The sequence below is a fragment of the Candidatus Omnitrophota bacterium genome (genome assembly GCA_016209275.1).
Lineage (GTDB): Bacteria > Omnitrophota > Gorgyraeia > Aquiviventales > Aquiviventaceae > JACQWM01.
In genome coordinates, this window is record JACQWM010000056.1 from 1 (window position 1) to 57,671 (window position 57,671).

General features: G+C 61.1%; 48 protein-coding genes and 1 riboswitch (1 of these 49 running past the window's edge). Of the genes, 47 read left to right on the forward strand and 1 reads right to left on the reverse strand.

From position 1 onward, the window contains the following. From HY737_08025 to HY737_08040, 4 genes are all read left to right on the forward strand, one after another. Positions 1 to 1,867, forward strand: a 1,867-nt coding sequence (locus HY737_08025) for a hypothetical protein (GenBank protein ID MBI4598328.1), incomplete at its 5' end; no start/stop codon positions are given. Between the two features lie 252 nt (positions 1,868 to 2,119). Continuing rightward, entirely contained in the window at positions 2,120 to 2,716 is a 597-nt protein-coding gene (locus tag HY737_08030; protein ID MBI4598329.1) for a hypothetical protein, read from the forward strand. 27 nt (positions 2,717 to 2,743) lie between these two features. Next, on the forward strand, positions 2,744 to 3,598 hold the full coding sequence (locus HY737_08035) for a hypothetical protein (GenBank protein MBI4598330.1): 855 nt from the start codon (positions 2,744 to 2,746) through the stop codon (positions 3,596 to 3,598). 15 nt (positions 3,599 to 3,613) lie between these two features. Then, entirely contained in the window at positions 3,614 to 6,445 is a 2,832-nt protein-coding gene (locus tag HY737_08040; GenBank protein ID MBI4598331.1) for a pilus assembly protein N-terminal domain-containing protein, read from the forward strand. On the opposite strand, the gene HY737_08045 is transcribed toward HY737_08040, so the two are convergent. Then, complete coding sequence (locus tag HY737_08045; protein MBI4598332.1) at positions 6,432 to 6,965, reverse strand: hypothetical protein; 534 nt, start codon at positions 6,963 to 6,965, stop codon at positions 6,432 to 6,434. The genes HY737_08040 and HY737_08045 overlap by 14 nt on opposite strands. A 16-nt stretch (positions 6,966 to 6,981) precedes the next feature. Continuing rightward, positions 6,982 to 7,112, reverse strand: a riboswitch (cyclic di-GMP riboswitch). A 31-nt stretch (positions 7,113 to 7,143) separates the two neighbouring features. Here HY737_08045 and HY737_08050 point away from each other — a divergent pair. The 43 genes from HY737_08050 to HY737_08260 form a co-directional block, all read left to right on the forward strand. Continuing rightward, positions 7,144 to 8,535: a hypothetical protein gene (locus tag HY737_08050; protein MBI4598333.1), complete on the forward strand. Its 1,392-nt coding sequence runs from the start codon at positions 7,144 to 7,146 to the stop codon at positions 8,533 to 8,535. A gap of 184 nt (positions 8,536 to 8,719) precedes the next feature. Then, positions 8,720 to 9,952, forward strand: a complete 1,233-nt coding sequence (locus HY737_08055; GenBank protein ID MBI4598334.1) for an ROK family transcriptional regulator — start codon at positions 8,720 to 8,722, stop codon at positions 9,950 to 9,952. A gap of 12 nt (positions 9,953 to 9,964) precedes the next feature. Then, the gene (locus tag HY737_08060; GenBank protein MBI4598335.1) at positions 9,965 to 10,903 is read left to right on the forward strand and encodes a hypothetical protein; all 939 of its coding nucleotides are present in this window, start codon (positions 9,965 to 9,967) and stop codon (positions 10,901 to 10,903) included. A gap of 6 nt (positions 10,904 to 10,909) precedes the next feature. Then, on the forward strand, positions 10,910 to 11,956 hold the full coding sequence (locus HY737_08065) for a type II secretion system F family protein (GenBank protein ID MBI4598336.1): 1,047 nt from the start codon (positions 10,910 to 10,912) through the stop codon (positions 11,954 to 11,956). Further along, positions 11,953 to 12,321: a prepilin-type N-terminal cleavage/methylation domain-containing protein gene (locus tag HY737_08070; GenBank protein MBI4598337.1), complete on the forward strand. Its 369-nt coding sequence runs from the start codon at positions 11,953 to 11,955 to the stop codon at positions 12,319 to 12,321. The genes HY737_08065 and HY737_08070 overlap by 4 nt, the downstream gene beginning before the upstream one ends. Positions 12,322 to 12,436: 115 nt before the next feature. Beyond that, positions 12,437 to 12,997 carry a hypothetical protein gene (locus HY737_08075; protein ID MBI4598338.1) on the forward strand — a complete coding sequence of 187 codons (561 nt, stop codon included), beginning with the start codon at positions 12,437 to 12,439 and terminating at the stop codon, positions 12,995 to 12,997. Next, positions 12,981 to 16,025 (forward strand): general secretion pathway protein GspK, encoded by a 3,045-nt coding sequence (locus tag HY737_08080; GenBank protein ID MBI4598339.1) that lies wholly within the window; start codon positions 12,981 to 12,983, stop codon positions 16,023 to 16,025. The genes HY737_08075 and HY737_08080 overlap by 17 nt, the downstream gene beginning before the upstream one ends. Then, positions 16,022 to 17,515 (forward strand): hypothetical protein, encoded by a 1,494-nt coding sequence (locus tag HY737_08085; GenBank protein MBI4598340.1) that lies wholly within the window; start codon positions 16,022 to 16,024, stop codon positions 17,513 to 17,515. The genes HY737_08080 and HY737_08085 overlap by 4 nt, the downstream gene beginning before the upstream one ends. A 19-nt stretch (positions 17,516 to 17,534) precedes the next feature. Beyond that, a complete protein-coding gene (locus HY737_08090) occupies positions 17,535 to 19,163 on the forward strand; it encodes a PilN domain-containing protein (GenBank protein MBI4598341.1) in 1,629 nt (542 codons plus the stop codon). After that, a complete protein-coding gene (locus tag HY737_08095) occupies positions 19,160 to 19,963 on the forward strand; it encodes a hypothetical protein (GenBank protein MBI4598342.1) in 804 nt (267 codons plus the stop codon). Before HY737_08090 ends, HY737_08095 begins: the two co-directional genes overlap by 4 nt. Positions 19,964 to 19,966: 3 nt before the next feature. Further along, entirely contained in the window at positions 19,967 to 20,524 is a 558-nt protein-coding gene (locus HY737_08100) for a hypothetical protein (GenBank protein MBI4598343.1), read from the forward strand. A gap of 36 nt (positions 20,525 to 20,560) precedes the next feature. Beyond that, positions 20,561 to 22,210, forward strand: coding sequence for a hypothetical protein (locus HY737_08105; protein ID MBI4598344.1), 1,650 nt, complete (start codon positions 20,561 to 20,563; stop codon positions 22,208 to 22,210). Beyond that, positions 22,207 to 24,414, forward strand: a complete 2,208-nt coding sequence (locus HY737_08110; protein ID MBI4598345.1) for a hypothetical protein — start codon at positions 22,207 to 22,209, stop codon at positions 24,412 to 24,414. The genes HY737_08105 and HY737_08110 overlap by 4 nt, the downstream gene beginning before the upstream one ends. A gap of 68 nt (positions 24,415 to 24,482) precedes the next feature. Beyond that, the gene (locus tag HY737_08115) at positions 24,483 to 25,928 is read left to right on the forward strand and encodes a hypothetical protein (GenBank protein ID MBI4598346.1); all 1,446 of its coding nucleotides are present in this window, start codon (positions 24,483 to 24,485) and stop codon (positions 25,926 to 25,928) included. Then, positions 25,921 to 26,919 (forward strand): LacI family DNA-binding transcriptional regulator, encoded by a 999-nt coding sequence (locus tag HY737_08120; GenBank protein ID MBI4598347.1) that lies wholly within the window; start codon positions 25,921 to 25,923, stop codon positions 26,917 to 26,919. Before HY737_08115 ends, HY737_08120 begins: the two co-directional genes overlap by 8 nt. A gap of 27 nt (positions 26,920 to 26,946) precedes the next feature. Continuing rightward, positions 26,947 to 27,993 carry a saccharopine dehydrogenase-like oxidoreductase gene (locus tag HY737_08125; GenBank protein MBI4598348.1) on the forward strand — a complete coding sequence of 349 codons (1,047 nt, stop codon included), beginning with the start codon at positions 26,947 to 26,949 and terminating at the stop codon, positions 27,991 to 27,993. Positions 27,994 to 28,055: 62 nt separating this feature from the next. After that, on the forward strand, positions 28,056 to 29,219 hold the full coding sequence (locus tag HY737_08130; GenBank protein MBI4598349.1) for an 8-amino-7-oxononanoate synthase: 1,164 nt from the start codon (positions 28,056 to 28,058) through the stop codon (positions 29,217 to 29,219). Continuing rightward, on the forward strand, positions 29,212 to 29,949 hold the full coding sequence (gene bioD, locus HY737_08135; GenBank protein MBI4598350.1) for a dethiobiotin synthase: 738 nt from the start codon (positions 29,212 to 29,214) through the stop codon (positions 29,947 to 29,949). The genes HY737_08130 and bioD overlap by 8 nt, the downstream gene beginning before the upstream one ends. 13 nt (positions 29,950 to 29,962) lie before the next feature. After that, positions 29,963 to 30,856 (forward strand): hypothetical protein, encoded by an 894-nt coding sequence (locus HY737_08140; protein ID MBI4598351.1) that lies wholly within the window; start codon positions 29,963 to 29,965, stop codon positions 30,854 to 30,856. Next, positions 30,828 to 32,204: a 3-phosphoshikimate 1-carboxyvinyltransferase gene (aroA, locus tag HY737_08145; GenBank protein ID MBI4598352.1), complete on the forward strand. Its 1,377-nt coding sequence runs from the start codon at positions 30,828 to 30,830 to the stop codon at positions 32,202 to 32,204. Before HY737_08140 ends, aroA begins: the two co-directional genes overlap by 29 nt. A gap of 61 nt (positions 32,205 to 32,265) precedes the next feature. After that, positions 32,266 to 33,351: a rod shape-determining protein gene (locus HY737_08150; protein MBI4598353.1), complete on the forward strand. Its 1,086-nt coding sequence runs from the start codon at positions 32,266 to 32,268 to the stop codon at positions 33,349 to 33,351. A gap of 32 nt (positions 33,352 to 33,383) precedes the next feature. Continuing rightward, entirely contained in the window at positions 33,384 to 34,169 is a 786-nt protein-coding gene (gene mreC / locus HY737_08155) for a rod shape-determining protein MreC (GenBank protein MBI4598354.1), read from the forward strand. 190 nt (positions 34,170 to 34,359) lie between these two features. After that, positions 34,360 to 34,770 (forward strand): hypothetical protein, encoded by a 411-nt coding sequence (locus HY737_08160; protein MBI4598355.1) that lies wholly within the window; start codon positions 34,360 to 34,362, stop codon positions 34,768 to 34,770. Positions 34,771 to 34,777: 7 nt separating this feature from the next. Then, a complete protein-coding gene (gene mrdA, locus HY737_08165; protein MBI4598356.1) occupies positions 34,778 to 36,478 on the forward strand; it encodes a penicillin-binding protein 2 in 1,701 nt (566 codons plus the stop codon). Continuing rightward, a complete protein-coding gene (gene rodA, locus HY737_08170; GenBank protein ID MBI4598357.1) occupies positions 36,475 to 37,572 on the forward strand; it encodes a rod shape-determining protein RodA in 1,098 nt (365 codons plus the stop codon). The genes mrdA and rodA overlap by 4 nt, the downstream gene beginning before the upstream one ends. A 104-nt stretch (positions 37,573 to 37,676) precedes the next feature. Beyond that, the gene (locus HY737_08175; GenBank protein MBI4598358.1) at positions 37,677 to 37,925 is read left to right on the forward strand and encodes a hypothetical protein; all 249 of its coding nucleotides are present in this window, start codon (positions 37,677 to 37,679) and stop codon (positions 37,923 to 37,925) included. A 12-nt stretch (positions 37,926 to 37,937) separates the two neighbouring features. Continuing rightward, positions 37,938 to 39,014, forward strand: coding sequence for a PilT/PilU family type 4a pilus ATPase (locus tag HY737_08180; GenBank protein ID MBI4598359.1), 1,077 nt, complete (start codon positions 37,938 to 37,940; stop codon positions 39,012 to 39,014). Positions 39,015 to 39,452: 438 nt separating this feature from the next. After that, entirely contained in the window at positions 39,453 to 41,300 is a 1,848-nt protein-coding gene (gene tadA / locus HY737_08185) for a Flp pilus assembly complex ATPase component TadA (protein ID MBI4598360.1), read from the forward strand. Continuing rightward, the gene (tadA, locus tag HY737_08190; protein MBI4598361.1) at positions 41,301 to 43,007 is read left to right on the forward strand and encodes a Flp pilus assembly complex ATPase component TadA; all 1,707 of its coding nucleotides are present in this window, start codon (positions 41,301 to 41,303) and stop codon (positions 43,005 to 43,007) included. A gap of 34 nt (positions 43,008 to 43,041) precedes the next feature. Then, complete coding sequence (locus HY737_08195; GenBank protein MBI4598362.1) at positions 43,042 to 44,247, forward strand: type II secretion system F family protein; 1,206 nt, start codon at positions 43,042 to 43,044, stop codon at positions 44,245 to 44,247. A gap of 137 nt (positions 44,248 to 44,384) precedes the next feature. Then, positions 44,385 to 45,692: an ATP-binding protein gene (locus HY737_08200; protein MBI4598363.1), complete on the forward strand. Its 1,308-nt coding sequence runs from the start codon at positions 44,385 to 44,387 to the stop codon at positions 45,690 to 45,692. Positions 45,693 to 45,813: 121 nt separating this feature from the next. Next, the gene (locus HY737_08205; protein ID MBI4598364.1) at positions 45,814 to 46,050 is read left to right on the forward strand and encodes a hypothetical protein; all 237 of its coding nucleotides are present in this window, start codon (positions 45,814 to 45,816) and stop codon (positions 46,048 to 46,050) included. Between the two features lie 109 nt (positions 46,051 to 46,159). Then, on the forward strand, positions 46,160 to 46,429 hold the full coding sequence (locus HY737_08210) for a hypothetical protein (GenBank protein ID MBI4598365.1): 270 nt from the start codon (positions 46,160 to 46,162) through the stop codon (positions 46,427 to 46,429). Positions 46,430 to 46,699: 270 nt separating this feature from the next. Then, positions 46,700 to 47,713 (forward strand): SDR family NAD(P)-dependent oxidoreductase, encoded by a 1,014-nt coding sequence (locus tag HY737_08215; protein MBI4598366.1) that lies wholly within the window; start codon positions 46,700 to 46,702, stop codon positions 47,711 to 47,713. Continuing rightward, complete coding sequence (locus HY737_08220) at positions 47,710 to 49,092, forward strand: UDP-glucose/GDP-mannose dehydrogenase family protein (protein MBI4598367.1); 1,383 nt, start codon at positions 47,710 to 47,712, stop codon at positions 49,090 to 49,092. Before HY737_08215 ends, HY737_08220 begins: the two co-directional genes overlap by 4 nt. Further along, the gene (locus HY737_08225) at positions 49,089 to 49,910 is read left to right on the forward strand and encodes a class I SAM-dependent methyltransferase (protein MBI4598368.1); all 822 of its coding nucleotides are present in this window, start codon (positions 49,089 to 49,091) and stop codon (positions 49,908 to 49,910) included. Before HY737_08220 ends, HY737_08225 begins: the two co-directional genes overlap by 4 nt. A gap of 164 nt (positions 49,911 to 50,074) precedes the next feature. After that, positions 50,075 to 51,217: a hypothetical protein gene (locus tag HY737_08230; protein MBI4598369.1), complete on the forward strand. Its 1,143-nt coding sequence runs from the start codon at positions 50,075 to 50,077 to the stop codon at positions 51,215 to 51,217. Between the two features lie 58 nt (positions 51,218 to 51,275). Further along, positions 51,276 to 52,535: a flippase gene (locus HY737_08235; GenBank protein ID MBI4598370.1), complete on the forward strand. Its 1,260-nt coding sequence runs from the start codon at positions 51,276 to 51,278 to the stop codon at positions 52,533 to 52,535. A 60-nt stretch (positions 52,536 to 52,595) separates the two neighbouring features. After that, positions 52,596 to 54,284: an FkbM family methyltransferase gene (locus HY737_08240; GenBank protein ID MBI4598371.1), complete on the forward strand. Its 1,689-nt coding sequence runs from the start codon at positions 52,596 to 52,598 to the stop codon at positions 54,282 to 54,284. An 8-nt stretch (positions 54,285 to 54,292) separates the two neighbouring features. Further along, on the forward strand, positions 54,293 to 55,453 hold the full coding sequence (locus tag HY737_08245; GenBank protein MBI4598372.1) for an SGNH/GDSL hydrolase family protein: 1,161 nt from the start codon (positions 54,293 to 54,295) through the stop codon (positions 55,451 to 55,453). After that, the gene (locus HY737_08250; GenBank protein ID MBI4598373.1) at positions 55,450 to 56,358 is read left to right on the forward strand and encodes a glycosyltransferase; all 909 of its coding nucleotides are present in this window, start codon (positions 55,450 to 55,452) and stop codon (positions 56,356 to 56,358) included. The genes HY737_08245 and HY737_08250 overlap by 4 nt, the downstream gene beginning before the upstream one ends. Before the next feature lie 95 nt (positions 56,359 to 56,453). After that, positions 56,454 to 57,221 carry a hypothetical protein gene (locus HY737_08255; GenBank protein MBI4598374.1) on the forward strand — a complete coding sequence of 256 codons (768 nt, stop codon included), beginning with the start codon at positions 56,454 to 56,456 and terminating at the stop codon, positions 57,219 to 57,221. A 5-nt stretch (positions 57,222 to 57,226) separates the two neighbouring features. Then, positions 57,227 to 57,671, forward strand: the start of a protein-coding gene (locus HY737_08260) for an exopolysaccharide biosynthesis polyprenyl glycosylphosphotransferase (GenBank protein ID MBI4598375.1). It continues 1,604 nt past the right edge of the window; the window shows 445 of its 2,049 coding nt (coding positions 1-445); it begins with the start codon at positions 57,227 to 57,229; the stop codon falls past the right edge of the window.

The window sequence follows — 57,671 nt, forward strand, 5'->3', positions numbered from 1 at the left end:
CGCCACCGCCAGCTACGACGCGGCCACCCAAACCTGGAGCTTTCCCCTCGCCGCCGCGCACGTAAGCCCCGGCGGGCAGGTGGAGCTGTGGGTGCAGGCCGAGGATCAAGCCGGCAACACCAGCGCCTGGCAACGGCGGCAAGCAAGGGTTGGCGGCGGCGGCCCGGACATCCTTGGTCCAAGCCGCGTCATGATTCAGGGCACCCAGCTGCTGGTGGCCAAACGTCAGGAGGATGGGCGTCTTGCGGCTGCCGCGCCGTTTAAGTTGAAAGGGGTGGCGTACTCGCCGGTGGATCCCGGCGAGACCATCGGCAGCCTGGCCGCGGCGCGCCAGCATCTTCGAGAGAGCCGATACAAGGAAGATTTTGAGCTGATGCAGCAGATGGGCGCGAATGCCATCAAGACCTACGCCGATATGGGAACGGATCTGACCGCCATCAAGATCTTGAATGAAGCCTATCAGAGGAATCTGATGGTGCTCGTGATGCTGGATATCGACACCGCTCAGGTCACGTCGGTTGTCGACGCGTACAAGAATCATCCGGCCCTGTTGGGTTGGCTCATCGGCAACGAGTGGAATCTGAACAGGTTCTATCGCGGCCTAACGATCGAGCAGGGGGCTGCGGAAGTTGAGCGTATCGCCCAACTCATCCACCAGCTCGATCCGAATCATCCCGTCGCCTCCAGTCTCGGGTTCTCAAGGGATCATCTGCCGATGCCTAATCCGCTCAACGTGGCCGAATGGCCTGGCCTCTATCAGGTGTTTGTGGATATTTTGACCAAGGCATCGAGCGTAGACTGGTGGGGGCTCAACGCGTACCGGGGCAGTAGCCTCGATCCACTATTCGTCACGTGGACTCGGCTCTCCGCGTTCGCCGGAGCGCCCAAACCTCTCTTTTTCAGCGAGTTTGGGACGGATAGCTGGAATCACCAGTCGTGGCAGTTGGATGAGGCGCTACAGGCTGACACCGATACGGCGTTGTGGGACGAAATCCACCGGCAGCTATCCGCTGCGGACCCGAACCATCAGTGCGTTGGAGGATTTGCGTTTGAGTGGAATGACGAATGGTGGAAGGCGCCAGGCGGTTCGCTTCTTGCTCAAGAGCCAGGCGGCTTCCCACTCAGCTACCCGGTGTTCGGAGCGAGCGGGCAGGTAGTCGGTCAATGGCTGGGCCATCCGGACGGCTATTCGAACGAGGAACATTACGGGCTCCTCGACATTAACCGCGGCATGAAGCAGACGTTCCACGTGATGCGAGAAGCCTTTAGTTTGGGGTGGGTCAAGCAAGACCCGGTGCGGTTAGAGATTCATTCGCGTGGTTTCGAATCCGGCGGACCAACGGTGTTTCTTAAGCGAGGCATGGTGATGGCGCGCGGGGGCGCGCCACTTTCAGTTCTCACGGTCAACCGCGCGACGGGACTTCTCCGCCGCCAAGATGGGTTTGATGTCTGGGAAAGCGCGGCCACCGAATGTCCCAGATTGCAGCAATTTGTCGCTACCGAGTGCCGGCCAGGCGATGTACTTTTGCTGGGGGTGGCGAACACTGCGAATAATTTGACGCGCGCAGAGACGCGTCCGTGTCTCGATGCCCTCCAGCGGCTCGGCAGCCACCAGGCAGACCAGATCGCATTTCAAATTCCCTGGGCAATGATCTCAGAGATCTCGCCCAAAGGGGGGGAGGGGATGAACTTAGCTGAAGCCGTCGGACAGTCGAGAACCGATGTCGCGCGCGTGCAAGCTGAAATATTTCTCGACGCCGATCGTGATGGGCTGACGGATAACGTGGATCCTGACAACGACAATGATGGAGTTTCAGATGCGGCGGAGCGGACCCGCGGCTCTGATGTGCTCGACCCGTCTTCATAACATTCATGCGGGCTTGTGTTGAGACCGAATTGGAAGGAGGTGTGTGACAGAATAGTGGGAAGAGAGGGGATGGTGTGATACAATGAAAAAATGTCAACAGAAGATAAGGAAAGGAGAATTCTCATGAAAGCACTAACGTGTAGCGTTGCCTTGGCCGCCTGGTTGCTCAGCCCGGCCCTGGCATCAGCGATTGTGTGTGACGCGTCTGGTCCAGCAGGCCCGAAGAACTGTATCGCAGATGTGAGCGCAGCAGTGGACTCCGTCGTGTCTCTGGATTGCGCCATCCAGGAGAAGACAGCCACTCCTGACGGGAAAGAGGTGGCTGGCGGTCCAATCGTCCCGTCGATGAACTTCGGCAACCTATCGCGCCGGACCGAGTCGATCTGTCCAGGCAACGACTGTGACGGTGATGGGGTGCAGAACGAGCCGCTCGCTTTGGCGGGAGACAAGTTTTTCAAGGTCTTCTGCGGGGCCAACACGTCGCGGCGCTCCTATACGCTGGCTCATCAGACCTCAGCGGCAGGGTTGACCAATGGCACGAATAACCTTAACGGCGCATGGGTCGTGGTGCCGGTTCAGGCGACGACGGGAGACGGTCTCACGTCGGTCGGCGGCGTCATGGGCAATTGCGATCGCGCTTTGGGGAATAAGACGCTCTATACCTCCGCTGCGGCAGGCACCGCTGGGGTGGTCGAGCTCGTTTACGCGATCGGCGATCGTTCGCCCCACGTCGGCAGCACGCTGGCCCACTGTTCAAGCGTGCCAGCTGGGTTTGCGCCTATCCCACCGGACCAACAGGCTGGTGCTTACGCTGGGACGGTTACGTGGACGCTGACAGTCAACCCTTGACGGCTGCGGTATTGCCGTTGCTAGATGATGCGTGACGGCAGATACCGGCTCCGCGGTGTTGACGCTTTCGCCTGCCTGGCCCTCATCGTGTCGTGGGCCGGGCAGGCGTTTGCGTTGAGCGTGCACAACACCAACCCGGTGGTTCGACAGACGCTCGCCCCGGGCGATGTCGTCCAAGGATCGATTGAGCTGGTCAACGACGGGAATCAGCCGGTTGAGGTGAAAGCCTATCTTGAGGATTGGCGTTATGCGTCTTCAGGGGACGGTTCGAAAGAGTTCGCCCCGCCGCAAACCATGCCGCGATCGTGCGCCGGCTGGATTAGTTTCTACCCGCAGACGATCGGTCTGCCGCCCTCCGAGCGCACGTCAGTCGAATACACGATCCGCGTGCCGCAGGACCAGCCGCTGGAGGGCGGCTACTATGCGGTGTTGTTTTTTGAGGCGGCGCTCGCCGAGGCTCCGGCTGAGCCGCCAGGCAGCGAAGTCGGCGCCGACACGCACGAAGCGGTCGTGAAGTTCGCCGCGCGATTGGGTAGCTTGTTTCTCGTTGATGTTAAGGGGACGGTGCGGCGTGAGGCGCGCCTTTCATCAGCGAAGGTGACACCTCCAAGCGTTGCGCATCCCATCAAGCTTGAGGCTGTCCTTGCCAATGAGGGCAACGTGTCTCTTTCCTGCACGAACTCCTACCACATTATGGGACCGGACAATGTGGTGGTTGATCGCGGAGAGTTGTCGGCTCTCTACCTGTGGCCTGGAGATAAGGCAGGGCTCGCGGCCGAGGCCTCTGCGTTGCTGGGGACGGGGACATATCAGGTCGTCATCACGTCAGATTGCGGGGAAGAGCTGATCATCGCAGAGGAAACACAACTGTCGGTTCCCTGAGCGCTGAGGCGAAGAATGCGCTCACACTGGCTTCGGTTTCAGCAACTCTGGCAAGGATTCCTCCTTGTCGTTGTGGTGCCGTGCGCAGCCGCCCAAGAGCCGCTTCTCCCAGCATCACCTCCTCCCGGAGTCGTCGAAGTCATCATCGGGGAACGTCGCACGGTAGTTGTGCCAAACATCCGGCGCCTGCTCATCGGCAATGCCGATTTGTTCACCGCCTCACAGGTTGACGCGAACACGCTTTCGCTCATCGGCCTTACTCCTGGCCGAACCTTCCTGCACGTTTGGTCCGAGGCGGGCCGCGTCACCATCCCGGTGCAGGTGCTGTATCCGCGTCCCGTCCGGGTGGAGGCTGAGCGCGAAGCGGCTCTTGCGCAGGCCATTGAGCACGCCTCGCCGCTGGCGTTGCGGTATGAGTTCGAGTATGAGTTTTCGGGGCGCGACCAAAGCCTCTCCCGTATCGATCGACTGACGACAAATCGCACGCGCCATAGGATCAGCCATGAGATGGAAACCCCCTTCGGCATGACGTCATCTCAGGTGGCTTTCAGCCGGACGAATGCTCTCGCTGATTTGGCGGGTTGGTACGCGAGGCTTAGCGACGGCCATGTGGGGCCTGTGCACCACCTTGACGCCGTCGCAGGGGATACCGGCGTGCCGTTTGGCGAGGGATCCTTCGCCATCCCTCCACTCGGGTTTCGAGGCGCGAGCATGACCTACAAAGGTTTAAGCCCATGGACAACCTCGGCGGTCTGGGGTCAGGAACGCTTCGGCGTGCTGACGTCGCTTTCGTCGGAGGCGGCGGCCGAGCAGGACGCATTTCTCTACGGGTTTCACGTAGCTCACGATGACCGCACGCAACCATGGAGTTCTCGTCTCTCAGCGCTGTTCGGCTATGGAGACGATCGCGCGGCTGGGCAAAGCAACCATGTGTTCTCTTTAGGCAGCACGGTCAGGCCGGTGGAGCCGCTCACCATCGACACCGATGTTGCCACGAGCGAGGGCAAGTTCGGTTATACCCTCCGATCGTCCTACGCGCTGCGGCGAGGCAAAGTCGGGCTGCGATACCGCGACATCAGCGAGTCGTTCCAAGGTATTAGCGGCAGCGTTGGCGGACAGGGGCAGCGCGGGGTGCTGATGGATGGCTCCTGGAAAGCGACGGATCGTCTGGGGTTCCAGGGGAGATTCGAGATCTTCCGCGATCGGCTCTTTCCCAATCCTGATGAGCTGACCGCGCTCAACACTGATCTGAATACCAGCTTCGACTGGCAGCCTCTGGATGGGACAGGGCTCTTCGGGTACTTCAATCGACGCCGCCGGATGGGCAGCATCTTTCCAAGCGATGAGCTCTACACGGGGATTTCTGCCAGCCAGCGGCTGCCACTGGACCGTCTGCTTCCGCGCCTCTCGGCGCCGACGCTCAGCGCGCTGGTCGAACATCAAGATACGCGGAACGTCACCTCCCCGACCGCCGATTTCGACAGTGAGTTGCTTTCCCTCAACCTGTCGATGCCGCTCGCATGGGGGCTCTCCGCGAGCGTCGGCAAGCAATGGCGGTTCCTGGAGCAGACGGCCACAGGCGACCGATCGCGGCCGAGCCGCTTCACGGTATCGCTGGCGCACGGAACGAGCTTTGATCATGGCCGCTGGTCGCTCCGAGGACGATTCGGCTATGAGAATGAGGAACAAACCGGCGCCATCGGCAGCTTCCTCGCAGGGCAGGATCGGCTGGGGTGGGACGCCGGCCTTCGCTACCACCCCTCGAGGGATACGGAAGTATTCGTGGATGGCCGCATCGAGCATGTGAGTTTCGAAGGCTCGAGAGAAAGCCAGGTGGAGCTCTCAGTGTTCAGCGGGGTGCGGCTACTCTTCAACACCGAGGTTGTCCGCCTCGACCCGTGGGTGCGGATCGGCGGCATGGTCTTCCACGATATCAACGGCGACGGCCAGCTGCAACCCGGCGAAGAAGGATTGGAGCATATCAAGGTTATGGCTGGCCCGTCCAAAACAGCGATAACCGGAGCCGACGGGCGCTTTACCTTCGGCCGGGTCTTTGGCAAAACAGTTCCGGTGCGAGTGGATGTCTCAACGCTGCCCAAAGGCTATGTGATGTCCACGCCGGTTGTCCAGCGGCTGAGGGCTAATCAGGTTCGAGTGCCGCTCATCCTCTTTGGAGCGCTCGGCCGCGCAGAGCTGCGCGGACGCATCTTTTACGATGTCGATGGCAACGGCGCATACAGCGCCGCCGACCGCGGGATCCCGCAGGTGCGCGTGCAGATCGACGGCAAGACCTCGGAGACAGATCGCTCAGGGTGGTTTAGCTTCCGGGATCTCGGGAGCGGCCGCTACACCCTCTCGCTGGTGCTGGAGAGTCTGCCACTGCGGTACCTGCCCACCGTTCCCATTCGCCAGGTGTTCGAGCTGACGGAGGGGGGCGTGGCGACGATGGATATCCCGGTGATCATTCGCCGAGCCATTCAGGGTAGGGTCTTTGTGGATCGCGACCAGAGCCGGAGGTTCGAAGTGACGGATCTGCCGCTGCGGGGCGTGCCGATGTGCCTCGACGGCCGGCGCGTGGCGACAACCGGCGCCGACGGCATCTACCGGTTCTCCGACGTCGGGCTTGGAGACCATGCGCTTTTGCTCAATTGCGGGATGCCGCTCAAGGGTCTCCGATCCATCGAAGACTCGGAGAGAGCCGTCATGATCTCGACAGATGATCCCGAGTTGATCACGGTCGATTTTCGTCTTGGTCAGGCTGAGCTGCCGAGCGAAGCAGCGCCACCTGCGCAAGATACGGAACGTCAGAGGGATGGGCGTCTACTAGAAAGCGTCACAGAGCTGTGACGGTCAGGACAAGTGTCCCGCGGTATCGGCCGCTGGCCTGTCCTGGGGGGATGTCTAAATGATAAGAAACAGTTTGATCGGTCGAGCGGCCTCTGGCATCCGACACAAAGAGAGTGCGAGGCTGACGGCCAAGGTGATCCATCACATCCGCGGGCGAGTTCACGGAAGCGCGCAGAGCCTCGGGGGAGAGGCTCATTCCTGCTTCGTTGGTCAAGGGTCGCGTGAGTTGGTGGGTCACGTGATAGGGCCGGCCGAGATTACTGAAGACATGGACGTCCACGCGGATCGGGTCAGACAAGCGTGGTTCGGTCGGCGAGCTGTAGAGCGTGCCAAAGTCGATTTCCCTCCCTGTTTGGGGTGCCACCGTCAGGGAAAGTTCCGGCTCGATGGTTGCGACGACATCGACGGTTTGACTTACGCTTTCGGCCCCTGCGGATGGCGCGAGCGCGGTTATGGCGATCAGCACAGCAAAAAACCTGATCCGGGGAAAGATCAGGCTGTGTCGCGCGTAGGAATTCATAACGAGATCCTCCGATCCCGGCAGCCCAGCCATCCGTTCGATATCACGAGCGATATCAGATATCGATTTCGATATCTGATATCGTCTTATCGCCTTGGATCTGTGGCTTTGCGTGCCCCGATTTCTCGGGGGTTGCGTTTAATTATCAATGACCATAGCAAGTATACCTGACGATGCGATGATGTGGGACATGCGCTGCAAAAAAACTCTGGTCGGTGTGGCTGCTGGCGCGTTGCTGGCATGTGCCAGCGCGGAAGCCGCAGGGAGCATGGCGATCTCGGCGGTGCGCGGAGGCTCGACGGCCATTAATCTTGGCGAGCTGGACAGCGTGCGACGGACCACCTATGAGGAAGTCACGATCCAGCTCTCAACCAGCCCAGCCGCGCAGTTCCAACTGTTTTCACTTGTCTCCGCGCCACTCATCAACGAGCGTGGCATCACCCTTGATCCCGCACTGCTCACCATCGAGATAAGCGGTGGCAACTCAGGGACGGTGCGTGTTCGGACCATCACACCGCTGCCCTCCGGGACCGCCGAGCTGTTCACCTCCTCAGCGACCGGAGAGGCCGAGACGCTGCGGATCCTCTTTGGCTGCTCACCTCAGACGCTTCCAGCCGCCGGGTCGTATGTGGGGGCGATGACCTTCTCGCTTGTGTCGGTGGAAGGCTCCTCTCCCATCGTGATCCAGACCATCCCCATTCGGGTGACGGTCTATCCCGTCATGTCGTTGGCGCTCGACACCGATTCGGCGACCAGGCTCCGCTTTCGCGGTGACGAGCAAGGAACCCTGATTGTATCGCAACCCGTTCGCCTACTTATCAGCAGCAATGCGCCCGGCCCGATTGAGTTAGTTCACATCATCGAAGGATCTCTCCTCAATGAGGAAGGGAGGAGCCTTCCACTGTCGGTTCTTACGCTGCGCATTGCGGAAGAGGGAACTCCGCCCAAGGAAATTCCGGTTTCAACGAGGATGACATTGCTCACCAGTGAATCGGCATTGGCGGTGCGCCGCGTTGAGCTTGCCTACCGGGCGGTGGTTCCGGTAGAGCAGCGTGGCGGGGTCTACCGTGGGGTGGTGAACCTTCAACTGGCCGCCGCCGCCGGAGGCGTAGCTGCTGAGAGAACGAGTGTGCAATTGCCTGTTGAACTTGACGTTCCATCTATGTTGAGACTGACGATTCTCTCAGCAGAGAGCGATCGCTTAGAGCTCGCCTTCAGCAAGCTGCTCCCCGGAGAGACCAGTCTGCCGAAAACGTTTTCATTTACTGTGCAAGCGAATACAGGACAGCCCTATGGCGTGTTTCAAGAACTTGCCTATTTGTTGGTGAGCGACGAGGGGCGGCAACTCCCGCAGGAAGCGTTCACCTGCGCAGGGACTGCCGAGGCTGGGAGCGGCACGCTTCGGATCACGCAAGAGACATCGGTGCTGGTTGGCAAGTCTCTCGTGTACCAGTCAGATCCATCGGGTGCGCCGGCGGCGTTCTCGGTGACATGTCGCGTGCATGTCCCTAAGGATGCGTCTGGCGGATTGTATCGGGCAAGCCTTCGATATACCATTACGCCGCTATAATTATTTAACAGCTTGTCTTGACAAATGTTAGCAACAGTCTAGAATAATAAAAATAGTCCCAGCACCGAGGTGGCGCCTGTGCAGCTGATGATGGCTTTATAAATTATTATCATTCTGTATTATTGGGTATTATTCAGCGAATAGGCGCGACGGAGCCGCAGGAGGCTTCAGTATAGGTGATGGGATGATCACACGCCGCTCACTCTTAGTGCAGCATCGTCTGACGGAGCGCGAGGAGAAGAGTTTTCAAATCCTCGAGCTGCTGCGCCAGCGCGGCCCGCTCACCAGGACCGAAATCTCCCAAGGCACTGGCTTTAATATCGTGACGGTGTCCAACTACATCGCCCAGTTTATCAATCGCGGCCTCGTGATTGAGCGCGGCTTCGACGTCTCCACCGGCGGCCGCAAGCCGATCCTCGTGGAGCTCAATGCCAAGGCCGGCTTCTCCCTCGGTGTGGATCTCGGGCCGTTGGATGCCGCAACGCCCCAGACGCGCGCCGTCCTCACCGATCTGCGCGGCCACGTGATCCATCAGGTGGCCCGCCCCCGCACCAACCACAACATGGATCGGATCTTGCAGGACCTTGGCGGCGTGATCCGTGAATGCATGCAGAGCAGCCCAGTGGATCCAAAAAAAATCCAAGGCATCGGCGTGGGATTGCCGGGCATCATGGATGAGCGCGCCGGCACGATCCGCGAAACCTCCCGGCAGGGTACCCGCACGAATTATGTGGCGGTGCGCGATCAATTGGAAACCGAATTGCGCCTGCCGATCTTGATCGGCAGCGATTCCACCCTCGCCGGCTACGGCGAGCTGCGCTTAGGGTTAGACCGGCCGGTCAGCAATCTGGTCTACCTCTATTCCGACGTGGGGGCGAGCCTGATCATCCACGGGCGCATTTATTGGGGGGCCGGGGGCAGTGCCGGCCAGCTCGGCGTGTTCGTGCCGTCCGACATGGATTATCTGACATGGATCAAAAGCCCCTCCTTTGTCTTGTCGAATGTGTGGGACATGGGGCTGACCTCTCAAGCCAAGAAGCTCATCCGCGAAGGGCACACCACCGCCATCCAAGAATTCGAAGACAACGGAATTGATGCGATCAGCTTGCAGACGATCATCAAGGCTGCGCAGGGCGGGGATCAGCTCTCGAAAGACCTGGTGGAGCATGCCGCCATGCAGCTGGGGATCCGCATCGCCTATCTCGTCAATCTGCTCAATCCGGAAGTCGTGATTATCGGCGGCGGCATCGAGCGGGCCGGCTCCATGCTCTTAGAGCCGGTGTGGCGATCCGTCAAGAAGTATGCGTATGAAGAGCCGGCCAGCCTGGTGGATGTGCTGCCGGCGCAATTAGGCGAGAACGCGGTGGCGCTGGGCGCAGCCTGCTGGGTCATTCAAGAGCTGTTCACGCAGTCCTAACCATTGGAGTCGATGAATACGCGAATCGCGCTGCCTGCCGTGCTTGCCGTGGCACTGATCGGGGTCGGGTTGCTCTGGTGGCAGGAGCAGCAGAAGGCGACAGCGCTGGCTCAGCAACTGAGCGAAGCGCAGCAAGCGCTGGCCGAAAAAGAAGCCCAATACGCCCAGGCCATGCAGCAGGTGGCGTCGCTGAAGACCGATAACAAGTCGCTCAAAGAGAATCTTGCCGCAATCCGCGACCAACTGGCCGCCGCCCAGCGGCAAGCGGAAGATGCCCGGCTGCAGCTGAGCACCCTGGAGCAGCAGAACGCGGAGTTGATCGAAGACAAGACCCGGCAGATGGCGCGGGCCGCCAGCGTCTCGAAGGAGCGCGATGAGCTCGCGCAGAAAGTCGCCGCCATCGAGAACGACCGATCCAACCTGCAGCATGCCGTGAGGCGCCTGCGGGAGCGCCTCACATGGCTCGACCGCGATTATCGCCAGGTGGCGGAGCAGCTCGCGAAGCTCCAAGCCGAGCGGGCGACTTCCGTGATGGGCTATGCGCCGTCTCCATCCGATCCAAATACCTCGGAAGCCGCCACCCCAGAGTCGATGCCAGACCCCGTCGCCTCATCCACCGTGCGTCCCAGTGCGACCGCGTCCTCAGGATCGGTTGAGCTTCCGCCGATCATCGTGCGCAAGGATGATGCCGCGATGTCCACGCCGGTCCGCGGACGGGTCGTGGACGTGAATGCCTCCTCGCACTTCATTGTCGTCGATAAAGGCAGCCAAGACGGTGTCCGCGCCGGAGCGGTGTTCAATATTCTGCGCGGTGCGACACCCGTGGGACGCGCATCCGTGGTCAGAGTTCGACCGCAATTGTCGGCCTGCGATGTGTCCCAGGCGACGGCCAGCCAAGTGCATGTCGGAGATCTGGTGATCGATACAGGCTTCGCGTCGTCTGCACCGTAGGGCCGCATGGGATTCCGCCGCTCAGGGCGTGGCCATCTTGTCCTGAGTACCCGCCAGCTCGCGACACTCGTCAAGGCCGGCATGCCGCTGTTGCGTTCCCTCCGGACGGTCACCGATCAGCTAGACCCCGGACCCATGCGGGACGTCTTTAGCGCCGCATCCAAAGACGTTGAAGGCGGCCTGAAATTCTCCGAAGCGCTCTCCCATCACCCCAAGTTTTTCCCCCGATTTTACGTCAACATGGTGCGAGCCGGCGAAGTGGGGGGGCAGCTCGATGAAATCCTCAAGCGCCTGGCCGAGCTGATGGAGAAGCAAGCGCGGCTGCGCGAGCGGGTCAAAAGTGCCCTGATGTATCCGGCGTTTGTCATGGTCGCGGCGGTGGCGATCTTGATCATCCTGATGGCGTTCGTGGTGCCGACGTTTATGAACATGTTCAATGAGCTCGGCTCCAATCTGCCGCTGCCCACCCAAATCCTGGTGATCATCTGCACGGCCGTGCGGTCCTACTGGTGGATGGTGCTGCTGGTTCTGGCGGGAGGCGGCATGGCGTTGAACATGTTTTTGAAGACGCTGCCGGGGCGCCGGCTGATCGACCAGCTCAGCCTGCATCTTCCGGTGATGGGGTCGCTGGTGGAGCGGCTGCTGATCTCCCGCTTCGCCAGAACGCTGGGCACGCTGCTCGCCTCCGGGGTGCCGATTCTCACGGGGCTGGAGACCGTGCGCGCGACCGTGACCAACCTGGTCATGGATGAGGCGCTTCAAGATGTGGAGCGGAGCTTGAAAGTGGGGGAGACGCTGTCTCGCCCGATGGAGCTCTCCGGCGTGTTTCCGCCGATGGTCACGCGCATGATCGCGCTCGGGGAGGAGACCGGGCAATTGGATCGCATGCTCATGCAGATCGCCGATAACTATGAAGAGGAAGTGGAGGTGCAGCTGGCCGGCCTCACCCAGCTCTTGGAGCCCCTGTTGATTCTGTTTGTCGGCGGCGTCGTCGGATTTATTGTTATTGCGATGTTTCTGCCGCTGATGTCGCTCACGAAACTTCTAGGATGAAGCGCGCGTTTTCGTTGATTGAGGTGATGATTGCCATGGCCATTCTCGCCGTGGGACTCTTCGGGGCGGTGCGCGTCTTTCCCATGGGCTTGCAGGCCTCCCATCGATCCGAACTGAGCAGCCGGGCCTCAATCGTGGCCGGGCGGATCCTGGAAGAGTTGAAGCTGAAGTCCTGCGCCGAGCTCAAAGAGGAAGCGATTACGCAAGAAGGGATGACGCTGGCCACGCGGTTCGCGCCGCTGACCGTGCCGCATCTCGTGGATCAGCAACGGCTGAAAGCCGTCGAATTGACCGTCACGTGGCAGCAGAATGGCCGGCCTCGCTCGCAGGTGTTTATGACGTATGTGCGCTGCGTTCCATCGTAAAGATAGGTCGAAGGTGGAAGGTGGAAGGTGGAAGCAAACACCCCTTCGACCTTCGACCTTCGACCTTCGACCTTTCGCTTCTTATTATGCTCGGCATTCGCCAGTTGGATTGACGTTGGTCGAGCTGCTCATCGCACTGGCGATTCTCGTGACCGTCAGCGCGACGACCTTGCTGGTGTTCCGCGGAGTCATTAAAGCCTGGGGATCGGGTCAGCTGAAAACGGAGCGCTACCAGCAGGCGCGTTTGCTGTTTGATGTGTTTGAGCGGGAGCTCTCCTCGGCCGTGGCCAATCCCCGCTATCCGTTGGTGGGGGTAGGGCCCGGCGAGCCCTCCGTGGCGCATGAGGGGGTGGCGGTCTCAGCTGAGCTCGCGTTTGTCGGCAATTTGCCCGGCCGCAGCGGATTGGTGGAGCGGGTCTATTGGGCGACGTCCGCCGGGGTCTTCATGTGCCATGATGACGAATCCGGCGACGGCAATTACGCGACCGGAGACGCGGAGATATGCGGCCGCGAGGTGCTGAATTTCGCCGTCGCGTACTTTGACGGCGCGCAGTGGCTGCCGCGCTGGGACGGCGCTCCCACCGGGCGGCTGCCAAAGGCCGTTCGGATCGCGCTGACCATCGGAAAACAGAAACCCGAATCGTTTGAGACGATCATTCATGTGCCGACGAGCTGAGGGGGAACAGGGGATTGCGCTCTTAATTGTCGTGAGCGTCTTGACGGTCGTGGGCATCATGGGAGTCGCGTTTGCGTTTTCCATGTATCTCGAGACGCAGGCCACGCAGCAATTCGTCGCCACGCATCAGGCCCGCTATCTGGCCGAGGCCGGTGTGGCCCATGCCCGAGCGTTGCTTGATGAGGACAAGACCGCCTCGCGCGTCGATCATCTGGAGGAGTTCTGGGCGTCCGAGGGGGCGGGGAGCGATACGGATGTCGATGGCGATGGCGCGCGGGAATCGAAATGGTGGTTGTCGACGGGGACCGGCGGGCAGCTCGTGGGGCGCTATGCCATCGCCGTGGCCGATGAGTCCGGCAAGGCGAACCTGAATGCCGCGCAGGCGGATCCGGATCCGCTGGGTGTTGGAGCGATCAATGCCACCAAGGTGCTTCAAGCCGCCGGGATCAGCGATGCTCATGACATCGCCGTCATGATCGAGGAGTACCGCCATGGCCCGGATGAACGGCCAGGGAAAGCCGGGATCGACGATGACGGCGACGGGGCCATCGATGAGCTGGACGAATACCAGCCGTTTGCCCTCCAAGGGGATGATCGCCGCATTGAATCATTGGAGGAATTGCGGACGATCGCCGGCCTCGCCCCGCAAGACATCAAACCGCTTTCGCGCGTGGCGACGGTCTATAGCTGGGATGCGAATGTCACGGTAGGGGGCGCCTCGCGCGTGAATGTCAATACCGCCACCGCGGCGGAATTGCTGCCGATCCTGATGGACGCCGGGGTGGACGATCCGTGGCAGGTGGCGGTCAATATGGCCGATGCGGTCGATGCCGATCCTGAAATGTCGCAGGTCACCAGGACGTCGGTGCGGTTTCTCATGTCGGACCAGGGAGCGCAAGGCTCTTGGACGTGGAGCGATCAGCCGCACGGCCATTATCGGAGCACGTCCAGCGGGGCCACCTTGAGCTGGTCGATCACCGTGGCGTCCAACACGTATCGCGTGCTGGTGAAGGGGCTGCCCGGCGTGCGGGTGGGCGATGTGGCGGTCGGCGGCCAATCCCAATCGTCAATGGACAGCGGCGAGTCGCTGGGGATGCTTCAATTAGAAGGTCCCATCACGATCCAGGTGACCAATCATGAGCCCTCCGGCACCCTGTGCGCGTTTCGCGGCCTGGAGCTGGTGCCGGAGTCGGCCAGCGGCGGCACGGCGGTTCGCGGCATTGAAGCCGTGCGATTAAACGAGCTGATGATTGAGCCGTCGATGACGTTCGATGTTTCCGCGGCGGAGTTCGATCCCCAAGGCTCCGGCTGGCAGTGCCCGGGCGGCGGAGCCCCCTGCCTCAACAGCGCCGGGGGGCAAGGGCGGTGGACGTGGACCAGCTTGTTCGTGCCGGCCGGGCGCTACTATGTGCGGGTGCACGCGGCGGCGGCCGGCCAAACCGTGGGGAACGTGTCCATCGACGGAGACAGCCGCCTCCTGGTCCACCAGCAGCGACACCCCGCCACCCTCTTGGTCGGCTCGGATGGAAAAATTAGCGTGGCTATTGGCAAGACGGCTGCCGAAGGGACATACTATCTGCTAGGACTGACCATCTCCCTTCAACCGGATGCGGAATACGTGGAGCTCATCAATCTGAGCGACGCCGCCATTGATGTCGGCGGCTGGCAGCTGAGCGGTGAGCTGGGGGGTGGTCGTGTGGCCAAATTGCCCAGCGGGTCGGTGATTCAACCCCATGCGCTGCTCGTGGCCGCGGTGGATGTGAACGACAACCAAACCGGCTTGGGGGGCAATGGCATCGAGGCCAAGTCTTCGTGGTCGATGGCCGACGGCGTGAATGCGGTGCAATTGGAATTTCCGGGCGGGGCACCCACACCCGATGATGACTGGCTGAAAGCCACGCCCCCGAGCGGAACGTCAACGCTGAGGCTGCAAACGACCCACGGAGCCGTGGTGGATGAAATCGAGTATCCGGCCCAGGGCGCCGGCAACTTTCAAAGCCTTGAGAAGGGGGATCCGAGCATCGTCATCGACGGCAATGGCGACGGCGTCGATGACGGCTGGTACCCGTCGCTGCAGCTGTATACGCCTGGACTGAAAAACGATAACGAGGGGCTGAAGGAAATCGTCGGACTGACCCAAATCGTGCATGATCCCGCGACCGAGGTCACCGTGCTGAACCGTCCGCTGGGCGGTGTCGGCGAATTGGCGGGTTTGGCCAGCGGCATCCCTTGGCGGCCGTTTTCGACCGCGGAGTTAGCACGAATCGTGGACCGCGTCACGGTCGACGGCTACCGGCTGGAGGCCGAGGGGCATTGGACAGGCTCGGAAGGATCGGAGGCGTGGACCGAGAAAACCGAAGGCTATTATCTGCATACTGATCCGGCCCAGGCGGCTGCGGCCGGCCATTGGCGATGGATGGGATTGCCGAATGGCACGTACCGCATCAGCCTCTATGGCTGCTCAGGATGCCAAGGGGAGCAGATGGCCGTGCGGTGGCAGCGGGTGGATGAGAGTTTCACGGAATGGTCGCCGCTGCTGGCGACCGATATCCAAGGGCGCATCGTGATCGGCACCATGACGGTCGGGCCCGCACCCGCCGGAGCGTCGGATATCGGGACGGCATCGCAGACCGTCACGCTGGAAGTCACCTGCGCTTCGGCTGATGGCATTTGCCATGTGGATTATCTGCGGCTGGATCCGCAATTGGTGCGGGTCGGGCCGGTGAATGTGAATACGGCCAGCCGCGACGTGCTGCTGGCCTTGCCTGGCATGACAGAGGCCCTAGCGTCCCGCCTCATGACGGGGCGGCCGTACGGGGATCAGCGGAGCAAGGGGTTAGGCATCGGCGATCTGCTGCTCGGCGATGTCTTAGGATCGGATGAGGCGACACGGCTGGCCATGTTTCGAGAGATCGCCCATTTGCTGACGACGCGGTCTGATCTGTTTCGCATCGTCGGGTTGGGCCAGGCGATGCATGGCAGCCGGACCGAAGCGACCCAGCGCATCACCGCCGTGATCCAACGATGAAGAGACATACGGTCTTCAATAGTTGCTATCTGCTATCTGCTATCTGCTATCTGCTGCCCTTGACGGCGGAGGCGGCGCAAAGCAAAGGCGCTGACAAGGAACTCGCGCTCGCCAGCGCCAATCAAGGGGGCGGCAATGTCTCATCCTCCAAGTATCAGCACACGATGACGGTCGGCGAGGTGGTCGCGGGGATCAAACTCTCCAGCCAAAAATTTAAGGTGCTGCCCGGCTTCCTCAACGCCACCACGACGCCCTCGATGGTAGCGCCCAGCGAGCTGGATATTCTCGTGCTCTATGCGAAAGCCGATGCCTTGGGAGCCGTCATTCCCCCGGCCACCTGGCAGCCCGACAACGATCCGATCTTCATCTGGGAGCCGCCCGGCAGCCCGTCGGTGGCCGGCTATAGCTACCAGATCGACGGAACGGCTGATGACACCATCGACACCTCCGCGACCTCCGTGGATCTGGCCAGCCTGCCCAGCGTGCTGACGGACGGCACGCACACCTTCTCGGTGAAGGCGTTCAACAACGCCGGTAGCCACGGCGAGCCGATCACCATCGAGTTGTGGGTTGACGCGACCCCGCCGCAGGTTCCGAGCTATGCGCCAGCACCCGCGAGCTTGCTGAGCGTGGCCGCCCCGCCAGTGACCGCGACCGTCTCGGATGGGGGCAGCGGGGTTGATCCTGCCGCGTTGCAGGTGCTGGTCAACGGCGGGGCAGCGACGGTGACCTGGAACGCCTCCACCAATCTCTTGACGGCCGCCGGCGGGGCCTGGCAGGACGGCGTCAATAACATCGAGCTGCGCGTGGCCGATCTCATCGGCAATGCGCCGGCCCCTATCATCTGGAGTGTGACGCGCGATACCGCGCCGCCCACCGGCACCCTCACGATTAACGGCGGGGCCCTGCTGACCACCAGCCTGTATGTGACGCTTGAGCTCTCCGCGGCCGATGCCACGACCAGTGTCACGCGCATGCTGATTGGCAACGATCCGCTCTCCGGGTTTGTGGAAGAGCTCTACGCCACTCGGCGCGAGCAGTGGCGGCTCAATCCCCTCCGGGGCACGCAGACCGTGTATGTGAAATTCATCGATACCGCCGGCAATATCTCGCCGGCGGTCTCCGACGCGATTGAGCTGCTGCTGTTGTCTCCGGAGACGACGATTACCAGCGGTCCGGCCGGCTTTACCATGAACCGGGCCGCCACCTTTACCTTCATGTGCCCCCAGGAGAATTGCGTGTTTTCCTACGCGTTTGACAATGAGCCCTGGTCGGCGTGGAGCTCGCAGGCGACGGCGGCGAAAGCGGAGGTGCCCTACGGCAACCATTACTTCCGCGTCAAGGCGGCGAAAGAGGTCAACGGGATTCTGGAAATTCAGCCTGATGAGGAAGACCCGTCGCCGGCCGAGCGCACGTGGGTCGTCGGTGTGGAGTCGCCCGCCTTCACGATGCCGAACGAATCTCCGATTAAAGTCTGGCGCGTCGAATAAACTGAGTATAATGTGAAGCATGTCGATCGGGGTTGGAATTGAGCTTGGGTCCTCAGCCATCCGCATTGCCATCCTGCAAGAGGCCCAGCGCAGCGCGCCCTCCGTGACGCGTTCGAAGGCGCACGCGTCCCGCGACACCGCGCTCGGGGCCGGCAATGCTCCGCGAGCCTTCAGCGCGGTGACGCTGCAAGAAATTTCCTGCGACACGTCCAATACGGAAGCCCTCACCCGCTGCCTGATCCATGTGCGCAGCACCCTGCGATTGTCTGCCCCGATCGTGCTCGGGATTCCCAGCGGCTCGGCGATTCTCTCGACGATCAACCCGCTCGTGGTGGTTCCGCAGCGGGCCGCATTAGCCGTGCAGTTTGAATTGCAGCAGCAGTTGCCCTTCGATGTGTCGCAGGCGACGTGGCATTACCACTGGCTTCGCAACGGCAACGGGTCACGGCGATCGTCTCTTGAACCGCACCCGCGAGCGGTGGTGGCGGCGGTGAAGCGGTCGCTGCTCGATGAGCGGCTCATCGCGTGCCGGCGCGCCGGCATCGCCGTCAAAGAGGTCACCGCGAATGCGCTGGCGAGCCTGAATGCCTGGGATGCGCTGTGGAGCAATTTGCGGCTGGAGGCGGTCGCGCTCTTGCACCTCATCAGCGAGGAGACGGCGGAGTGGATTGTGCGAACACCCGAGCAGTTGCAGGTCGTGCCCGTCAGCAGCGCGTCCGCGGAGGCGTTATGGCAAGACCTTGCCCAGACCTGGGAAACGCTGCGCGCCTCGTTCGGAAATCGCAGCCCGCATGTCTGGGTCGCCGGGCCTCCGGCGGCCCTCACCAACGCGCAGGAGTTTATCAGCATGGAGACCGTGGCCGCGGTGGAGCGGTTTGATGTGACGGCGCTGCTGGCCTCCGGCACCGCCAAGCTCCAACAACCGGAGCGCGTGATGGCCGCGATCGGCCTGGCCCTGCAAGCGCTGCGCGCCGCGAAGACGCCCGTGAATCTGCTGGCCGGCATCCAGCATCTTCAGCGCGCTCGCCTCATCACCCAGGCGGCCGCGGTGGTCAGCGCGATCTGCCTCTGTGTTACGCTGCTGCTGGGGGCGAGCGGCATGTGGCAGCTGCGCAGCCGCCGCCTGCATCTGCTGCAGCAGCTTGAAGCGCGCGAGCAGCTCTATCAAACCTTGCGGCCGGAGGTGCGCGCGGCCTTTCAGCAGCAGCGCCGCATGGAGCGGCGGATTCAGCAGCTGGAGCGGCTGGCGGATCATTCCTCGCTGGTCATCCGGTTAATGACGCAGGTGGTCGGCTTGCTGCCCGATGATCTGTGGCTGACGAAGCTTGAGGGCTTCCGCAGCGAGCTGCTGCCCGGGCAGCGGGCGACCAAGACCGAAGTCATCGACGGCATGATGGAGGGGCACGCCAAATCGTTTGCCGCGATCAATTCTTTCATGGAGCGGCTCAAAGCGCTGCCGGAATTGTCGATCGTCAAGCTCGTGTCCACGACGCCGGCGACCGATGCCACCAGCGGGAGAGAAGTGATCGCCTTCACCATTCAGCTGCAGCGGCAGATAGTGGAAGAATCCGTCGTGGACACGGGGCCTGAGCCGTCGAAAAAGGCGAAATCCGCGAAGGCCGGCTCGGCCGCGCCGGAGCGCGAATGATGGTAGCACCCCGCGCGATCCCGTGGGGGCCGGTGCTGGGCGCGGTGGGGGCCACTGCCTTGACGGCCATCGTCGTGGCGTGGTACGGGAATGTGACGATGCTGGATCAGCAGGCGGTGCAGACGCGCGCGGGGTTGAAGAAGCTTCTGCTCAGCGGCATTCCGCCGACCCAAGCCGTGGTGGATTATTTGACCGAGCGGCAGAAAACGCTCGAGGCCGCTTATCATCGATGGCTCGACGTCGCGACCGCCCCGTCCGTGGCGGATGCGGCCTCAGCGGATTTGCAGCTCTCCTTCCAGGAACAGCTTCATGACGCCCAGCGCATGCTGGAACGCGTGGCCGCCGCGCGCGCCATGGCCGTTCCCGAGCAGCTGGGATTTCCCAAAGACATGCCGCCGGCCGATACGGTGCCGCGGCTGCTCGTGCAGCTCGCACTCATGAAAGAAACGACCGCGATCCTGTTTGAGCAGGGGCTGATCAGCATCACGGCCTTTAAGCTGGAGGATCCTGAGCCGGTGGCGGAGGCCAAGGACCAGCGGCCGTTTCTGACCCGCGTGCCGTTGCGCGTGCGATTGGTGGCGTCGTTGCCGCAGCTGATGAGAATTCTCGCGGCACTCCAGCGCTCGGGGCATCTGATCGATGTGCGAGCGATGCGCTTAATCGGCGCAGACTCGCCTGATCGCTTGGATGTCGAGCTGGTCCTCGCGCGGTATCTGCTCGTGCCCGGGGCCGAGGTGATGTCCGGGCCCGAAGAACAACCGCCAACCGAGCGTCCCCGCCGAAAACCCAATGCGCGATAACCCATGATGACACCATCGAATTCGCGAGGAGCACTCGGCGTCGCAGCCGCGTCAGCTCTCATCACTATGGGCATCGGTGTGTGGTACGCCGGATTGGCGCGCGCCAAACATGCCGAGCTGCCGCCGGAATCGTGGGATCTCGTCAAGCAGCAGTATCCGATGCCGAAGGAGGAGCCCACGCCGGAGGGGCTCTCGAGCGCCATGGTCAACGCGATGGTCCAAGCGAACCCGTTTTCATCGCAGCGGCGCGTGGCTTCCATGCCGATCGGCGCCGGGCCGTCCATGGCATCTCCTTCCGGCGAGCTGGCATCGACCAAGCCGGTGTTCGTCTATAAAGGCCGCGTGACCATGGGCCAGCAAGCGCGGGCGATTCTCGAAGACGCGAGCATTAAGAAGACGTATTTTCTCCAAGTCGGACAAGAGGTTGCGGGATTCAAAGTGCTTGACATCACGCAAAAACAGGTGGTATTATCAGACAAAAATACGCACGAAGAACTTGTTGTGACGCTGGCATCCGCGGCGGGATCAGGCACGGAAAAAGACAAGAAAACGCCGCCATAATGCCAAGAACGACCTCAACACGTGAGGGCAGCTAGGTTGAGTTCATCCAGAGTTCGACGCGCCGCGTTCGTGCTGAGCGTGGCGTGCTGGTGGCCGGCATGGGCTGTACTCGCACAGCAGAGTGCCCCGGCCACCGACGATCCTGTTGAGCCCGTGTCGTTTTCCCTCGCCGCCTTGCTGATGGAGGCCCCCCCGGAAGCCAAGCCGCAGGCACCCCTTCTTCGGCAAGCCATTGCGACCTTCCAATCCCGCCTGCAAGCGGAGCAGAACGTCAAGCAGATTCAGGCCGAGACGGACAGCGTGAAGACAAAAGTTGCGGCTGTCAACAGCGAGCTTGAAGTGCTCGCCCAGCAGCGGCAGCGGTTGGAACAGGATGTCGTCGGCCTGGAATCCCAGCAGCGGGCCCGGCTTGAAGCCCTGCGCCAAGAGCTGGAAGCGCGCATGGCTCGCGAGCTGGATGCGGCGCGCCAGGCGATGAGGGGACAGTATGAGAAAGACGTGACGCGCCGGATTCAGCAGTTTGAGGCCAGGCAGCAGGAAACCATCGGGCAAGCGCTCGAGCAGGAAATCGACGCGCAGGAGCGCGAGCTGGCACAGCTGAGCCAAGAGCTCGATGTGCAGACGCAAGAGCTCAATGCGCATCTGTCGCGATTAGAGATCAGCCCCGATGTCTCGCGAACGCTGGGGCGCTCCACCGCGGAAGCGCTGACGAAGCGCCGAGCGGATTTGGTGGCGCGCCGACGTAAAATCATCGCCGAGCGCGATGCGCGAGTGGCCGCCCTGCGCGTGGAATTCACCGAACAGCTGAAGCGCAACTATGAGCTTGATCAGCGCCGGCGCTTGACGCTCAACGAAGCCAGCATCCGGCAGGCGATGGCTGAGCTGCTCACCAACACGCGGCGCGATCAAGCCGGCCAAATCGACCACGCCCGCAAGATGTTTAGCGACGTGCGGAATCGGTACGGCGAACTGGCCCAGGTGCAGGCGTCGCTCAATGCCCGCACCGAGGCGCTGAGCAAAGAGCTCAGCGCGGCCCAGCAGCGGGTGGTGTCATTGCAGACCGAGCAGGATACCGTGATCGCGCGGTTGGAAGGATCCTTCCAACAGCCCAATGCGGTGGCCTCTGAAACCTTTGCCTGGTTCGACGAGGTGACCGGCCATCTGCCCCAGGAGCTGGCCGGAGAATTCGAGCGGCTGAAGGTTCGGGTGGTGGTTTCGGCAGAGCAGATGCAGCGGATGGAAGAGCGCTCGCGTGTGCTGCGCGAGCGGCAACAGGCCTTGCAACTCGCACACGAGATGGAGGCGCGGCAGCAAGCCGCGCTGCTGAAGCAGCAGCGTGAGCAGGAAGCCAAAGCCCGCAAGGCGGATGAGCTGCTGGCGAAAGCGAATCAGTGGGCCGAGCGCCAGCGCTACGATGAGGCCTTGCGCCTGATCGCGCAAGCCCAAGAGCTGAACCCGCCGCAGGTGTCCCGCGTGACCATCGCCCGCGAGCAAATTGTGTCCGCGAAAGAGCGGGCCGACCATCAGGTTAGGACCGATCAGCTGGAGCAACTCTTCGCGAAGGCGATGCAGGTGTTCCAGCAGGGCAAGTACGAGGAGTCGATTGGATTGTTCGAGCAGGTGATTGCGCAAGAGGCGGCGCTTGACCCCTCATCGGTACGGTTGGTGGACAGTACGAATCCATGAATCGCGTGCGGCGTGCGGCGTGCGTAGGCTTGACGGTCGCTGTGTCCTTCGGAGCCCGGACCTGGGCTGAGCAAGCTCCGTCGACGCAAACGGAGCTGAAACAGTTTGCCCCGCTGGCCCGCCAATTCATGCAATTGGCCAAGGCGCGCCTCGGAGAACGGCAGCAGGAGGACGAGGCGGCGCGCGAGCGCGGGAAAGAAGAAGCGCAGCGTCTGGCGATTGAGATGACGAACAGCAAGCAGCGGCAGCGCGCCGCTGCGGATCAGCGCGCGCAAGGGCAGCTGCGGCTCGCCCGCGAAGGGCAGATCAAAGCCCTCTACAAGCACGCCCTCGCCCTCTATAACGAAGGCGCCTACGATAAGGCGGCCGAGACCCTGCGGGAGCTGGCCGTGCTGGATCCTGCGCATCCGCTGGTGAAGGCGGCGGATCGGCTGCTGGCGCGCGTGGAGCTGAAGCAGTTTGAGCATCGCTTGCGCGCCAGCGCGCAGCTGCCGGCGAACGCGAAGACGGCGAACGTTCCCCAGCTCGAAGAGCTGCTCACCAATAAGAAGATGGAGCTGGAGACCGCCGTCAACTACGCCAAGGCGGCGATGCGCAATCGCAACTATGCCGTGGCCGAAAAGCTCCTCACGGCGGTGTTAGTCCAGGATCCTTCCGCCTCGACCGCCCGCCGGCTGCTGGAGCAGGTCCAGATGGCCGCGGTGGAGGAGGAGCGCGCGCGGGCCACGGCGCAACTGGAGCGTGATGAGCGGCTCATGGAGAATGAGGTCATCAAGGCGCAGCTGCTGCCGCCGGAGCCGCCGCCGGTGTCGGTGCCAAACCCCTTGCTCGCGGCCGCGCGGAAGCAGCGCATGGCCGCCAAGCTGCAGCAGCCGGTGAGTTTTGAATTCACTGACGTGGCGCTCGGCGACGTCATGGAATTCCTCGCCGACGCCGCCGGGGTGAGCATTATTCCCTCGCCGCAGCTGGATTTAAAGGGCCGGAAAGTGTCCATGAAAGCGCATCAGCTGCCGCTGGAGCAGGCGGTCAAATACTTGGCCAAGAACCTATCGCTGGCGTATCGCCTGGACGAGGATGCCATCTTGCTGGCCACGGCGGATGAGTTTTCCAAGCAGCCGATGGAAACGCGCGTGTTTTTCCTGCGCAGCGGGCTGGGGCCCTTTGCGCTGAAGATGGCAGCACTAGAGCCGGACCCGAAACTGGCACTCTCCTCCATCGGCGAGTTGATTGAAAAATCGGTGCCCCAGCCCTCCGGCAGCAAGCTCGTCTTTGATGAGCGCAGCGGCGCGCTCATCGCCACCAACACCGGCGAGCATCTCGGCCTCATCGCCAACATGCTCAGCCAGCTGGATGTGACCCCCATTCAGATTCTGATCGAGGCCCGCTTCATCGAATTGACGATGACGGACCTTGAGCAGGCGTCCCTGGAGTCGGTGCTGACAGGCGATGTGGATCTGACGAAAAAGAAGCGGGATACGCGCCCTGGGTCGAATGTCGACAGCGAAGGGCCGGGACATCAGATTGCGACCGGCAGCGGCTTTAAGTTCCCCGCCTTATCCCGCGAAAGCGAGGCGCTGAACTTGACGCTGCAGGGGGTGCTGACCGGCGTGCAGTTTGAAACCGCCCTCCACCGGCTGCAAGAGACGCAGAAGAGCAAGACGCTCTCCGCCCCCCGTGTCACGGCGCTCAATAACGAGACGGCCCAAATCAAGGTGGTGGATGAGTTCAATTACCCGACGCGCTACCAGGTGCAGCTCGTGCAGTTCGACATCAACGGCGACGGAGATTTTGATGACGCCGGAGAGACGCAATTCGTCAATGTGCCCCAGGATTTCCAGAAGCGCGACGTGGGCATTTTGCTCAACGTCACGCCCAGCGTCGGCAAAGATCTGAAGACGATCACCTTGGTGCTGGCCCCCGAGGTCAGCGCCTTCAGCTCATTCCGCGACTTAGGCGGCGGGGTGTCCGTGCCGGAGTTTACGACCAGACAGTTGACCACGAGTGTTGTGGTGGACGACGGGCAGACGGTGGTCCTGGGCGGTCTCATGCAGGATTCGACCTCCACCACCAACACCAAAGTGCCCATCTTGGGAGATCTGCCGCTGCTCGGCTCGCTCTTCCGCCAGACGGAAGAGTCGAACACCCGTAAAAATTTGCTCATCTTTATTACCGCGAGACTGCTCGCCTCCCGTCCCACCACGTAATGCCAGCCCCACATTCTCCATCCCAAATTTTGGTGTTTGTTTGGTGCTTGGGATTTGGCGCGTGGTGCTTGCCGCTCCACGCGGAACCAGCGAAGAGCTTCCAGGAGCGGCTCGGAGAGCCGGTGTCCGCGGATTTTCAAGGCGTGGAATTCTCCGCCGCGATCAATTTCCTGGCCGAAGGCTCCAGCGTCAATATTCTCGTCTCCGAGAAGGCGGCCAAGTCCGCCAAACCGGTGACGATTCATCTCGTGGACATGCCGTTTCAGCGAGCCCTGGAATATCTGCTGCGGGGCCAGGGCCTGCTGTTTCGTTTTGATCGGGAGGCGGTGTGGGTGGCCACGCGCGATGAAATGGACTCCGAGCCGATGGAGACCAGGGTCTTTCAGCTCAACCAAGGACCGGGATTCTTCGCCGACTTCGAGCCGCTGAAACAGACGCGCGAGAGCGTGGCTCTCGAGCCGAAAAAAGTCCGCGAGATGCGCAGCCTCAAGGACGTGCTGGAATCGGTGGTGCCGACCGTCGGCAAGAGCTCGATGCTGCTGGATGAGCGCAGCGGCTCGCTAATTGTCACGCACGCGCCCTACTATCTGCAGCAGATCGCGGCACTCCTGCAGCAGCTCGATGCGACGCCGGTGCAGGTGCAGATTGAGGCGCGGTTCATCGAAGTCACGATCACCGATACGATGGAGCTCGGGTTTGACGGGCAATTGACCGGCAATTTCGCGCTGGAGAAAGGCAAAGAGGCCAACGGGACCTTCAGCCCGAGGCTGCAGCTCTCCAGCACCGGAGCGACGCTGGCCCGCGGCAGCAAGATCGATTTCACCGATTTTTCGAATCAGACTAACGGCCTGAACTTGACGTTCCAAGGCATCCTGACCGGCCTGCAGTACTCGTCGGTGCTGCATGCCCTGGCGGCGCAAGGGAAAACCAAAACGCTCTCAGCGCCCCGCGTCACCACCCTGAATAATCAGACGGCCACCATGAAGGTCGTGACGGAATACGTCTATGCGACGCAGTACAAGCCCACGGTGCTCCGGGAAGACCTCAATGGCGATGGGGATTTCAATGACGTGATCAGCGGCACGCGCGAAACGCGCTTCATCAACGCGCCCCAAGGATTCGTGACGAAAGACTTAGGCATTCTGCTTCACGTGACACCCAGCGTGGGGCAGGATCTTCGGACGATCACCATGGCGCTGAAGCCCGAAGTCAGCGAGCGCAAGACCAACGACACCTTCAACGGCGAGGTCACGCTGCCCCGGTTCACCTCGCGCAATTTGGAAACCAGCGTCGTCATCGACCGGGGGCAGACCATCATGCTCGGCGGCCTCATGAAAGACACCACGACGAAGATCATGACCAAAGTGCCCCTCTTAGGATCGCTGCCCGTCTTGGGGGCGATGTTTCGGAAGCAGAATGATTCGATCGAGCGCTCCAACCTGCTCATTTTTGTGACCGCCGATCTCGTGAGTCCCTCCGGGGCTCGCGTGGCTCGGTCAGACGCCGATGAGTAAAATTGACATCACCCATGTGGCCAAAGCCGCGCGCGTCTCAACGACGACGGTTTCCCGAGTGCTCAATCATGTCGCCACCGTCAACGTGGAGAATCGCCAGCGGGTCCTCGCGGCCATGAAGCGCCTGAAGTACCATCCCAATCCAAGTGCCCGGCGGCTCGCCTCAGGCAAGGCGAATACGATCGGCCTGATCATCCCGCGCTACGAGGGCGTGTTCCATTCCTATTACGCGCTGCAGGTGATTAAGGGGGCTGGCATGGCGGCCGAGCGGCTGGGCTGCGATTTGCTGCTGCATGTGACCGACGGCAAAACGTTTCCGCCGGCCGTGGACGGCGTGTTGTTTGCCGACATCACCGGCTGCGAGGAGCTGCTCGACCGGGTCTTGGATGAGGGCATTCCGACGGTGGTGTTGAACCACTACATCCAGGAATTGCCGGTCAGTTGCGTGGCCATCGACAATCAGGGAGGGGCGAAATCCGTCGTTGATTACTTGGTGCGATTGGGGCATCGAGAGATCGGCACGATCACCGGCGATTTGAAGACGCAGGCTGGATTGGATCGTCTGGACGGGTTTGTGAAAGCGCTGCAGGCGCACCAGATCGCGGCGCGCGATGAGTATATCCGCTACGGGGATTTCGGGTTGCCAAGCGCTCGAGCGGCGACGGAAGCGTTTCTAGCCATGAAAGATCGTCCGACGGCGCTGTTTGTGGCCAGCGATGAGATGGCGCTGGAAACCATCAATGTGGCTCTGGCGAAGGGCGTGCGGGTGCCGGAGGAGTTCTCCGTCGTGGGATTTGATGATAACCCCATCGCAGCGCACGGGCGCGTGTCGCTGACGACGGTGCGGCAACCCTTGGCGGACATGGGGCGGCAAGGCCTGGAGATGCTGTATCAGCGCAAGAGCGGCAAGCGCACCGCGCCGGTTAAGCGTTTGCTGCCGACCGAGTTGATTGAACGGCAATCCTGTCGCCAGACGTGGCTTGAACGATAAAGCGATATCAGATATCGAATGGAGAGCATGAGGATGGCCATACGAGTGGCGGTGCTGGGCGCGGGCGGATTAGGCAAGGCGGCGGCGCGGATTATTAGCATGAAGAACGAGCTCCGGCTCGTCGCCATGTGTGATAGCCGAGGCGTGGTCGTCAGCGAAGAGGGGCTTGATGGCGCGGCCATGGCCACCATCGCGGGCGATCTTGTGGAAGGCTACCAGGCGCTTCCGCAGCTCCGCCAGGAGCAGGAAGAAGGCGGCGGTGTTGCCGTGGCGTCCCGCGTCATAGCCGAGCATGACGATGATCCGCTGGGTGAGCTGATCAGCCGCGCCGCAGCGTTCGATGCCATGGTCGTGGCGCTGCCCAATTTGCCGAATGAGTTTATTCCCAATGTGATTGAGCGATTCGCCAGCACCGGCGCGTCCCTGGTGGTGGTGGACGTCTTGAAGCGGACCGGAGCGGTGCAGCAGATGTTTGCGCTTGATCCGCTCGTGCGTTCATCCGGCAGCGTGGTGATGACGGGCTGCGGGGCCACGCCAGGGATCTTGGCTGCGGCGGCGGTCTTAGCGGCCCAGTCGTTCATCGAGGTTGAGAAAATCGATATCTGGTGGGGTGTCGGCATAGCCAATTGGGACGCGCACAAGGCGACGATTCGCGAAGACATCGCGCATCTGCCGGGCTACAGTGTTGAGAAGGCGGCCGCAATGTCCGATGCGGACGTGGCAGCGCTGCTGGCGCAAACCCAGGGCGTGCTGACCCTGCGCCACATGGAGCACGCGGATGATCTGCTGCTGCAGCGCGTTGGCGTCATTGATCATCTCGAGCAGGTTGAGGTGGGGGGCGTGATGGATACGCAGCATCCCAAAAAGCCCGTGTCCACGACGATGACGCTCACCGGCATCACCTATGAGGGAAAACGCGCGTCCCATACATTCATCCTTGGCGATGAAACGACCATGGCGGCTAATGTCATCGGGCCGGCCCTCGGATACCTCAAGCGAGGCGTGTGGCTGAAGGACCGAGGCCTCTTCGGCGTCTTCGGCTGCACGGAGTTTCTTCCGATGGTCGTGCGGTAATTCCTTCAAGCACCAAGCACCACACCCTTCAGATGTTGACTGCTTCCTGTTACGAACAATTCGTGCATGATCGTTCCCTTACGCTACGGCAGCTTGATGATCAGGGGTTGCTGCGGCAGTTGGTGACGATTGAACAGGTGCAGGGGCCCCTGGTGCGCCTTCAGGGGCGCTGGGTCGTGAATTGGTGCTCCAATGATTATCTGGGGCTCTCCCGGCATCCAGCGCTCGTCCAGGCGGCGGCCGAGGCCGCCGCCGAGTGGGGGGTGGGGGCTGGAGGATCGCGGCTGCTGTCGGGGACGACGCGCTGGCATGCGGAGCTTGAAGCGCGTCTCGCCGCATGGTTCGGCGCCGAGGACGCCATCGTCTACCCCAGCGGCTATCACGCGAATCTCGGAACGCTGGAGACGATGCTCTCGCGCGATGATGCCGTTATCGTCGATCGGCTCGCGCATGCCAGCCTCATCGATGCCGCGCGCGCCACAAAGGCCGCTTTCCGCGTCTTTCACCACAACGATCCTCAGCATGCGCGGCAGGTCCTTGCGCGCAGCGCCTCGGCCAAGCGCCGCGTCATCGTGACGGAAGGCGTCTTCAGCATGGAGGGCGATTCACCACCGCTCGCGGATCTGCTGGAGGCGGCCGAGGCGCATGACGCCCTCCTCTATTGCGACGATGCCCATGGAGCGTTTGTCCTGGGCGAGCAGGGGCGCGGCACGCCCGAAGCGCAGCACGTGCCTCATGCGCGCCTCCTCTATATGGGAACCTTGGGCAAGGCGCTTGGCTGCCAGGGAGGATTTGTCGTGGGGCCGAAGACGGTGGCGGACTATGCACGCAATGCGGCGCGCACCTTCATCTATACGACAGCGCCAGCCGTGCCGGTCGTTGCGGCGGCCGCTGCAGCACTAGGCGTGCTGGGTCGGGAGCCTGAGCATCGGCGGCGCGTGCAACGCCAGGCGGCGCGGCTGCATGCAGGGCTTGCTGCGGCCGGCATCCCGGTCTCCGCGTCCGCAAGCCACGTCGTACCGATTCCGGTGGGTGCGACGACGCGCGCCGTGCAGCTTAGCACGGCGCTTTGGACGCGCGGCCACTGGGCGCGGGCCATTCGTCCTCCGACGGTGCCGGAGGGCGCCGCCCGGTTGCGGATTGGGGTCACCGCGCTCCATACCGATGAGCAGATTGACCAGCTCGTTGAAGCGTTAACACATGAGCTCACACGCTGCAATGGGTAGCCCGATTCAGATCCCTCGGGGGATCTTCATTACCGGCACAGACACCGGCGTCGGCAAGACCGTGGTGGCGTGCGCGCTGGCCGCGTGGTACCGTCGCCAGGGCATCGATGTCGGCGTGATGAAGCCCATCGCCACCGGGGGCCGGCGGATGAAGGAAGCGGGACGATGGCGATGGGTCTCGGATGATGCGATCGCCTTGCGGCGCGCGGCGGACGTCGAGGATCCGTGGCGGCTCGTGAATCCCATCTGTTTTCGCGATCCCATGGCGCCACAGGCAGCTGCGCGGCAGCAGGGCCAGACGATTCGCTTGGCGGTTGTCCGGAACGCCTTCCGGCACTTAAGCCGACGCCACGCCTTCGTCATTGTCGAAGGCATCGGGGGCGTGCTCGTGCCGCTGACCGCGCGGGCCACGGTGCTGGATCTGATGAAGCAATTACAGCTGCCGGCCATCGTGGTGGCGCGGCCAGGCCTTGGGACGCTCAACCATACGCTGCTAACACTTCGCGCGTTACGGCACTCCGGCGTGCCGTGCCAGGGCCTGATCATCAATCATGCCAAGCCCCCCTCGCGGCGAGGGCTCAATCGCCGCATCATGCGCAGCAACATTGATACCCTGCAGCGCTTCGCCCCCTTCCTCGGGGAGCTGCCGTGGGGATTGACACGAGTGAGGCGGTTATGCTACATTAAGCAAAATTTAGTCGCCCCACTGGAGCCACCACCAACGCACTGAAGGAGGAGACTGGATGCAGATCCTACGCGCGCAGCCCCGCCGGGCACAACAGGGCAAGATGCTCGTTCCATTGCTCAGCGTAGTGGCGATTTTGGCGATCGGGGTGGCGGCGGTGGCCATTGTCCTGAAGTTTGATGAGCAGAATAAACGGTTGGCGAAGGAACGGGAACTCGCCGCTGCGCAGTCGCAAGTCGCGGACCTCCGCCGGCAAATCAATGACGTGCAGCAGGCGAAGGCGAAGGTTGATCAGGAGCTGAGTCAAACGCGCCAAGATCTTGCGGCGTCTGATGATCAGCTCAAGCAGGCCGTCGCCAAGCAGACGGAGCTGGCCAAATCGCTTGAAAACCGCGACAAGGAAATCGGCCGCATCACGAAAGATCTTGAGCAGAGCCGCAACGAAGCCAAGACCGTCTCGGCCAAGCTGAATCAGCTGCAAACGGAGCGCGACGGGCTGCGGCAGCGCATTGCGGAACTGGAAAAAGCGAAGACCGATCTTCAGGCCAGTTCGGGTGAGGGCGGTGAACCCACCGTGGAGCTGGGCAAGGTGAAAGTCAACGGCGAAGCGCCGGTGGCGATGTCCATCGCGTCCGCGTCCGCACCGGTTGGCCGAACAATCGCCACACCGTCTGGGGTCGGAGCCTCCGCGTCCTCAAAGCCGTCTGCCGGCGCATCCTCCGCGTCGGATGGCCAGGTGGTCGTTGTCAATCGAGAGTATGATTTCATTGTGATGAATCTCGGGAAGAATCAAGGCTTAATCGTCGGCCAAGAATTCCAAGTGATGCGCAACCGCGAAGTCTTAGGCCGGGTCAAAGTCGAAAAAGTCTACGATGAGCTCTCCGCCGCCGCCATCCTTCCCAACTCGAAGAAGGACAGCATTCGTGAAGGAGATTCCGTCCGAGCCCTCTAAGCCCCTCTTGAACGCCACCGTCCGCTCCGCCGCCCCGCTTGCCGGCGCGCTCACGATGCCGCCGGATAAATCCATCGCCCATCGCGCCCTCCTCATCGCCGCACTCTGCCGCGGGACCACAGAGATCACCCCGTTGCCCTCAAGCGAGGACTGCGCGCGCACCCTGCAGCTTATCGAGGCGCTCGGTGTTCCGGTGCGGCGCAACGCCTCCTCCAGCGTGCAGATCGTCGGCCAAGGGCTAGCACGGCCGTTTCATACTCCCGACGCTGATCTGTGGTGCGGAGACTCAGGCACGACCCTGCGATTATTCGCCGGGGTGCTGGCCGGCCAGCCGTGGGCCGCTCGGCTGACGGCCGCTGCCTCGCTGATGAATAGGCCGATGCGCCGTGTCATCGAGCCCCTCACCGAGATGGGGGCGGTGATTCAGGGCGAGAGCCGCGGCCAGGAGGTGTATCCGCCCTTGGCGATTCGAGGCCGACGGCCGCTCGCGTCGATTCGCTACACCATGCCTGTGGCGAGCGCTCAGGTGAAATCGGCGATCGTGCTGGCCGGATTGTTCGCTGAGGGACCCACGACGGTCATCGAGCCAACACCGACTCGAGACCATACGGAGCGGATGGCGCGCGCATGCGGCGGCCGCGTGACGTTTGAGCCCGGCCGCGTGACGATCGAGTCCGGCCCTCTGACATCGCCGGGGCGCCTGATCGTGCCGGGCGATATCTCGAGCGCCGCCTTTTTGGCGGTCGCCGCCTCGTGCGTGTCCGGCTCGCGCCTGAGGCTCTGTCAGGTGAGCCTCAATCCCTCGCGCACGGCATGGATCTCTGTGCTGCAACGGATGGGTGCGGCCATCACCACGGCGGTTATCGAAGACGCTGGCGAGCCCTCAGGGGACGTGGCCGTTGAAGCCCGGCCATTGCGCGGAGCACAGATTTCGCCCTCCGAGGTGCCCGCGTTGATTGATGAGCTGCCGATTCTCATGGTGGCGGCGGCTTGCGCGGAAGGCTGCTCTCGCTTTTCCGGGATCGGTGAATTGCGGGTGAAGGAAACCGATCGGGTCGCGTCCATGATGGCTGGCTTGCGCCGGATGGGGATTCGTGTTGAATCACCGGCTCCGGACGTCATTGAGATCGAGGGGGGGCGGCTCACCGGTGCTGCCGTTGAGAGCGCAGCAGACCACCGCACGGCGATGAGTTTGGCCGTGGCCGGTTTGGCCGCTTCAGGGGTGACGACGATCCGCGGCGCTGAATGCGTGGCGAAGTCGTTTCCTGAGTTCTTTGAATATCTTCAACAAATCACGCCTCCGGAAACGGTGACCGTCGAATCCTCTGTAACGCCGAAGGATCGTTGACAAGGCTAAGGCGCTCTGCTAGGATAGGGCCACGTGACCACCCGGTGATCCCCGATAGTCGATGCTGAAACAACTGCTCAATCAGGTCGGCGCCTTTCTGAAGCGAACGTGGAATTTTCTTCTTGGCCTGTTCTCTCAAGACATCTCGATTGACCTCGGCACCGCCACCACCCTCGTCTATGTGAAAGGCCGCGGCATCGTGCTGTGCGAGCCCTCGGTCGTGGCGATTCAGCGCGGCTCCTCCAAAGTGCTGGCCGTCGGCGAGGAAGCCAAGCGGATGATCGGCCGCACCCCGGGCAACATTTCCGCGATCCGACCGATGAAGGACGGCGTCATTGCGGACTTTGAAGTCACGGAATCGATGCTGCGCTACTTCATCAAGAAAGCGCAGCCCCGCAAGCTCAACAAGCCGCTCGTCGTGATTGCGATCCCCTCCGGCATCACCGAAGTGGAGAAGCGCGCGGTGCGGGATTCTGCGCTGCGCGCAGGCGCGCGCGAGGTCTTCCTCGTGGAAGAGCCGAAGGCCGCCGCGATCGGCGTGGGGCTGCCGATTCATGAGCCGGGGGGCAACATGATCATCGATATCGGCGGGGGGACCACCGAAATGGCGGTGATATCGCTCGATGGCATCGTGGTGTCCCGCTCGATTCGGATCGCCGGCGATGAAATGGATCAAGCCATCGTCGAGCACATGCGCAAGACCTACAACCTCATGATCGGGGAGCGCACCGCGGAAGAAATCAAGATCCGCATTGGATCAGCCTATCCGCTGGATGCGGAGATGACGATGGATGTGCGGGGGCGCGATCTGGTAGCCGGCCTGCCGAAAACCGTGACGATCACATCAGAAGAGGTGCGCGAGGCGCTCGCCGAGCCGGTGCGTTCCATCATGGAGGCGTCCCGCCTGACCCTGGAAAAAACCCCGCCGGAGCTCTCCGCCGACTTGATCGATCGAGGGATCGTGCTCGCCGGCGGCAGCTCTCAGCTGCGAGGGCTCGATAAGATGTTGGCCGAAGAGACCGGGCTTCCCGTGCATATTGCGGAGAACCCGACGACCGCGGTGGCTCTCGGCGTCGGGAAGGGGCTTGAGAATATCCGGTATCTGCGGAATCGGATCGCCGTCAACAGCCGTCCTGCCGAGTTCTAAACGCGAATTGCCGCTAGTCTGATCGTTGGTCGATGCGCCTCCCTGCGCGCGCGGGCGTGATTGTCGGTAGTGTGCTGCTGCTCTCCGCCACGGCTTCCGCGCTCCATCAACCTCTCCGGATCCATCACACGGCCCAGCACGTCGCCCTCGCCATCCTGCGTTTTCCGTTCACCGTCGTCAGCGCCGCGGTGTCCACCGCGCGCCTCTTGCCCAGGCTGCCATCGCTCGCCCAGGAAAACGCCGCACTCCGAGCGCAGCTGGCACAGCAGCAGAGCGAGCTGGCTGATTGGCAGCAGCGGCAGCAGCACGCGAAACGCCTCAGCGCGCTGGCGGCCGCCTCCGCCGCCACAGGCGTTGTCGCTGACGTGATCGGCCGATCGACCATCCCCACGCAGCAGATCATTCTGCTCAATCGGGGGCGAGCCGACGGCGTCTCGCCTGATCATGTCGTGGTGGATGCGGCGGGCGTGGTGGGGCGCGTGAGGGAGCTCACGTCCGCCACCGCGCTCGTGACGCTGCTGACGGATCCGGAGAGCCGCATCGCAGCGCTCGTAGAGCGATCCCGCGAAGCCGCGCTGCTGGTGGGCCGCGGCCGCGGCCGGTGTGAATTGTTGTATCTTGACGCGGAAGCGGAGATTCAGGTGGGTGATCGAGTCATCACGGCGGGGCTCGGCGGGGCGTTTCCCAAAGGCCTGCGGCTCGGCGAGGTCACCCGGGTGACGAAGCATCCGGCGGCTGGCACGACCTCAGCATGGGTCGCGCCGTCTGCGCGCGTCGGACAACTTGAAGAAGTCCTATGTTTGCCTCCGCAACAATGACCCCCATGACCAATGACCAAATTCCAATAACCAAACAAGCTCCAATGACCGAATTACCAATGACCAAACGAGCAACATGGTTTGGTCATTCGGTCATTGGGAAATTGGTCATTGTTCGGTCATTGGTGCTTGGTGATTGGTCATTAGTGAGGCATGGGATTACAGAATGCGGCTCGTGATTGTTTGCTGGATGGCCCAACTACTGCTCGTACAGGTGTTGCCGTCGCCCTGGTGGGTGCCGGATCTTCTGGTGGTAGCGCTAGTCGTGGCGATGAGCGCGCAGCCCAATCGGTGGGTGGCGCTCTCCGCGGCGGCCGGGCTCTGTCAGAGCGTGTGGGCGGTGCGGTTTCCCTGGCACATCGTGATGAGCTACGTGGGGGTCGGGTGGCTGGCCATGCTGGCGCACGCCCGCTGGAACGCCGCGGATTGGCGCGTGCAAGCGCTGGCCGTGGGTGCCGGTGTGGCGATGGTCACCGCCGTGGGGTTGGGGCTTGACGCGCTGTGGTCGCTGGATGCCATCGGGCTCGCCGGCGTTCGGGTAGGGCTGACGGTGCTGAGCTTTTTTCTTCTGCGCCGTATCGCCGATTCTTCCCTTGGATAATCCGCTCATGGAGCAGCGCCTTGGGTTTCTGCACTCCCTGGTCGTCGTGGCCTGCGGCCTTCTTGCGCTGCGGCTCGCGGATTTGCAGGTGATCCGCGGCCGCCATTACCGGCAATTGGCCGATCAGAACTGCCTGAGGCTGGTACCCGAATCCGCGCCCCGCGGGTTGATCGTCGACCGCCATGCGCGCATCCTTGCCGCCAATCAGACCGTGTTTCACATCGCGGTGATTCCCCAGGAAGCGACGGATCTTCCCGCCCTGTTCTCGCGCGTGGCCGCGGTGACCGGACGCTCACGCGAGACGCTGCAGCGAGCCTTCACGCGGGAGCGCAGTCTGGCGTTTCTTCCGGCGACCATCGTCACGCGCGTCGCCAAAGAGGCCGCGCTTCGATTGGAAGAGGAGCAATGGAAGTGGCCGGGGCTGCTGGTCAGGGCGGAATCGGTTCGGCATTACCCGCTTGGGATGAGCGCAGCCCCCCTCCTCGGCTATCTGAACCAGCCCACGGCCGAAGAGATGCCGCTCTTGAAGCAGTACGGGGTTAGACCTCAGGAGCTCATCGGCCGGCAAGGGCTGGAGCAGGCGTTGGATCATGCGCTGCGCGGCCGGCCGGGCGGCCGGCTGGTGGAGGTGAATCATCGGGCCCGATCGGTGCGCGATATCGGCCGGCGGGAGCCTCAGCCGGGTGCCACCGTGGTCTTGAGCCTTGATGCGCCGCTGCAATCGCTGATCGAAACGTCATTCGGAACGCAGCCTGGAGCCGCGGTGGTGCTAGATCCCGAGAACGGGGCGGTGCTGGCCATGGTCAGCATGCCGTCATTTGCTCCGGAAGCGTTTGCGGCGTCTGAACAGACGCTGGTCAATCAGTACCAGACTGATCCTCAATCGCCGCTCATGAACCGCGCAACACTCGGCGTCTACCAGCCGGGATCCACGGTGAAGCTCATCACGGGGAGCGCGGCCCTTGAGCAGCATGTCGCCACACCATCAGCTTCGGTGGCTTGTCCAGGCTTTATGAACATCGGCAAGAGCACCATTCATTGCTGGAATCGCGACGGCCACGGCCCGATGAATCTTCGCGAGGCGCTCATGCAGTCGTGCAATGTGTATTTCATACACATGGGCAGAAACGTCGGCCTCTCCTCGCTGCGCTCGGCCATGGAGCAGATCGGATTGTCGCGGCGAACCGGCTGGCCCCTCGATGAGCAAGCCGGACATCTTCCAACTCGGCGATTGACCGAAGGCGAAGTGGCACAGCTCTCCATCGGGCAGGGGCCGATTCTTGTCACACCGCTGCAGGCCGCCGTGATGGCCTCGGCGTTCGCGACCAAGGGGGGAATGGTCGAGCCGTGGGTGGTCAAGACCATTGCCAATCGACCGGTGCCGCATCGAGGCGTCGTCCGCCGTCTGCCCTGGTCCGCCGCGACCTTTGAGGCCATCCGCGAGGGCATGCGGCTTGTGGTGGCCGATGCGCAAGGCACCGGGCACCGGGCGTTCAGCCCGAAGGTCAGCATTGCGGGGAAGACCGGGACGGCGCAGACGCATGTGCCGGGGCGCGCTCATGGGTGGTTCGTCGGCTTTTGCCCGATCGAGCAGCCGCGCGCGGCATTCGCGATCGTGACGGAGCACGGAGGCTCCGGCAGCGAGTTGCCGTCGGACATCGCCCGCGCGGTGTGCGAATACGTCGCCGTGATGGACGAACGCAGATGACCGCAGATCTGATCCGCGGAACTCCGCGGATGCATACGTTAGGGATTGGGGATCGGTGGCTGCTGGCCGCGGCCTTAGGGCTGGTCGCCGCCGGCGGCGTGGCGATGGCGAGTGCTTCCTCAACCGTGAATCCCGTACTCGCCTCCCGGCACGCCATGTGGGTGGCCATCGGGATGAGCGCCTCGCTGCTCATCGGGAAGGCGTCGTATCAACGCTGGCTGGATCTCGGATGGGTGGTCTATGGCGCGAGTATCGCCGCCTTGCTGGTGGTGCTGGTGGCAGGGGCGGTGCGGCTTGGAGCGGCGCGCTGGTTGTCGGTGTTCGGGTTCAGCCTCCAGCCCTCCGAGTTTGCGAAGATCTCGACGATCTGGGTCCTCGCGCGCTACCTCTCCGGCGAGCCTGCCCCGCTGGCCCCTCGCGCCGTGCTGGCGTCGCTGGCGATCGCCGGATGTCCCGCCCTTCTCGTGTTCCTCCAGCCGGATTTCGGCTCAGCCACCATCTTTGCGGTGGTGTGGATCGGGATGCTTTGGGCCGCCGGGGTCTCCCGCCGCATGATGACCCTGCTGGCGGCCGGATCGGCGGCATGCCTGCCCATCGGCTGGCATCTGCTGAAGGACTATCAACGCGACCGGCTGATGGCGTTTCTTAACCCCGAAGCCGATCCCCTTGGGGCGGGGTACACGCTGATCCAGTCGACAATCGCCATCGGGGCCGGGCAATGGTTCGGCCGCGGATGGTTCGCCGGCACGCAAAACCAGCTCAGCTTCCTGCCCGAGCGCCATTCCGACTTTATCTTTTCCGTCATCGGGGAGGAATGGGGTTTGGTGGGCTGCCTGACGGTGGTGGCACTCTTTTGGCTGCTGGTGGCACGGATGCTTCGGATCGCCCGCTGGACGCCGGAGCCCCAGGGCCGACTGATGGTCGCTGGGGTGGTCTGCTGGATCGCCTATCAAGCGGTGGTGAATATGGGGATGGTGATGGGGCTCCTGCCGGTGGTGGGGGTGCCGCTGCCGTTCATCAGCTATGGCGGCTCCTCGATGGTGAGCCTGTGGATCGCGCTGGGCGCCGTGCAGAGCGTGGCGAAAGGTGCATAAGATGCCAATGCCACCAGGTGCAAAAGGCACTTCTTCCCAAATCGATTTGATGTGTTCGCATCGGATGTGGTATGTTCTTCTCTGGAGCCACAACGACAACATCCATGCGACACGACCGCGCTGCCACATACGCCCATCGCGTCATTGCCTCGCTGAATCGTGAGCAGGTGGATTTTCTCGATAAGCTCGGGAAAGACGCGCAATTTTCTTCCGGGTTAAAACTCTCGCGCACCCAGATTCTCGCCGCGATGGTCAACGCCATGAAGCGGCTGCACTTAACCGGCGAAGGCATTACGAACGCCGAGCAGTTCGAGCAGCGGATTGTCGATGCCATGATGCACCACTGGAAATAAGGAGACGAAAGGATGGCCGTATCGGCGAAACCGACGATGGAAAGTTTGCTGCGGTTCGTGGTGGAGCAGGGGGCCACGGATCTGCACCTCTCCGCGAATCTCCCGCCGCATCTGCGGCTCGATGACCGGCTGGTCCCCATGGATTATTCGCCCCTGACGGGCGATGACGTGCGGGAGCTGGCCTACAGCCTGCTCTCGCCGGATAAGATCGAGCGCTTCGAGCGATGGAAGGAGCTCGATTTTGCGTTTTCCATCGAGGGACTGGCCCGGTTCCGCGCCAACTACTTCATTCAGCAAGGCTATGTCGGGGTGGCCATCCGCATGCTGCCGTTTCGCATCATGACGTTTTCGGAGCTGGGACTGCCGGTCAAGGTCTTGACCGATTTCGTGACGAAGCCGAAGGGGCTGATTCTGATCACGGGGGCGACCGGCTCCGGCAAGACCACGACCCTGGCCGCCATGGTCGACTACCTCAATACCAACAACGACTACCACATCGTGACGATCGAAGACCCGATCGAGTACACCCATATGAGCAAGCGATCCATCATCGACCAGCGCGAGGTGGGCAACGATACCCAGTCCTTCGCCCAGGGGCTCAAGCACGTGCTGCGCCAAGATCCCGACATCATTCTCATCGGTGAAATGCGCGATCTGGAAACGATTGAAACGGCCTTGATTGTCGCTGAAACCGGGCACTTGGTGCTGGCCACGCTGCACACCTCCGACGCGGTGCAGACGGTCAACCGTATCGTCGACGTCTTCCCGGCGCATCAGCAAAACCAGGTGCGTGTCCAGCTCTCCTTGGAGCTCTTGGGCGTCATCTCCCAGCAGCTGATTCCAAAAGCCAGCGGGCGGGGGCGGGTGCTGGCCGGCGAAGTCCTTGTCGTGAATCATGCGGTGCGGTCGTTGATCCGCGAGCAGAAAATCCACCAGATCTATTCGGTGATTCAGACCGGCCAGAAGGAAGGCATGCGCACGATGAACCAATCGCTCTACGAGCTGTACATGAACCGGGTGATCAGCTTGGATGACGCGATGGGACGCTCCACGGATCCCGACGATCTCATGCGGCTCGTGAACCGATAAGGTTGAGATTCTCATGGCGAAGCGGGTGATCACGAAACGGATCGGCGAAGTCCTGGTCGAGCGGGGGCTGATTAACCGCAAGGACCTCGAGAAGGCGCTCGCCCACCAGAAAGAGCACGGCGGGCTGATGGGCCAAGTGCTCATCCAGCTGGGATTCGTGACCGAGGATGAAGTGGCTTTGGCGCTGACCGCGCAATACGGGTTTCCCTATCTGCCGCTGGCGAACTACGAAATCGACTCGGAGCTGACCGCCCTCGTCCCCGAGCAGATCGCCAGGCAATATTGCCTCATCCCGATCGACCGCATCGGCAACGCCTTGACGCTGGCGATGGCCGATCCGTCCAATCTTCAAGCCATCGAAGAAATCGAGCTGCTGACGAAATGCGTCGTGCAGACGTTTGTGAGCACTCCCTCGGAGATCGGCAAGGCCATCGAGAAATGCTACCGCCCCGCGACTCGGCCGGCGGCGGCCAAGGCTCCGTCGGCAGCGGCCAAAGCTCCGCCAGCGCCGGCCCCATCAGCGCCCGCGGCTCCATCAACGTCTCCGCCGAGCGAACCGAAACGATGACCACGACGAGCCTGAAGGAACGCGTCATCAACGTCTTGCTCGCGCGGCAGCTCGTCAAGCAAGAGCAGCTCGATGAAGCCTTCGCCCACCAGCGGGACCACGGCGGCAGCCTGCAGAAAATCTTGGTGGAGCGCGGCTTGGTCAACGAGGGCGACTTTATCGCCGCGGTCAGCCAAGGGTTAGGGATCCCCCCCATCAGCCTCGCTCGGCTGAAGCTTGACCCGATGCTTCGGGGCCTCATTTCCCGCGAGATGGCGGTCCAATACCAGCTCGTGCCGGTCTCCTGCATCGGGCAGACCTTGACCATCGCCATGGCCGATCCGCTCAACATTTTCGCCCTGGACACCATCTCAACGCTCACCGGGCTGTCCATTAATCCGCTGCTCACCAACGCCAAGGAAATTCAGGATGCGATCGACCAGTACTACGGTGTTGGGGTGGAGGAAACGCTTCGCGACATGGTCCAAAAGGCGGAGAGCACCGCGGAAACCGCGCGGTCCGCCGATGACGCGGATCCGGAGCGGCTGCTGCGCCAAACGCAGGATGCCCCGGTCGTGACGTTCACCAACGCCATCATCACGAAAGCCGTCCGCATGCACGCCTCGGATCTGTTGATCGAGCCGCGCGAGTCGACGGTGCGCGTCCGCTACCGGGTCGATGGCGTCCTGCAAGATGGGGAGGCTCCCCCGAAGAATCTGCACGCGGCGATCGTCTCGCGCATCAAGGTGATGTCCGAGCTGAACATCGCGGAGCGCCGGCTGCCGCAGGACGGGCACTTTAATTTCCGGGTCGATGAGCGCCTCATCGATTTCCGCGTCTCGATTCTCCCCACCAACTTCGGCGGCAACGTGTGCTTGAGGATCCTGGACAAAGGGGAAGTCAAGCTCAACATCGACACGCTGGGTTTTTCCGCGCGGGATCTTGAGCGGCTCAAAGAGTGCGCGCAGCATCCGCACGGGCTGCTGCTCTCCACCGGGCCGACCGGCTCCGGAAAAACCACGACCCTCTACTCCTTGCTCAAAATGATCGACTCGCCGAGCCGGAATCTGGTGACGGTCGAGGATCCGGTTGAATTCGAGCTGGATGGCGTCAACCAGGTCAACGTGAAAACCGACATCGGGCTCACCTTCGCCAGAGCTCTTCGGTCGATTCTGCGGCAGGATCCGGATGTGATCATGATCGGCGAGATCCGCGACGCCGAGGCGGCGGACATGGCGATCAAATCCGCGCTCACCGGGCATCTCGTGCTGAGCACGCTGCATACCAACAGCGCTGCCGGCTCGGTGGTGCGCCTGACCAACATGGGCATGGAGCCGTTTCTCATCAATTCCTGTTTGATGGTGGTCGTGGGGCAGCGCCTGGTGCGGCGGGTGTGCCAGAAATGCGCCCAGACCTACCAGCCGCCCAAGGGCCTGGCGGCGCGGCTGGGGTTGGTGGACGAGCAAGGCGAGCCGCTGTCCTTGGCGCGAGGCAAGGGGTGCAAGGCCTGTTTCGATTCGGGCTACGCGGGCCGCGAGGTGATCGCGGAAACGATGGTCATGAGCCCGGAGATCCGCGCCTTAGTCATGAAACGAGCGCCGGAACGGGAAATCGAAACGGTGGCGCGCAGCCAGGGCATGAACACGCTGCGCGAGCAGGGCCTGGCGAAGGTGGTGGCGCACCTGACGACGTTGGATGAAATTTTCCGGACAACCCTCGGCGAGGTGGTCGGAGATTAAATGATTAGTTTCAAGCAGCGCATCACCGAGATTCTCATCGAGCAGAAGCTGGCCACGCCGGAGCAGATTGAATCGATTGTGAATGATGCCGTGCAGACCAAAAAGAGCTTTGCGCGCCTGCTGATCGATCGTGGTGTGGTCAATGAATCAAAGCTCACCGAGCTGCTCTCCAAAGAGCTCGGCCTGCCCATGATTTCCCTCGCGAAATACCGCATCGATCCGAACGTGGCCAAGAGCATCCCTGAGCGGATGGCGCGCCAGTATCGCCTGATCGCGCTGTCGAAATTCGGCAATCGGATGGTCGTCGCCATGGCCGACCCCATGAATATTTTTGCGATCGATGACCTCAAGGTCCTGACCCAGGTGGCCATCGATCCGGTCCTCTCGCCGGAGACCGACATCCTCCGAGCCATCGAGCAAATCTACGCCAGCCCCACCTCGCTCTCCGAGACGCCCGAGGGGGAGACGCAGGATGTGGCGGTGACGAAGGACGACAACATTGACACCGCGGTCGCCCTCCTCCTGAATGAAGCGGGGGCGGTGGATGAGGCGCCCGTGGTGAAAGTCATCAACCTGATGGTGATGGAAGCCATGCGCCGGCATGCCTCCGATATCCATCTGGAGCCGATGAAGAATCTGCTGCGCGTCCGCTATCGCATTGACGGGCATCTGATGGAGATCCACCGGCTGCCCCGCGCGGTCCAAAGCCCGATCCTCACGCGGCTGAAAATCATGTCAGGGTTGGACATCACGGAGTGGCGGCTGCCGCAAGACGGCCGGTTCAAGGTCCGCGTGGATGACAAAGAGGTGGATTTCCGCGTCTCCGTGCTGCCGATCACCAACGGCGGGAAAGTGGTGCTGCGGCTGCTGGATAAGGCGAACCTCTCCATGGGGCTGGACTATCTCGGATTCACGCCCGCATCGATTGAGCAATTCAAGATGGCGATCAAGCGGCCCTACGGGATGATCCTGGTGACCGGGCCGACCGGCTCGGGGAAATCCACCACGCTCTATTCGGTGCTGAACGTCTTGGCCAGCAAGACGAAGAACCTCATCACGATTGAGGATCCGGTCGAATATCAAATTGAGGGCGTGACCCAGATGCAGGTCAACACAGACATCGGCCTGACCTTCGCCGGCGGCTTGCGGACCATCCTGCGGCAAAGCCCTGATGTGGTGATGATCGGAGAAATCCGCGACTTTGAGACCGCGGATATCGCCATGAAAGCCAGCCTCACCGGCCAGCTCGTGCTCTCGACCCTGCACACCAACGACGCGCCCTCGGCCGTGACGCGCCTCATCGACATGGGCGTCGAGCCGTTTCTGGTGGCCTCCAGTGTGAGCCTCATTCAAGCGCAGCGGCTCGTGCGGAAGCTGTGCACCAAGTGCCGCGAGCGGGTGGATCCGCCGGCCGAGCTGCTGGAGCGGCTGAAAATTGCGCCGTCACCGGAGGCGACATTTTACCGGGCGAAAGGCTGCCGGTTGTGCCGCGATACCGGCTACCGGGGGCGGATGGGCATCGTGGAGGTCTTCCCGGTGGATGAGCGGGTGCGGGAGCTGATCGTCGCCCGCGCGCAATCGTGGCAAATCAAAGAGCATGCCGTGAAAGAGCTGAAGATGGTTCCGTTGCGGCAGGACGGGTTTCACAAAGCGGAGCAGGGCCTCACGACCTTGGAAGAGGTCGTGGCCGTCACGACCGAGGAATAATCACTGTAATCATCTACGGAGCGAAGCGACGAACATGGCGACGTTTGCGTATGTCGTGAAAGACAAAGCCGGCAAGACACATAACGGGACCTCAGACGCCAAGTCCCGCGCCGCCCTCATCGAGCAGCTCTGGAAGCGCGAATTCGTCATTCTCTCCATCCGCGAGCGCTCCAGCGGCGGCTCCTTGGTCAAGGCCGGCTCCGGCAAGGTCGGCACGGATCAAATTGTGGTGTTTTCGCGCCAGCTCGCCACGATGGTGGACAGCGGCATTCCGATTTCGCAAGCCTTGGATGTGCTCGCCGACCAGATGGACAATCGCGTCTTCGGGCAAACACTGAAGAAAATCCAGGATGACATCGAGGCCGGGGCGAGCCTTTCCGAGGCCATCGGACGGCACCCGAAGATTTTCTCCGACTTTTTCGTCAATATGGTGCGGGCAGGCGAGTCCTCAGGGCGGCTCGATGAAATCCTTGACCGGGTCGCCAGCTACGTCGAGAAAGTCAGCGCGCTCCAGAAGAAAGTCTCCAGCAGCCTCTTTTACCCGGCCTTCGTCACCATCCTGGCATTCGGTATTACCACGTTCCTCCTCATCTACATCGTGCCGAAGTTTCGCGATATCTTCGTTTCCCTGGGAGGCAAGCTGCCCTTGCCGACCATGCTCCTCTTAGGGCTCAGCGAGTTTATGGCGCGCTACGTGATTTATGAAGCGATCCTCCTCGTGATGGCGGTTATCGGCTTGAAGGTTTGGCTGGGCACCCCGGCGGGCCGGTGGTGGTTCGACCGCACGATCTTGAAAGTCCCGATCATCGGCAAGCTCATGCAGAAAGTGGTGATTGCCCGGTTTTCCCGCACCTTAGCGACCTTGATCAAATCCGGCGTGCCCATCCTTGGGTCGCTGGAAATCGTCGCCAAGACCTCCGGCAACAAAGTCGTTGAGCAGGCCGTGATGACCGCCCGCTCCAGCATCAAGGAGGGGGAAAATATCGCCGATCCGCTGGGGCAGAGCAAAGTCTTTCCGCCGATGGTCACCCGCATGATCGCCGTCGGCGAGAAGACCGGCGAGCTGGAGAAGATGCTGGTCAAAATCGCCGACTTTTATGAGAGCGAAGTCGACGCGGCCATCACCGGGCTCACCAGCCTGATTGAGCCTGCGGTGATCTCATTTTTGGGCCTCGTGATCGGCGGCATCGTCGTCGCCCTCTTCATGCCCATCTTCCAAATCTCCACTCTTATCCATTAGCGCAGCTCGCCGCAGCGGCACACCACGCCTGCCGATCGCCGCGGATCGATGTGCGATCTGCGCTTGACTCGGCGACCCCCCTATAGTAACATTGTAATAGATATCGTTTCGAAATTATAACCACTATAGTGAATATAATGAACAAAAATGAGCTGATCGCGATCCTCAATGACTGGAACTTCTGGCGCAGGGAGCTGGAGACCGGCGTTCCTCGACACCAGTATCTGGCGAGTGTTAAGCGGTTCCTTGACACGAATCAGGTGCTCACGATTACCGGGCCCCGACGCGCGGGAAAGTCCTTCCTCATGCGACAGGCGGCTTGGGCCTTGACCAAAGACGGCGTGCGCACGGAGAACATCCTGATCGCGAATTTTGAGGATCCGCGGTTTCCGGAGCTGACGATCAAACTCCTTGAGCAGCTGTATGAAACCTATCTCGAATTTCTCACGCCCAAAGGTCCGGTCTATCTCTTCCTGGATGAAGTGCAAGAGATTGACGGGTGGGAGCGATGGGTCCGATACATGCACGAACTCAAGAAAGCCAAGCTCGTGGTTTCGGGCTCCAACGCCAAGCTCTTAAGCCGCGAGCTGGGCACGCTATTAACCGGCCGGCACCTCGATGTGACCGTGTTCCCCTTATCCTTCACAGAGTTCCTGGCGTTTAACGGCGTGGCCGTCAACGATCGGCTGGATCTCTTGAACAAGCGAGTGGAAATCCAGGGGCTGTTGCGCAAGTATCTGGAGTTCGGCGCCTTTCCCGAGGTGAGCTTGTCGCAACAGAAGCAGGCGATCTTGCTGAGCTACTTCGAGGACTTGGTCACGAAAGATCTATTGCGGCGCTTCAAGGTCCGCAAGCCGCAGGAACTGAAGGCGCTGATCAAGCACTACCTGAGCCATGTGGCCACGTTGACCACCTTTCATTCGCTGGCGAAATTCTTGAAACTCTCTCCGGGGACGGTGGAGAAGTTCTCCAGCTACCTGGAGCAGGTGTATCTCGTCTTCTTTGTGAAGCGCTTCTCCTTCAAAGTGCGGGAGCAGGAGAAGAATCCCCGCAAAGTCTACGCCATTGACACCGGCCTGAGCAACACGGTTGGCTTCCGATTTTCCGAGAATATCGGACGGCTCGCCGAAAATGTGGTCTTCTTGCACTTGAAGCGTCAGCAGGTCCTTCACCCGGACGCTGAGCTGTATTACTGGAAAGACCTCCATCACCGAGAGGTGGATTTCGTGATCAAGGAAGGCACCAAGGTCAAGCAACTGATTCAGGTTTGCTGGCATGTGGAAGATGCCCGGACCAAGGACCGAGAGCTGCGCAGCCTCGTCAAAGCGATGGAGGAGCTCAAGGTGAGCCGTTCGCTCGTCATCACCGAGGAGCATGAGGCTGAGGAGCAGTTTAAAGGCCGACGGATTGCCTTCACCCCATTATGGAAATGGTTGCTCGGATGAGATGATATCAGCCTTGATCCGCTGGCGTGCAGCTCGCGGTTTGACGATGCAGCTGTGGACGTTAATTGACACGTTGCGTCGCAACGTTGACAAGCATGTGTGGCCATGTTACGCTTTTCCTATGAAGAAAAGCGAATCGATTGAGCAAATCCGTCGGCGGTTTCGACGCGAGTGGCTGCTGGTGGGGGTGGATCGATTGGATCCTCACACGCAGGTGCCACTGCGCGGGCGCTTGCTCGCGCACTCCCCGCACCGTAATGAGATGTACGACCGGTGGACAGACGTGAAGGAGCTCAGCGTCGTCCTGTATTCGGAGAAGACCCTCCCCCAGGGATACGCGGTCGCGTTCCGTGCCTGAGTATCCTCTCCTTTTCGAAGCTGGACTTCTCATCATCTATGTGCGCCTGACGGGCCCACAAGGGAGTCGTCTTGTCCGCGTTGCCGTGGATACGGGAGCGACCACCACCATGGTGCCCCCGAAGGCCGCATTGGCGATCGGGGTTAACCCGGCCCAATCAACCCAATTTCGGGAAACACTCACGGCTAGCGGCAAGGAGCTGATCCCACTCATCATTATCCCTGAGCTACGGATTTTTGAACGCAGCTTTCACCGTGTCACCCTCGCCTGCCACGAGCTGCCCGGCGAAAGCCCCATCGATGGCCTACTCGGCCTCGACTTGCTTATCCCGCTTCAGGCCGTCATTGATCTGCGTCGGAAATGCCTCTCCGTGTTATAATCTTCGCCATTCACTCATCGGCGGCATCGTCGTCGCCCTCTTCACCCCACCCCCTGTCGCAGTCGCCAATGGCGACGCCTTGGCGTTGCCGAGGCCGCCGCTGCGCGGCGGAGCAACAGGGGGCGGGGTCATGCCCATCTTCCAAATCTCCACCCTCATCCACTAACGACGAGATACTTCAACAGGCCGCTGTGGCAGTTGAACGCGGAATCGTCTATAATAACTCCTGGTCGTCCTCAGTCATTATCCATCCTTCAGTAGGATGCGTGCATGTGGAATCATCGCCATGTGTTAGTGACAGGAGGCGCTTCCTTTATTGGATCGCATCTTGTCGATGCCCTGGTGGCCAAGGGTGCCCGGGTGCGGGTGGTCGACAACCTTTCCAGCGGCAAGCTGGAGAACCTGCGTTCGCATCTTGAGCAAGAAACCATTGAGTTCCGCCAGGGCGATTTGCTCGCTCCCGATATAGCCCAAGCGGCGGTGCAGGGGATCAGCATCGTCTTTCACCTCGCGGCGGATCATGGGGGGCGGGGCTACGTCGATCTCCATCAAGTCGCCTGTTCCACCAACCTCCTCTTAGATAGCCAACTCTTTCGAATGGCCTGCGAAGCCGGCGTCGAAAAGGTCGTCTTTGCCTCCTCAGGCTGCGTCTATCCAAACCACCTCCAAATGGACCCGCGGCAGGAGCTGTATCTGACCGAGGAGATGGTGGGTCCGCCATATGACGCCGACAACATGTACGGATGGGCCAAACTCATGGCCGAGCTGACGCTGAAAGCCTACTATCGGGAGCGCGGCATGAAGTCGGCCTCCTGCCGGTACTTCACCGTCTATGGGCCCCGCGGGGTGGAGAATCACGCGGTGATCGCCATGATCGCCCGCGCCTTTATCAAGGAAGACCCCTTTGTGGTCTGGGGCACGGGAGAGCAAGTGCGGAACTGGACCTATGTGGATGATATCGTCTCCGGCACGATCCTCGCGGCCGAGCGGATCGATGACGGCACGGCCGTCAATCTTGGGACCACGGAGCGCATCCGCGTCATCGATGCCGCCCAGCAGATTCTTCGCTACACCGGACACGAGGCTCCCATCCGCTTGGCTCCGGAGATGCCCACCGGGCCGTTAAATCGCGTCGCCGATAACCAGCTCGCAAAGCGCTTGCTGGGATGGGCGCCCTGCGTCCCCTTCCACGAAGGGGTCTGCCGCACCATCGACTGGTACTTTGCCGATCGCCAGCGTGACGAAGTTGCAAGCAATCTTCAGAGTCTTCTCACCGAGCGATGAGTTCCGAGACGCGCTGTTCCGTAGTCGGCCTGGGAAAACTCGGAAGTTGTCTCGCTGGGGTGCTGGCGAGCAAAGGGTTTGAGGTGACTGGCGTCGATGTGGACGACGACGTAGTCGCGGCGTTTCACCGAGGAGAAAGCCGATTGAGCGAACCACAGCTCGCTCGCCTGCTCGCTGAGTACCGAACGCATCTTCGGGCGACCGGATCGCATCGCGAAGCTGTCCAAGATTCCGAGGTGACGATGGTGGTCGTGCCGACACCGTCCGAGCCAACCGGTGGTTTCTCGCTGAGCTACGTGCTCGATGCGATGCGCAAGATTGGCCAGGGGATCGCCGCGAAGGCTGACTATCACCTGGTCGTCATCAACAGCACCGTGCTGCCGGGGTCGATGACGGTGGTTCAGCAGGCCCTGGAAGAGTCATCGGGGAAGATGTGCGGGAAAGATTTCGGCGTCTGCTATAACCCCTTGTTTGTCTCGCTCGGGTCCGTGATTCCGAATATCCTCCGGGCGGATTTCATTCTCATCGGGCAATCCGATGAGCCGGCGGGCCGGCGGTTGGAAGCCGTGTATCACCGGATCATGGAGAGTTCGCCGCCGATTGCGCGGATGAATTTCGTCAATGCCGAACTGACGAAACTTGCCGTTAACACGTTTGTTACGACAAAAATCTCATTCGCCAATATGCTTGCGGAAATGTGCGAGCAGCTCCCGGGGGCTGATGTGGACGTGGTGACGCGCGCCCTCGGCCTTGATAGCCGCATCGGCGCCCGCTATCTTCAGGGAGGGGCCAGTTATGGGGGGCCATGTTTTCCGCGCGATAACAAGGCGATCATTTCCCTGGCTCAGCAGCTTCGCTGTGCCCCCCTCATTGCCGAGAGCACCGATCGCTTCAACCACCATCACGCCCAGAGGCTCTGGGGGCGCGTCAGGGAGGTGCTGACACCCGGTGTTGCCGTGGCGGTTCTCGGCTTGGCGTATAAACCCGGCACCGACGTGATCGAAGAATCGTTCGGGATGTTTCTGGCTGCTCAACTGGTTTCAGCAGGCGTTCCCACGATGGTGTTCGATCCGCTACCGGGGGCCATGGAGCAATGTCGCCGACAGCTCGGTGGCAATGTCGCTTATGCAGCCAGCGTGACCGAGAGCTTAGCTGAAGCCGATGTCGTTATTTTCACTATTCCCTGCAAGGAATTCGGGATGTTGACCGCGCAGGACTTTCCGGTGAAAGCACCTCCGATTGCCGTGTTTGACTGCTGGCGTCTGCTCACGAAGAACCTCCAAGGGGCTCCACACGTCACGTTCCTCCCGCTCGGCGTTGGAGAGACAGTTCCAGCTTTAGCCCCCTCCTTGTTAAGCTCGTCTGCCACCGCCTCATGATTGACGAGAGATCACTTGTTGAAGATGTCCAAATATTTTGGGACCGGCAACCGTGCAATATCCGCCATTCGCCGCATTCCGTCGGCACACGACAATACTTCGATGAGGTGGAAGCGAGAAAATATTTTGTGGAACCGCATATTCCTGATTTTGCGCAGTTCGGTCGATGGCAAGGCCGAAAGGTGCTAGAGATTGGCTGTGGCATCGGAACTGACGCGGTCAATTTTGCTCGCGCAGGGGCCCAGGTGACGGTTATCGACTTGTCAGAACGCAGTCTGAATTTGTGCCAGGAGCGTTTTGAGCGGTATGGATTGACGGGCCGGTTTTTCCACGGCAATGTCGAGGAGTTGAGCCGGGTCGTTCCGGTTGAGGCCTATGACTTGGTGTATAGTTTTGGTGTTTTGCACCACACCCCGCGACCGGAACGCGCAGTCGAGGAAATTCAGAAATATCTCGCCCCCCACTCCGAACTGAAGCTGATGCTCTACTCCAGGTGGAGCTGGAAGACGTTGTGGATCATTTTGACCTATGGGCGTGGGGCATGGTGGCGCGCCGATCGGCTCATCCGTGTCTACTCGGAGGCTCAAACTGGCTGCCCCGTCACCTATGTGTATTCAATACGACAGATTCGCCGGCTGTTGCGAGGGTTGACGATTCTTCAGATGCGCAAGACGCACATTTTCCCCTACGCCATCGAGAAGTATGTTAAGTACGAGTATGTGCGTGTCTGGTATTTTCGTTGGATGCCAGCTTCGCTGTTTCGAGGTCTTGAGCGTTTCTTTGGCTGGCATACCTTAGTGGTGGCCAAGCTCCCATGAGACACTCCCTCTGCGTGTCTCCAACACTCCGCCACAACATTCGTCCTATCATCAGGCTCTAGTCGCGACCGGCAATGGGTAAGCGCACGCCGGGCACGTTCATCCTCCGAGTAAGCGTGGTTGTGTGTTCCCTCATAGGAGCGCTTCTTTTTCTCGAGAGCGTCATGACCCTTGTTGACTGGAGGAAGGGCGGGAAACTGATTTCAGTCCAAGAAAAACTCCTGCGTGAGCGAAATGTGTATCTTGAGCAACTCGTTCCTGCGCAGATGGATTACGCGGATTTGATGTTTCCGCATCCCTACCTGTCGTTTGTCCATAATCCCGCCGTCAGGGTGAATACGGTCCAAATCAATAATATTGGCCTCCTGGGGCATGACATGCCGATGAAGAAGGAGCCGGGCGTGTTTGTGATTCTGCTGACCGGCGGCTCGGTGGCCAGCCAACTCGCGGGGCTGCGTGTTGAGCAGAACGAACTCGAACGAGAGCTGAACGCCCACTATCGAACGGGTGACATTAAACGCTTTATCGTGCTGAATGGTGGGGTGGGTGCGTGGCACCAGCCGCAGCAGTTCATGCTGTTTGCGCTCTATGCTCAGGTGCTCGATGGCGTTATCACGTTGGATGGGTTCAATGAGCGCTATGTGGTTACATCGCCCAACCGGAGCTTTGAGTTTCCGGCCGACAACTACTTTGTCGCGATGACCAATCAGTACGGTAGTTCAGAATCAGTTTTGCCTTTGTGGATCGATGGGAAGCTCTTGAAGCTTCAGCAACGGGTTTGGCTGCTGCACCATTCACGGCTCTGCTATTTCGTCGTGAGCCAACTGCGAGCGTGGGCGCGAGGCGCCTATGTCACACAGGGGAGCATGAGGATCCAGCCAACGACCCAGGCGATCACCGAGCGATTGCTGGCTCCTACGGGGAGCTGGACCAAGGAGGAGAAATGGCAGCTGGCCATCAGCGAGTACCAGAAATACATCCGGATGATGAACGTCATTGCCGAGTCGAGGCAGATCAGACGACTCTTTCTCATTCAGCCGGTTCCGGCTCTCGGAAAGCGTTTGACGGCTGACGAACGGAAAGTCGTCGGCGACCTCTCCTATGGGGCTGCGTATCAGCGAATGACGGACAGGCTCCTGCAGCTGAAGGGAGAACGCGTGCCCATCTACAGCCTCTTGGATGTTTTTGACCGCTCCACTGATTCTCTCTACCAGGATGCCGTCCACGTGTCGAGTGAAGGCAACCGCATCATGGTCCGTCGCATTTTGGAGCTGCTTGAGCGGGAGTGGGGGTTCGTGCGGAACTAAGCACGTCGTAAGACGGAGGACTGCGATCGACTGGCACACGCTGGTTCATAACTCCTGCATGAACGTGGCAGGAGAGGCAATTCCGCTGCTGGTTTCGCTGGTCGCTGCGCCGTTGGTGATTGCCGGCCTCGGAGTTGAGCGTTTTGGCATCCTCTCGCTCACCTGGGTGATCATCTTCGGCTATTTCAGTCTATTCGATTTTGGGCTCGGGAGAGCGACGACACGCTATGTAGCCAGAGAACTTGAGCGGTCCGAAGAGCACACGGTCGCCAAGCTGGTCTGGACCTCACTTCTGCTGCAGGGGGGGTTGGGGATCTGTGGAGGTTTTTTGCTGGCGGGCCTCACGCCTTGGATGACGACGCGCCTGCTCCATGTCCGTCCAGAGTTCATCCATCAGACGCAACACTGTCTTTTCTGGTTGAGTCTCGGCGTCCCGTTCGTGATCTGTTCAGCAGGCCTGCGCGGGCTGCTTGAGGCGAAACTGCGCTTCGATCTGGTTAATACGGTGAAGGTACCCACGAACTGTGCGCTGTCGCTGGCTCCCGTCTTCGGGATCCACCTGGGCTTTGATCTATCGCGCATCGTCGCACTCCAAGTCATCATCACGATGGCAAGCACGGTGGTTTTGCTGGTCCTAGTACTCGGTCTCTTACCTTACCTGAAAACCATCATGCAATTTGACAGACGCGTGTTGGGACAATTGGCCGGCTACATGGGGTGGATGACGGTCCTTATGCTGACCGCGTCGCTGGTGACCTCTCTTGAACGATTTTTGATTGGGATGAGATTATCGATGAGCGACGTGGGGTACTATACGCCCCCTGCCACTATCATTACGCGACTCATGATTATCCCCAGCGGGATTGTTATGGTGTTATTCCCACGTTTCAGCGCCATGACTGTCGGTGATTACCAGCAGATTCAGAGATTGTTCCACCGGGCGTTCCTGTTGCTCCTGTGGGGGGTCGGCCCTCTGGCGATCCTCTTGATGGTGTTCGCCAAGAACGTGCTCGAGTTCTGGCTGGGTGTGGAATTCGCCAGCCACAGCAGCGCCGTCCTCAGGATTTTAGCGCTGGGATTTTTCTTGAATGCTCTTGGTTGGGTGCCCTCAATTATGCTTCAAGGGTTTGGCCGGCCCGATGTCGTGGCAAAACTGTTCCTCTGCGAGTTGCCCCTCTACGCCGCGCTGGGGTGGTGGTTGATTGGAGTGTGGGGGATTGAAGGGGCGGCGATCGCTTGGACGCTGCGGGCGGGCTGCGAGGCGGTACTGCAGCTATGGCTCGTACGAAAGATGGGAGTATTACCTGTCGCAGCGTGATCGCAAAGCAAAATGACTCGATCAGCCATGCATGTTTCCTCATTTGATCAGCAGGAGGCGGTGCGGTTTAACGAGGCGAGAAAACGTTTCCTGGATCGTTTTGTGCCCGCACTGCTGAGCGAAGAGGAGCCTCGGACAGCACTCGATGTCGGTTGCGGGTTCGGTTATTTTACCCGATACCTCGCCGAGGTCGGATGGCACGTTACCGGGTTGGATGGTCGTCAACGGAACATTCTCGAAGCTCAGCGGCGCTATCCGGATGTGCGGTTTATCGTGGAAAACGTCGAGGAGGTATCGGCGCAAGCGATCGGACAGTTTGATGCGGTGTTCTGCTTGGGGGTCCTCTACCATTTGGAGAATCCATTTCGTGCTGTTCGGGCCTTGTACGAAGTGACACGTCGCTATCTGGTCATCGATACCATCGTGATCCCCAATTCACAACCGAGTCTTATGCTTTTTGAAGAAGGAAAGGCCGACAACCAAGGACTCCACTACACAGCCTGCGTGCCCAGCGAATCTGCCTTAGTGCTGATGTTGTACAAGGCAGGGTTCGCTGCCGTCTATCGTCCTGATGGGTGCCCAGACCACAACGAATACGTTCAGCGGATTGGTCGCCATCGCATGCGTCGCATCCTCATCGCCACAAAGGATGTCGCGAGCTCTGGTCGACGCTGGGGCAGCGTGACGTTCAGTATGATGCCGCAACCGCGCGGATTTCTCGCGGTTCACGCCACGTGGAATACAGTATTGGGGGAGGTCACGTCCGTGTTCATCGAGCGAAAGGTATTTGCGCTGAAGGTGTTCGACCGCCTCTGCCGTGCATTGCCGACCGCATGGGGCTTATGGCTGTGTGAGCGCGCCGCGAGGACTCCGGTCTCCTGTCGATGGCCAGGATGGAAGCTGGGCAGCGCTTGGACAGTTCGCTCGCCAACTATGCTCCTCCGACGAGCGCTCTGGCGATGGTTTTCCCGCATGCGCTCGGGCGATTTCCGTCTCGCTTGGTATAATGGTCTTCGAGTGCTGGCCTATCCCCAAGATGAGGTATGTCGTTCCATCTTCCTCACGCGATGCTACGAACCGAATGAATTTGCGTGGCTGCGCCGCATCCTGGAGCCTGGAATGACGGTGATCGACGTAGGAGCTCATTTTGGTCTCTATACTTTATGTGCCGCCCGGGCCGTCGGGGAGCGCGGCGTCGTCATTGCGATTGAACCAAGTCAGCGTGAGGTTGAACGGTTGAAGCGAAATCTGGACTTGAACAGCGTGCGCAATGTCCGTGTGAGAGCCGAAGCGTTACACAACACTGAATGCGAGGTAAGCCTCGCTGTTGCCGCCGAGGGGCATTCGGGCCGTAACACCTTGGGGGAGTTCGCAGATGAAGATACCTGGTGCCTCAGACGAGAGGCGCGGCAAGCACGACGGTTAGATGCTGTTGTTCAAGAAGAGCGATTGTCGTCCGTTGATCTCATCAAGATGGATGTGGAGGGAGCAGAGCTGTTCGTGCTTCACGGCGCGCTGGACACGCTGCTTCGGTTCCGACCGACGCTCATGATCGAGCTCTCTGATAGGAGCCTGCAGCACCAGAGCGCAACCAGCAGGCAAGTCCTCGAATTCCTTGAGGGGTTGGGGTATCGCATCTTCCAGTTCGACACGAGGACAGGCGCTCTCGTCCCATGCCGGCAGGAACGCTGGCATGAAGGCGAACGCATTGTCGCCGTTCAACAAAGGTCGGTCGAGCCACTGGTATGAGCTCATCGATGAAACGCCTTCGCCCCTCGGTCATTAATTGCTGCGTTGTGCTTGCGGGAGCGCTCCTCTGCGTGAAATTCCTCCTTGGGCAGAGGGAACAGGTCCGCTTCGCCAATCCGGTTTCGAGGAAATATCACGTCTCGCTTCAGGCCTCGTATCCTGGTCTGACGGACCAAGAGATTGATGCGCTGCTGAATGAGAGTTGGACGCTTCCGCTCGCGATACACCCGGACGGGAGCTTTACCGTCGCCCCGTTTCACGGCCGATTTGTGACCGTCCATGACGCAGGATTTCGCGAAGTTCCCGATCAGGGGCGGTGGCCCATTGACCGAAACCGCTATCTGACGATTTTCCTCTTCGGCGGGTCGACGGCCTTCAATTACGGCCTGCCAGATGACCAAACCATGGCCGCATTTTTGCAGTGTCGCCTGAACAGCACGCCCCGTCCAAAACCGGTGCGCGTCTACAATTTTGGCGTAGGTTACTTCTCCTCAACCCAGGAGCGGCAACGGTTCGACATGCTGGTTCGGCAGGGAGCCATACCGGATCTGGCGATTTTCCTCGATGGCTTGAATGATTTCTATTATGCGCGGGGAGATTTTTTTAACACGGCCTCTGCCCACTGGTGGGAACGGGCGATTCGCCGAGTCAGGTTGTCGCGGTTAGGCGCTCCACTTCGGTTCATTGAAGAGCATGTCTCAGCGGCGTACATCGCCCAGCGGAGCAACGGGGGGCCGAAAAACATCGTTGACCGACTCATCGCCTACGCGGTTGAACGTCAATATGACGATCCCCAGCTATTGCATCGTGCGATTCAGCGATACCTTGCGAACAAGACCGCCATTGAAGCTTTAGCCGCTCGAGTGGGAACAACCCCAATGTTCATCTGGCAGCCGGTACCGACTTACAAATACAACCTTCAACTCCACAACCCTTTCCTCCGTGATGGGTTTGGGCAACATACTTATTCACTGTTTGGATACCCCGTGATGGCTCAATTCATCAAGAGTCATCCTCAAGGAAACAATTTTGTGTGGTGCGCGGATATTCAGAGCAATACGACCAGCCCGCTATACATTGACCTGGTCCACTATTCAGCGAAATTCTCACAGCTCGTTGCCGAATGCATCGCGGACAACCTTCGAATTTCGGAAGCCCATACCACATGACTGAACGGCCGGTAGTTTCTGTTGTGGTCCCATGCTTGAATCGGGCGCACTTTCTTCAGCCAACTCTCGGTAGCATCTTCCAACAATCCTATCCGCACATTGAGTGCATCGTCGTTGATGGAGGGTCGACGGACGGCACGGTCAATCTCTTGAAAAGCTATGGGAATCGCTTACGATGGATTTCTGAACCGGATCGCGGACACGCGGATGCGATCAATAAAGGATGGCAGATGAGCCGCGGGGACATCGTCACCTGGCTGAATGCCGACGATTGCTGGGTTGCCCCGGAGGCGGTCCATCAAGCCGTCGAGTATCTCCAGGCGCATCGAGACGTCGACGTGGTGTACGGAGAATCCGTGTGGATCGACGAACACAGTAAGATCATCAGACCGGGGTACTGGAAACCGTGGGATCTGGCGTTCGCCCTTGAATGGTGCAACCACTGTATCCCACAACCCGCCGCATTCATGCGGCGTCAGATCATGGAGCGCGTGGGATGGCTGGATACCAGTTTCATTTCCAAGAAAGATCATGAGTTGTGGCTGCGTATCGGGTTAGTGGGGACGATTCACCACGTGCCCATACCCTGGGCTCAGGAACGCGCCTGCCCAGGCTATCTAGCGAAGCGTGGTGATATCACGGCCGCGGCCTGTGTTGCGCTGACCGAGAAGTTCTTTCGGTTGCCCCATGTTCCTCCATTGCTGATGGAGAAGAAATCCCGCGCACTGAGCGCCGCCTACTTGCGTGGGGCGTGGTATGCCGCAAAGGATGGCGGGCATTACGGTCTTGCATTGAGTTCTATCCTCAAGGGCCTGAAGCTCCATCCAGGCAACGTCCGGTTGATTTTGCACTACATGCGTTGCCAGATTACAAAGCGATTGCGCATCAATCCAAGACCATGCTGACTATTTTTGGAATTCCAAAACACTTTGCAGGGCACACCGCAATCATCCAGGAGAATGCCATCTCCAGTTGGACGCGTCTCGGCTCTCGCTGTGAGGTGATCCTGCTTGGAGATGATCTGGGCACGGCGCACATCGCGTCCCGTTTCGGGATTCGGCACATCCCCAACGTGCAACGTAACGAGTACGGCACGCCTTTGGTGAACTCGCTGTTTGCGCAGGCTGAAGCTGCCGCCGCATACTCCGTCATGGGCTACGCCAACGCGGACATCATGCTCCGCACGAATATCCTGGATGCGGTGGAACGCACCCGTGAGGTCAAGTGGCCGGCGCTCCTGATCGGGCGGCGATGGGACATTGATGTGGCTGAGCTGTGGGACTTCGATACTCCTGACAGTGATGAATGCCTCCGCCGGCATCTCGAGAAGTATGGGAAGCCGCACGATCGGCATGCCATGGATTATTTCATCTTTCCCAGAGGATTGTGGCGCGAGATCCCGCCCATGGCGATCGGCCGGACGCTCTGGGATAACTGGCTGGTCTGGAAAGCGCATGCCTCCAAGATCCCGATCATCGATGTCTCAGCGGTTGTTTCAGCGATCCACCAAAATCACGATTATTCGCATGCCAACGGCGCGCGGCGGGGCGCATGGCACGGTCCCGAAGCGGAAAGAAATTTTGCACTCCTTGGCGGATTTGACCGCATCTTTGATCTGCGCGACGCCACGTGGCAGCTGACCCCGGAAGGGCTCTTCCCGATTCGGACGCTGCCGAGTGTCGTACGCCGCTTCACGCATGCCGCCGCTGTGCGGCCGCTCGTCAGACCTATGCAACAATTCAAGCGCCTGATGCAGGGGGCGAGTTAATGGGTATGATGGAGGCGCTTCAGGAAACGCACAATAGGCCAGGCCTGCGAACGAGCGTGCTCGGCATCGACATCGATATTCTCGGAACGCCAGACCTCATGACCCGCATCGCTTCGATGGCAGAGACGTCGGAGTCGCATCTCATCTGCTATGTCAACGCGGAGTGCTTCAACCAAGCCGTATTTGACCGTCGGTATCGTGCGATTCTGCATGAGGCGGATATCGTCTACGCCGATGGCGCCGGTGTCGTGTGGGCCTCGCGCCTCACCCGCGAACCGCTCAAGCAGCGGATTACCTTAGGGGATGCGCTTCCCGACCTGTGCCGCATGGCGGTGGCGCGCGGCCTGCGGCTGTATCTCTTCGGCGGGGGGGCGGGTGTTGCTCAAGCGGCCGCCCAGCAATTGATTGAAACCTTTCCCGGTTTGCAAATCGCTGGCACCCATCACGGCT

Bases quoted from the DNA above. Each gene is read 5' to 3' on its own strand.
- rodA (MBI4598357.1), top strand. From the start codon at position 36,475: ATGACCGCAGATCTGATCCGCGGAACTCCGCGGATGCATACGTTAGGG.
- HY737_08160 (MBI4598355.1), top strand. From the start codon at position 34,360: ATGGCCCAACTACTGCTCGTACAGGTGTTGCCGTCGCCCTGGTGGGTG.
- HY737_08040 (MBI4598331.1), top strand. From the start codon at position 3,614: ATGCGCTCACACTGGCTTCGGTTTCAGCAACTCTGGCAAGGATTCCTC.
- bioD (MBI4598350.1), top strand. From the start codon at position 29,212: ATGGGTAGCCCGATTCAGATCCCTCGGGGGATCTTCATTACCGGCACA.
- HY737_08250 (MBI4598373.1), top strand. From the start codon at position 55,450: ATGACTGAACGGCCGGTAGTTTCTGTTGTGGTCCCATGCTTGAATCGG.
- tadA (MBI4598361.1), top strand. From the start codon at position 41,301: ATGATTAGTTTCAAGCAGCGCATCACCGAGATTCTCATCGAGCAGAAG.
- HY737_08120 (MBI4598347.1), top strand. From the start codon at position 25,921: ATGAGTAAAATTGACATCACCCATGTGGCCAAAGCCGCGCGCGTCTCA.
- HY737_08205 (MBI4598364.1), top strand. From the start codon at position 45,814: ATGAAGAAAAGCGAATCGATTGAGCAAATCCGTCGGCGGTTTCGACGC.
- HY737_08060 (MBI4598335.1), top strand. From the start codon at position 9,965: ATGAATACGCGAATCGCGCTGCCTGCCGTGCTTGCCGTGGCACTGATC.
- HY737_08200 (MBI4598363.1), top strand. From the start codon at position 44,385: ATGAACAAAAATGAGCTGATCGCGATCCTCAATGACTGGAACTTCTGG.
- HY737_08110 (MBI4598345.1), top strand. From the start codon at position 22,207: ATGAATCGCGTGCGGCGTGCGGCGTGCGTAGGCTTGACGGTCGCTGTG.
- HY737_08180 (MBI4598359.1), top strand. From the start codon at position 37,938: ATGGCCGTATCGGCGAAACCGACGATGGAAAGTTTGCTGCGGTTCGTG.
- HY737_08175 (MBI4598358.1), top strand. From the start codon at position 37,677: ATGCGACACGACCGCGCTGCCACATACGCCCATCGCGTCATTGCCTCG.
- HY737_08090 (MBI4598341.1), top strand. From the start codon at position 17,535: ATGTCGATCGGGGTTGGAATTGAGCTTGGGTCCTCAGCCATCCGCATT.
- HY737_08055 (MBI4598334.1), top strand. From the start codon at position 8,720: ATGATCACACGCCGCTCACTCTTAGTGCAGCATCGTCTGACGGAGCGC.
- HY737_08095 (MBI4598342.1), top strand. From the start codon at position 19,160: ATGATGGTAGCACCCCGCGCGATCCCGTGGGGGCCGGTGCTGGGCGCG.
- HY737_08150 (MBI4598353.1), top strand. From the start codon at position 32,266: ATGCTGAAACAACTGCTCAATCAGGTCGGCGCCTTTCTGAAGCGAACG.
- HY737_08050 (MBI4598333.1), top strand. From the start codon at position 7,144: ATGATGTGGGACATGCGCTGCAAAAAAACTCTGGTCGGTGTGGCTGCT.
- HY737_08235 (MBI4598370.1), top strand. From the start codon at position 51,276: ATGAACGTGGCAGGAGAGGCAATTCCGCTGCTGGTTTCGCTGGTCGCT.
- HY737_08220 (MBI4598367.1), top strand. From the start codon at position 47,710: ATGAGTTCCGAGACGCGCTGTTCCGTAGTCGGCCTGGGAAAACTCGGA.
- HY737_08085 (MBI4598340.1), top strand. From the start codon at position 16,022: ATGAAGAGACATACGGTCTTCAATAGTTGCTATCTGCTATCTGCTATC.
- HY737_08140 (MBI4598351.1), top strand. From the start codon at position 29,963: ATGCAGATCCTACGCGCGCAGCCCCGCCGGGCACAACAGGGCAAGATG.
- mreC (MBI4598354.1), top strand. From the start codon at position 33,384: ATGCGCCTCCCTGCGCGCGCGGGCGTGATTGTCGGTAGTGTGCTGCTG.
- HY737_08035 (MBI4598330.1), top strand. From the start codon at position 2,744: ATGCGTGACGGCAGATACCGGCTCCGCGGTGTTGACGCTTTCGCCTGC.
- HY737_08065 (MBI4598336.1), top strand. From the start codon at position 10,910: ATGGGATTCCGCCGCTCAGGGCGTGGCCATCTTGTCCTGAGTACCCGC.
- HY737_08045 (MBI4598332.1), bottom strand. From the start codon at position 6,965: ATGAATTCCTACGCGCGACACAGCCTGATCTTTCCCCGGATCAGGTTT.
- tadA (MBI4598360.1), top strand. From the start codon at position 39,453: ATGCTACCGCCCCGCGACTCGGCCGGCGGCGGCCAAGGCTCCGTCGGC.
- HY737_08125 (MBI4598348.1), top strand. From the start codon at position 26,947: ATGAGGATGGCCATACGAGTGGCGGTGCTGGGCGCGGGCGGATTAGGC.
- HY737_08080 (MBI4598339.1), top strand. From the start codon at position 12,981: ATGTGCCGACGAGCTGAGGGGGAACAGGGGATTGCGCTCTTAATTGTC.
- HY737_08215 (MBI4598366.1), top strand. From the start codon at position 46,700: ATGTGGAATCATCGCCATGTGTTAGTGACAGGAGGCGCTTCCTTTATT.
- HY737_08245 (MBI4598372.1), top strand. From the start codon at position 54,293: ATGAAACGCCTTCGCCCCTCGGTCATTAATTGCTGCGTTGTGCTTGCG.
- HY737_08100 (MBI4598343.1), top strand. From the start codon at position 19,967: ATGATGACACCATCGAATTCGCGAGGAGCACTCGGCGTCGCAGCCGCG.
- HY737_08195 (MBI4598362.1), top strand. From the start codon at position 43,042: ATGGCGACGTTTGCGTATGTCGTGAAAGACAAAGCCGGCAAGACACAT.
- mrdA (MBI4598356.1), top strand. From the start codon at position 34,778: ATGGAGCAGCGCCTTGGGTTTCTGCACTCCCTGGTCGTCGTGGCCTGC.
- HY737_08230 (MBI4598369.1), top strand. From the start codon at position 50,075: ATGACCCTTGTTGACTGGAGGAAGGGCGGGAAACTGATTTCAGTCCAA.
- HY737_08070 (MBI4598337.1), top strand. From the start codon at position 11,953: ATGAAGCGCGCGTTTTCGTTGATTGAGGTGATGATTGCCATGGCCATT.
- HY737_08225 (MBI4598368.1), top strand. From the start codon at position 49,089: ATGATTGACGAGAGATCACTTGTTGAAGATGTCCAAATATTTTGGGAC.
- HY737_08210 (MBI4598365.1), top strand. From the start codon at position 46,160: ATGGTGCCCCCGAAGGCCGCATTGGCGATCGGGGTTAACCCGGCCCAA.